Source organism: Paenibacillus lutrae (assembly GCF_009757775.1).
Taxonomy (GTDB): Bacteria; Bacillota; Bacilli; order Paenibacillales; family NBRC-103111; genus Paenibacillus_F; species Paenibacillus_F lutrae.
Genome location: NZ_RHLK01000016.1, coordinates 161,157 through 205,851 on the forward strand (window position 1 = coordinate 161,157; position 44,695 = coordinate 205,851).

The 44,695-nt window shown below is 52.2% G+C and carries 46 protein-coding genes and 1 pseudogene (1 of these 47 running past the window's edge); 33 read left to right on the top strand and 14 right to left on the bottom strand.

Annotated features, from left to right (window positions below; translation table 11 throughout):
* On the top strand, nt 1-1,975 hold the 3' portion of the coding sequence (locus EDM21_RS21035; RefSeq protein ID WP_235918299.1) for a UvrD-helicase domain-containing protein. It extends 368 nt beyond the left edge of the window; 1,975 of the gene's 2,343 nt are visible here — the last part of the coding sequence; the start codon falls outside the window, past its left edge; the stop codon is at nt 1,973-1,975.
* Nucleotides 1,976-2,263: 288 nt separating this feature from the next.
* On the opposite strand, the gene EDM21_RS21040 is transcribed toward EDM21_RS21035, so the two are convergent.
* Nucleotides 2,264-2,773, bottom strand: a complete 510-nt coding sequence (locus EDM21_RS21040) for a cupin domain-containing protein (protein ID WP_157338373.1) — start codon at nt 2,771-2,773, stop codon at nt 2,264-2,266.
* Between the two features lie 110 nt (nt 2,774-2,883).
* Nucleotides 2,884-3,603 (bottom strand): 3-ketoacyl-ACP reductase, encoded by a 720-nt coding sequence (locus tag EDM21_RS21045; RefSeq protein ID WP_157338374.1) that lies wholly within the window; start codon nt 3,601-3,603, stop codon nt 2,884-2,886.
* 213 nt (nt 3,604-3,816) lie between these two features.
* Between EDM21_RS21045 and EDM21_RS21050 the strand changes: the two genes are divergently transcribed.
* Nucleotides 3,817-6,486 (top strand): NTTRR-F1 domain, encoded by a 2,670-nt coding sequence (locus EDM21_RS21050; RefSeq protein WP_157338375.1) that lies wholly within the window; start codon nt 3,817-3,819, stop codon nt 6,484-6,486.
* Nucleotides 6,487-6,612: 126 nt separating this feature from the next.
* On the opposite strand, the gene EDM21_RS21055 is transcribed toward EDM21_RS21050, so the two are convergent.
* Nucleotides 6,613-7,992, bottom strand: coding sequence for a hypothetical protein (locus tag EDM21_RS21055; protein WP_157338376.1), 1,380 nt, complete (start codon nt 7,990-7,992; stop codon nt 6,613-6,615).
* A gap of 176 nt (nt 7,993-8,168) precedes the next feature.
* On the opposite strand from EDM21_RS21055, the gene gcvH reads away from it, so the two are divergent.
* Complete coding sequence (gcvH, locus tag EDM21_RS21060; protein WP_166542114.1) at nt 8,169-8,561, top strand: glycine cleavage system protein GcvH; 393 nt, start codon at nt 8,169-8,171, stop codon at nt 8,559-8,561.
* Nucleotides 8,562-8,740: 179 nt separating this feature from the next.
* Here the strand turns inward: gcvH and EDM21_RS21065 are convergent, their stop codons facing one another.
* Nucleotides 8,741-9,079: a helix-turn-helix domain-containing protein gene (locus tag EDM21_RS21065; protein WP_068777248.1), complete on the bottom strand. Its 339-nt coding sequence runs from the start codon at nt 9,077-9,079 to the stop codon at nt 8,741-8,743.
* A 290-nt stretch (nt 9,080-9,369) separates the two neighbouring features.
* Nucleotides 9,370-9,774 (bottom strand): annotated as a pseudogene (locus EDM21_RS25120) (manganese catalase family protein); the annotation flags it as partial.
* A gap of 152 nt (nt 9,775-9,926) precedes the next feature.
* Between EDM21_RS25120 and EDM21_RS21075 the strand changes: the two are divergent.
* The 3 genes from EDM21_RS21075 to hisJ all read left to right on the top strand — a co-directional run bounded on the left by EDM21_RS21075 (nt 9,927) and on the right by hisJ (nt 12,548).
* Nucleotides 9,927-10,934: a hypothetical protein gene (locus EDM21_RS21075; RefSeq protein ID WP_166542104.1), complete on the top strand. Its 1,008-nt coding sequence runs from the start codon at nt 9,927-9,929 to the stop codon at nt 10,932-10,934.
* Nucleotides 10,935-11,202: 268 nt separating this feature from the next.
* Nucleotides 11,203-11,688: a FixH family protein gene (locus EDM21_RS21080; RefSeq protein ID WP_338044030.1), complete on the top strand. Its 486-nt coding sequence runs from the start codon at nt 11,203-11,205 to the stop codon at nt 11,686-11,688.
* Nucleotides 11,689-11,717: 29 nt separating this feature from the next.
* A complete protein-coding gene (gene hisJ, locus EDM21_RS21085; protein ID WP_157338378.1) occupies nt 11,718-12,548 on the top strand; it encodes a histidinol-phosphatase HisJ in 831 nt (276 codons plus the stop codon).
* Nucleotides 12,549-12,659: 111 nt separating this feature from the next.
* Here the strand turns inward: hisJ and EDM21_RS21090 are convergent, their stop codons facing one another.
* Nucleotides 12,660-13,049 carry a hypothetical protein gene (locus EDM21_RS21090; RefSeq protein WP_157338379.1) on the bottom strand — a complete coding sequence of 130 codons (390 nt, stop codon included), beginning with the start codon at nt 13,047-13,049 and terminating at the stop codon, nt 12,660-12,662.
* Between the two features lie 179 nt (nt 13,050-13,228).
* On the opposite strand from EDM21_RS21090, the gene EDM21_RS21095 reads away from it, so the two are divergent.
* The gene (locus EDM21_RS21095) at nt 13,229-13,657 is read left to right on the top strand and encodes a cell wall hydrolase (protein WP_235918300.1); all 429 of its coding nucleotides are present in this window, start codon (nt 13,229-13,231) and stop codon (nt 13,655-13,657) included.
* 238 nt (nt 13,658-13,895) lie between these two features.
* The gene (locus EDM21_RS21100; RefSeq protein ID WP_157338380.1) at nt 13,896-14,588 is read left to right on the top strand and encodes a copper homeostasis protein CutC; all 693 of its coding nucleotides are present in this window, start codon (nt 13,896-13,898) and stop codon (nt 14,586-14,588) included.
* Between the two features lie 455 nt (nt 14,589-15,043).
* On the opposite strand, the gene EDM21_RS21105 is transcribed toward EDM21_RS21100, so the two are convergent.
* Nucleotides 15,044-16,222 (bottom strand): glycosyltransferase family 2 protein, encoded by a 1,179-nt coding sequence (locus tag EDM21_RS21105; protein ID WP_157338381.1) that lies wholly within the window; start codon nt 16,220-16,222, stop codon nt 15,044-15,046.
* Nucleotides 16,223-16,385: 163 nt separating this feature from the next.
* Between EDM21_RS21105 and yyaC the strand changes: the two genes are divergently transcribed.
* The 7 genes from yyaC (at nt 16,386) to EDM21_RS21140 (ending at nt 22,486) form a co-directional block, all read left to right on the top strand.
* Nucleotides 16,386-16,919 (top strand): spore protease YyaC, encoded by a 534-nt coding sequence (gene yyaC, locus EDM21_RS21110; protein ID WP_157338382.1) that lies wholly within the window; start codon nt 16,386-16,388, stop codon nt 16,917-16,919.
* Nucleotides 16,920-17,211: 292 nt separating this feature from the next.
* Nucleotides 17,212-19,047: an ABC transporter ATP-binding protein gene (locus EDM21_RS21115; RefSeq protein WP_157338383.1), complete on the top strand. Its 1,836-nt coding sequence runs from the start codon at nt 17,212-17,214 to the stop codon at nt 19,045-19,047.
* An 85-nt stretch (nt 19,048-19,132) separates the two neighbouring features.
* Nucleotides 19,133-19,588: a hypothetical protein gene (locus tag EDM21_RS21120; protein ID WP_157338384.1), complete on the top strand. Its 456-nt coding sequence runs from the start codon at nt 19,133-19,135 to the stop codon at nt 19,586-19,588.
* A 108-nt stretch (nt 19,589-19,696) separates the two neighbouring features.
* Complete coding sequence (locus EDM21_RS21125) at nt 19,697-19,981, top strand: hypothetical protein (RefSeq protein ID WP_157338385.1); 285 nt, start codon at nt 19,697-19,699, stop codon at nt 19,979-19,981.
* Between the two features lie 224 nt (nt 19,982-20,205).
* Nucleotides 20,206-21,252, top strand: a complete 1,047-nt coding sequence (locus EDM21_RS21130; RefSeq protein ID WP_157338386.1) for a copper amine oxidase N-terminal domain-containing protein — start codon at nt 20,206-20,208, stop codon at nt 21,250-21,252.
* A 227-nt stretch (nt 21,253-21,479) separates the two neighbouring features.
* Nucleotides 21,480-21,761, top strand: a complete 282-nt coding sequence (locus EDM21_RS21135) for an antibiotic biosynthesis monooxygenase family protein (protein ID WP_068777857.1) — start codon at nt 21,480-21,482, stop codon at nt 21,759-21,761.
* A gap of 65 nt (nt 21,762-21,826) precedes the next feature.
* A complete protein-coding gene (locus EDM21_RS21140) occupies nt 21,827-22,486 on the top strand; it encodes an NAD(P)H-binding protein (protein ID WP_157338387.1) in 660 nt (219 codons plus the stop codon).
* Between the two features lie 208 nt (nt 22,487-22,694).
* On the opposite strand, the gene EDM21_RS21145 is transcribed toward EDM21_RS21140, so the two are convergent.
* The 5 genes from EDM21_RS21145 to EDM21_RS21165 form a co-directional block, all read right to left on the bottom strand.
* The gene (locus EDM21_RS21145; RefSeq protein WP_157338388.1) at nt 22,695-23,462 is read right to left on the bottom strand and encodes a TSUP family transporter; all 768 of its coding nucleotides are present in this window, start codon (nt 23,460-23,462) and stop codon (nt 22,695-22,697) included.
* Between the two features lie 165 nt (nt 23,463-23,627).
* Nucleotides 23,628-24,587, bottom strand: a complete 960-nt coding sequence (locus tag EDM21_RS21150) for a polysaccharide deacetylase family protein (RefSeq protein WP_235918301.1) — start codon at nt 24,585-24,587, stop codon at nt 23,628-23,630.
* A 123-nt stretch (nt 24,588-24,710) separates the two neighbouring features.
* Nucleotides 24,711-25,025, bottom strand: coding sequence for a dehydrogenase (locus EDM21_RS21155; RefSeq protein ID WP_157338389.1), 315 nt, complete (start codon nt 25,023-25,025; stop codon nt 24,711-24,713).
* 97 nt (nt 25,026-25,122) lie between these two features.
* Nucleotides 25,123-25,578: a cupredoxin domain-containing protein gene (locus EDM21_RS21160; protein ID WP_157338390.1), complete on the bottom strand. Its 456-nt coding sequence runs from the start codon at nt 25,576-25,578 to the stop codon at nt 25,123-25,125.
* Nucleotides 25,579-25,681: 103 nt separating this feature from the next.
* Nucleotides 25,682-26,224, bottom strand: coding sequence for an HPP family protein (locus EDM21_RS21165; protein ID WP_157338391.1), 543 nt, complete (start codon nt 26,222-26,224; stop codon nt 25,682-25,684).
* A gap of 132 nt (nt 26,225-26,356) precedes the next feature.
* Between EDM21_RS21165 and EDM21_RS21170 the strand changes: the two genes are divergently transcribed.
* The 7 genes from EDM21_RS21170 to EDM21_RS21200 all read left to right on the top strand — a co-directional run bounded on the left by EDM21_RS21170 (nt 26,357) and on the right by EDM21_RS21200 (nt 32,266).
* Nucleotides 26,357-27,244, top strand: a complete 888-nt coding sequence (locus EDM21_RS21170) for a LysR family transcriptional regulator (RefSeq protein WP_157338392.1) — start codon at nt 26,357-26,359, stop codon at nt 27,242-27,244.
* A gap of 170 nt (nt 27,245-27,414) precedes the next feature.
* Entirely contained in the window at nt 27,415-28,014 is a 600-nt protein-coding gene (gene uptA, locus EDM21_RS21175) for an undecaprenyl phosphate transporter UptA (RefSeq protein WP_157338432.1), read from the top strand.
* Nucleotides 28,015-28,041: 27 nt separating this feature from the next.
* Nucleotides 28,042-28,608: a thioredoxin family protein gene (locus tag EDM21_RS21180; RefSeq protein WP_157338393.1), complete on the top strand. Its 567-nt coding sequence runs from the start codon at nt 28,042-28,044 to the stop codon at nt 28,606-28,608.
* A gap of 19 nt (nt 28,609-28,627) precedes the next feature.
* Nucleotides 28,628-29,251 carry an MBL fold metallo-hydrolase gene (locus tag EDM21_RS21185; protein WP_157338394.1) on the top strand — a complete coding sequence of 208 codons (624 nt, stop codon included), beginning with the start codon at nt 28,628-28,630 and terminating at the stop codon, nt 29,249-29,251.
* Between the two features lie 250 nt (nt 29,252-29,501).
* Nucleotides 29,502-29,891: a hypothetical protein gene (locus tag EDM21_RS21190; protein WP_157338395.1), complete on the top strand. Its 390-nt coding sequence runs from the start codon at nt 29,502-29,504 to the stop codon at nt 29,889-29,891.
* A gap of 470 nt (nt 29,892-30,361) precedes the next feature.
* Nucleotides 30,362-31,591: a M24 family metallopeptidase gene (locus EDM21_RS21195; protein WP_157338396.1), complete on the top strand. Its 1,230-nt coding sequence runs from the start codon at nt 30,362-30,364 to the stop codon at nt 31,589-31,591.
* A 297-nt stretch (nt 31,592-31,888) separates the two neighbouring features.
* On the top strand, nt 31,889-32,266 hold the full coding sequence (locus tag EDM21_RS21200) for an ATPase (protein WP_157338397.1): 378 nt from the start codon (nt 31,889-31,891) through the stop codon (nt 32,264-32,266).
* Between the two features lie 223 nt (nt 32,267-32,489).
* Here EDM21_RS21200 and EDM21_RS21205 read toward each other — a convergent pair whose 3' ends face one another.
* Nucleotides 32,490-33,791: a S8 family serine peptidase gene (locus EDM21_RS21205; RefSeq protein WP_157338398.1), complete on the bottom strand. Its 1,302-nt coding sequence runs from the start codon at nt 33,789-33,791 to the stop codon at nt 32,490-32,492.
* A gap of 280 nt (nt 33,792-34,071) precedes the next feature.
* Here EDM21_RS21205 and gatC point away from each other — a divergent pair, with 280 nt between their 5' ends.
* The 10 genes from gatC (at nt 34,072) to EDM21_RS21255 (ending at nt 42,815) form a co-directional block, all read left to right on the top strand.
* Nucleotides 34,072-34,359, top strand: a complete 288-nt coding sequence (gene gatC / locus EDM21_RS21210) for an Asp-tRNA(Asn)/Glu-tRNA(Gln) amidotransferase subunit GatC (RefSeq protein ID WP_166542115.1) — start codon at nt 34,072-34,074, stop codon at nt 34,357-34,359.
* 69 nt (nt 34,360-34,428) lie between these two features.
* Nucleotides 34,429-35,886 carry an Asp-tRNA(Asn)/Glu-tRNA(Gln) amidotransferase subunit GatA gene (gatA, locus tag EDM21_RS21215; protein WP_157338399.1) on the top strand — a complete coding sequence of 486 codons (1,458 nt, stop codon included), beginning with the start codon at nt 34,429-34,431 and terminating at the stop codon, nt 35,884-35,886.
* 21 nt (nt 35,887-35,907) lie between these two features.
* Nucleotides 35,908-37,356 (top strand): Asp-tRNA(Asn)/Glu-tRNA(Gln) amidotransferase subunit GatB, encoded by a 1,449-nt coding sequence (gene gatB, locus EDM21_RS21220; protein ID WP_157338400.1) that lies wholly within the window; start codon nt 35,908-35,910, stop codon nt 37,354-37,356.
* A gap of 113 nt (nt 37,357-37,469) precedes the next feature.
* Nucleotides 37,470-37,970, top strand: coding sequence for a GNAT family N-acetyltransferase (locus EDM21_RS21225; protein ID WP_157338401.1), 501 nt, complete (start codon nt 37,470-37,472; stop codon nt 37,968-37,970).
* 30 nt (nt 37,971-38,000) lie between these two features.
* Nucleotides 38,001-38,693, top strand: coding sequence for an MgtC/SapB family protein (locus EDM21_RS21230; protein WP_157338402.1), 693 nt, complete (start codon nt 38,001-38,003; stop codon nt 38,691-38,693).
* Between the two features lie 138 nt (nt 38,694-38,831).
* Nucleotides 38,832-39,443 (top strand): RNA polymerase sigma factor, encoded by a 612-nt coding sequence (locus EDM21_RS21235; RefSeq protein WP_157338403.1) that lies wholly within the window; start codon nt 38,832-38,834, stop codon nt 39,441-39,443.
* Nucleotides 39,385-39,735, top strand: a complete 351-nt coding sequence (locus EDM21_RS21240; RefSeq protein WP_157338404.1) for a hypothetical protein — start codon at nt 39,385-39,387, stop codon at nt 39,733-39,735. Before EDM21_RS21235 ends, EDM21_RS21240 begins: the two co-directional genes overlap by 59 nt.
* A 43-nt stretch (nt 39,736-39,778) precedes the next feature.
* On the top strand, nt 39,779-40,408 hold the full coding sequence (locus EDM21_RS21245) for a hypothetical protein (protein WP_157338405.1): 630 nt from the start codon (nt 39,779-39,781) through the stop codon (nt 40,406-40,408).
* 137 nt (nt 40,409-40,545) lie between these two features.
* Nucleotides 40,546-40,980 (top strand): Fur family transcriptional regulator, encoded by a 435-nt coding sequence (locus EDM21_RS21250; RefSeq protein WP_068777878.1) that lies wholly within the window; start codon nt 40,546-40,548, stop codon nt 40,978-40,980.
* A 116-nt stretch (nt 40,981-41,096) separates the two neighbouring features.
* Complete coding sequence (locus EDM21_RS21255; RefSeq protein ID WP_235918302.1) at nt 41,097-42,815, top strand: glycosyl hydrolase family 18 protein; 1,719 nt, start codon at nt 41,097-41,099, stop codon at nt 42,813-42,815.
* Nucleotides 42,816-42,881: 66 nt separating this feature from the next.
* Here EDM21_RS21255 and EDM21_RS21260 read toward each other — a convergent pair whose 3' ends face one another.
* Nucleotides 42,882-43,283 (bottom strand): DUF2614 family zinc ribbon-containing protein, encoded by a 402-nt coding sequence (locus tag EDM21_RS21260; RefSeq protein WP_157338406.1) that lies wholly within the window; start codon nt 43,281-43,283, stop codon nt 42,882-42,884.
* 329 nt (nt 43,284-43,612) lie between these two features.
* Between EDM21_RS21260 and EDM21_RS21265 the strand changes: the two genes are divergently transcribed.
* Entirely contained in the window at nt 43,613-44,197 is a 585-nt protein-coding gene (locus EDM21_RS21265; protein WP_157338407.1) for a hypothetical protein, read from the top strand.
* The last annotated feature ends 498 nt before the right edge of the window (nt 44,198-44,695 follow it).

The following is a 44,695-nucleotide window of genomic DNA, read 5'->3' on the forward strand; positions in this document are numbered from 1 at the left end:
GGGCATCACGGAACGGGATATCTCGCAGCTTGAGGCGCGGACGTTTCATTCTTTTTTCCTGCAGATTATCCGCAGACAGGGAATCAGCCTGGAGATTTTTAACGAACCGCGCAGACAGCATATTCTGCTGAAACAACTGATGCGGGAACTGGGAACACCGGAGGCTTATCCTCCCGAAACGCTGCTTGCACTGTTATCTTCCTATAAAATAAACCGGATGGCGCTCCGGGATCTGCCGGAGGGGACGAGCCACGAGAAGGCCGTCAGAAGTATTCTGATCCGGTACGAATCCTGGATGCAGGCTAACGGGAAGATGGACTTTGACGACGTGCTTCTGATCGCGTACAACGTTCTTCGAGAGAATTCAGAGCTCCTGCGGATGCTTCAGAACCGTTTTGAATATGTGATGGTGGATGAATTTCAGGATACGAACGGGCTTCAGTACGAACTGATCCGGATGATCGCCGAACCTCAGGGGAATTTGATGGTTGTCGGGGATGATGACCAGACCATTTATACCTTCAATGGGGCGAGGAGCGAGTTTATTCTGGATTTCGAGAAGATGTATCCGGGAGCCAAAGTGATTACACTGGATATCAATTACCGTTCGACGGCTTCGATCGTCGGGCTGGGCAACCAGATTATCCGCCGCAATGTGAAGCGGCGGCCGAAGAAGCTGAAGGCAACCAAGGCTGGCGAGGCGGTGCCCGGGTACTTGCGTCCCAAGTCGGCAGAGGATGAGGCCGAGGCGGTGATCCGCCACATCCAGGGCGAGGTGGAGCAGAAACGCCGGGAGTATGGCGACTTCGCAGTCCTGTTCCGCTCGGCGAGCTCCTGCCGCGCTCTCTTGGAGCAGCTGGTGCTGCGGAATATCCCGTATATCGATTACGGGGACGGGCAGCTGTTGTACCAGCATGGGCTGATCAAGCCCATCATGGATTATTTACGGTTGTCCGTGAACCGGCGTGATTTTGAGGCGATGGAGGGAATTCTGCCCACGATGTATCTGGGCCGCGAGAAGGCAATGGCCCATATCCGCAGGCAGGAAGCGGTACAACCCAAGAAGGGCCCGCTGATTCATTTGATGACGATGCCGGATTGCAAAGACTATCACAAGGAGAAGATCCGGGAGAAGCTGGAGCTGATTCGCGATCTGACTCCTATGAAGCCGGCCGCGGCGATCAAGCTTATCCGCAAGCGGTTCTACGACGCGTATGTGGAGACGGATGAGAAGCAGGCGGTTACCCAGCACAAGGAAATGCTGAAAGAGATGCTGGATGAACTGGAATCATCCGCCGCGCGTTTCGATACGATCCCGGAATTTGTGGAATTCGTAAATGAAATTGCGGCCAAAACCACGATGGGCAGACAAGAGCGGTCACCGGAACAAGGCAGCCGGATCTCGCTCATGACCATTCACCGTTCCAAAGGACTGGAGTTTCCGGTGGTCTTCGTTATCGGAGCGGTCGACGGCAGTCTGCCGCACAGCTCCGCGCTGGATGCCGAAGCGCCGGACAAAGCTGCGGCGCTGGAGGAAGAGCGGCGTCTGGCGTATGTGGCCGTGACGCGGGCGCGCGAGGAGCTGTTCGTGAGCTCTCCCGCCAGCTTCAGAGGCCGCCAGGCGGCGGTCTCCCGCTTCGTGCTCGGCGCATTCGCCGCGCCTTCTGCGGCGGGTACGGAGCCTGCTGCGAAGCGTCCGGCTGCCGCTGCCGCCGCCCGTGCCGGAAGGACATCCGTCACGATCCGGACCGCTGCAGCGGCAAGGCACATACCGGCAGCGTCTTCTGCGGCCGGAGGGAGTTCTCAGGCGGCCACGGAAACAGTGGCCGCCTGGATTTGCGGCGCGGGCGGCTGTCCGGCGTGGTCGCGGATAACCGGGCCCGCGGAAGCGGAGCCCCCGGCCAAGAGCTGCCCGCTGTGCAAGTCCCCTATGAGCCGGGGGAGTAGAGAGGTTCCTGTACGACAATCCAAATAGGCAGGTGAGGAAGATCGTGAAAACGGGCAACGGCAAACGGCAAAGGGGATTTCATAAGCAAGTTCCTGCTTTGGTTTGAATCCGTGCTGGGCACGTTTCTTATGATAGGTACGCTTCATTTACTGTTCAAAAACTTGAAGCCCGCGCCGGAGGACAAATAACTTGCCTGAGCTAAAAAAAAAAGCCGAAACACAGCTGTACCTGGAATACAAAGAACACCCCCTTACGAAAAAAAGCCGGACGGCCGAAGGCCATAGGAACAAGTCCAGCCTTCTCTAAGGGGGTGTTTTACGTCTGCTTCCAGTGAAGAAGCAGAGGCCCGTTCTTACCGTAGACCGGATCGGATGAGGGAACAGGTACTCGCTGGATCCGCTCCAGCGCTTCGGGCCGTTCATCTGCTTGTCCGGTAAGCAGATCGGCTTCCATTCCGTCCGGATAAGCTCCGACTACCCGGAAATCGGCGGTGGCCGATAGTCTCCGGTGGCCGGTACCGGCCGGAAGCACAACCACATCGCCGGTCTCCAGCCCGACCGGCTGTCCATGCTCACCGCCGAGTTGGATAACGGCGGAACCGCTGATGACGCCCAGCACTTCATGAGCCGTGCTGTGATAATGATGGTAGTCGAACACGCCGCCAGTCCAGCTGTTCAACCAGTTATTCCGGTTGAAGATCTTCTCTGCCTCAGCCGCCCGTTCCTCGAATGCCCTTTTATAAAGAAGAGCGGGCAGGGCAGGATTGTTAGGGATCGTTTCCTCATCTTTGAACAATAATGTCTGGATTTCCGGTTTCTTCGGCATAAAAGATTCCTCCGTTCTAAGACTGGGACGCGCTTTACGTCTTATAAAAATGACCCTGCCGCCATTAAAAAGCTGCAGGGTCTATTTATTTTTCTGATGAATCTTAAATTTTATTGAGGGTTGGTTGTCCAAATTCCTGCCGCTTTGACAAAGACCCGCGGCGGAAGTTTCAGAGTGGCCAGGATGAGTTCGGCAACGTCTTCTGGCTGCATCATCCGGTCTTCGTCGCCGATTTTGAGGCCTGCGTTAGTTGCCAGGTCTGTATTGACGGTGCTGGGCGTCAGAGCCGTGACGCGGATATTGGATTTGCGGACTTCCTGCAGAACGGACTCCGTTAAGCCCATTACGCCGAATTTAGAGGCGCAGTAAGCGGAACCTGTCGCAAAACCGCGTTCGCCGGCAGTCGAAGCTACGTTAATAATGCTGCCGCTGTTCTGTTTCACCATAGCCGGAAGGACAGCGCGGGTCACATAGTAAGTTCCCATGAGATTGACTTGAATAATGCGTTCCCACTCGTCCTGCTCCATATCGAGAAGCGTGCCGAATTGGGCAATTCCCGCGTTATTAATGAGGATATCGACTTGCCCCAGTTCGTCCGTAAGAGATTGAATCGCCTGATTCACTTCAGAAGATTTGGAAATATCCGCAGATGCGAAATGTACTTTAACACCATAAGTTGTGGAAAGTTCTTGCTGAAGTGCTTCCAGGTCCGCCGTGCTGCGTGCAAGAAGTCCCAGATGTACGCCTTCCTTAGCGAGGGCGATAGCGGCTGCTTTGCCGATGCCTTTTCCAGCGCCGGTAATGATGGCTGTTTTATTCGTTAGCTGCATGGTTGTCTCTCCTTCTTCACACTTCATAGGGAAATTACAAATTTCCACTTCCTTTTAAAATTACCATACCGGTTCCTGTTTATCAAAATTACAGTCTCCGGCACGCAGTGAAATCGACTTACCAACGGATGACCATTTAGTGCAAAATAGATGGATGTTACAGTCGTTTACTCCGATTTATTAATAGATTAAGAGAGAGGAGGTGTGGAAAAAATGACAGTAACTTTTTTTAATTTGATTACAAACGGGGATTTCGAAACGGGAAATCCATCACCATGGGCCGTTTACGCGAGTTCAGTGGTGAATTCAGTTCAGAAGTCGGGGCAATACGCCATGCAGCTGACCGGTGGACTGGTGGGAGCGGGAATCTTACAGGCTTCTGTTGCAGAACCGGGAGCAAGCTATTCCGTTTCTGCTTCTTTTGCCAAACAAAGTGGTCAAGTCAGTCCGCAGGTTAATTTATCCGTTATTTATTATGATGCGTCCTACACATTCATTTCGGCAGGCTACTCCGAGGTCATTCTTTCCGGCACCTTGCCCGATGCTTCCGAAGGCAATTGGAAAACCCTTCATGCAGTGACCGATCCGGTTCCGGTTAATGCATTCTATGCTACCGTTCTGATTACGCTGACTCCATTAGCCGGCTCGTCGGATGTTGTGGTCGATGAGGTCGTTCTTACAAGAGCAGAGGCAACGGGTATTACCGGGCCAGCAGGTGCTCCGGGTCCTACCGGTGCTGACGGTGCAACAGGTCCAACTGGTGCAACCGGTGCGCAAGGTGACACAGGTCCGGCGGGCCCGACCGGTGGGGCGACAGGCGATACGGGAGCCACTGGACCAACAGGACCGACGGGAGCCACAGGAGCTGATGGAGCGACAGGTGCTACGGGAGCTGATGGAGCGACAGGCGCAACGGGAGCTACAGGAGCTGACGGAGCGACAGGCGCTACCGGAGCTGATGGAGCAACAGGTGCAACGGGAGCTGATGGAGCAACAGGTGCAACGGGAGCTGATGGAGCAACAGGTGCCACGGGAGCCGACGGAGCGACAGGCTCTACCGGAGCCGACGGAGCGACAGGTGCTACCGGAGCCGACGGAGCGACAGGTGCCACAGGAGCTGATGGAGCGACAGGCGCTACAGGAGCTGACGGAGCGACGGGCGCAACGGGAGCTGATGGAGCGACAGGCCCTACGGGAGCCAATGGAGCGACGGGTGCTACAGGAGCTGATGGAGCGACAGGTGCAACGGGAGCCGATGGAGCGACAGGCCCTACGGGTGCCACAGGAGCTGACGGAGCAACAGGCCCTACGGGAGCTGACGGAGCGACAGGCCCTACGGGAGCTGACGGAGCGACAGGTGCCACAGGAGCTGATGGCGCAACAGGCCCTACCGGAGCCGATGGAGCGACGGGTGCTACAGGAGCTGATGGAGCAACGGGTGCCACAGGAGCTGACGGAGCGACAGGCGCAACGGGAGCTGACGGAGCGACAGGTGCCACAGGAGCCGATGGAGCGACAGGTGCCACGGGAGCTGACGGAGCGACAGGCCCTACGGGAGCTGATGGAGCAACAGGCCCTACGGGAGCCGATGGAGAAACAGGCGTCACAGGAGCTGATGGAGCGACAGGTGCTACCGGAGCTGATGGAGCGACAGGTGCTACCGGAGCTGATGGAGCGACAGGTGCTGCCGGAGCTGATGGAACGACAGGTGCTACCGGAGCTGATGGAGCGACAGGTGCTACCGGAGCTGATGGAGCGACAGGTGCCACGGGAGCCGACGGAGCGACAGGTGCTACCGGAGCTGACGGAGCGACAGGTGCAACGGGAGCCGATGGAGCGACAGGCGCTACAGGAGCTGATGGAGCAACAGGCGCTACGGGAGCTGACGGAGCGACAGGTGCCACAGGAGCCGATGGAGCGACAGGAGCAACGGGAGCTGACGGAGCGACAGGTGCAACAGGAGCCGATGGAGCGACAGGTGCCACAGGAGCCGATGGAGCAACAGGTGCCACAGGAGCTGACGGAGCAACAGGCCCTACGGGAGCCGATGGAGCAACAGGTGCCACGGGAACCGATGGAGCAACAGGTGCAACGGGAGCTGATGGAGCAACAGGAGCTACGGGAACCGATGGAGCAACAGGTGCCACGGGAGCCGATGGAGCGACAGGTGCAACAGGAGCTGATGGAGCGACAGGCGCTACCGGAGCCGATGGAGCGACAGGCCCTACGGGAGCCGATGGAGCGACAGGTGCTACAGGAGCTAATGGAGCAACAGGCGCAACGGGAGCTGACGGAGCGACAGGCCCTACGGGAGCTGACGGAGCAACAGGTGCTACAGGAGCTGACGGAGCAACAGGCCCTACGGGAGCCGATGGAGCGACAGGCGTAACAGGTGCCACAGGGGCCGATGGAGCGACAGGAGCAACGGGAGCTGACGGAGCGACAGGTGCTACCGGAGCCACCGGGACAGGACTTTCTGCATTTGCCAGCCGTTCGAATACAGGTGGAACAACTATTACGGCGGGCGGAACAGTTCCGTTCAACACGCCGGGAGTACTATTTGGAACGGATATAACGCCAAGTCCGACAACACCGACTACAACGTTTGTTATCAACACCCCCGGCTATTACCGGGTAAGTTTCAATGTGTACACCGGCACACTTAGTCTCCTTTCTTCGGTGTCTGCCAACTTCACCGGGACAGCTATTCCTCAACCGAGCAGTTCTGTGTTCTCGCTCTTGATTGCCGGCGGCGTTATTACGGGAGATCTTCTGTTCCAGGCTACTACGCCGGGCAATTTGACCCTGAACGTTTCAGGTCTTACGTTGACGCTGAGCGGTGCCGGTACGAATGCCGAAATCATCATCGAGAAGCTGGACTAATCTTATAAGTTTCATGTTTCCCCTCTGCCTTGAGCTTAGGGGACTTTTTTTGCCCCCATTCCTGCAAAAATCCCCTGAAAGCAAACGGTTCTGACACCGGATTGCGCTTCAGGGGATTGCTTCATTTTATTTGGATTCACCGAGCAAATAATTGTAGAACGGCCCGTCTACCCAGAATTTATAGGATTCTACCTCGGAATGCGGGCTGATTTTTTTTAACCCTGCAGCTATAGCCTCGGATTGATCGTTCAATGAGAATGACTGGACGTAGTGATGTCCTTTCGTAATTTTGTTGTTCGTTATGACCTCATAGTCAGCCACTTCCGTTCTGGAATAGTAAAGCGGCTGCCACCAGGAATGAGCGATGAGGCCGGTCTGATCCTCTCTGTCTTTTTTGGCGTATTGAAGGACAATGTCTTGAAAACGGGCTTTCTGTCCGGCCGTCACGAATTCCAAGGACAGATCATATTCCTTCGCGTAGGCGATGAAGTTGCCGTTCTTAATCTGCACGACTTTGTAGTCATCGGTTTGTACAGGTTCTCCCCATTCTTTCAAATAAATAAAGGCGGATGTTTTCGGCTCCAGCTGTACCTTGGCATCGATTCCTTCGCTTCGAAGAAGGCCGATGAGCTGCAGGGCATGGTCAATTTCACTGTGGCCGTAGGTAAGAGTGCGCTGTTTCTCGAAGTTTGGAGTGAACCGGTCGTCTTTTATGTTGTAGCCGGTAATGAGACCTGCTTGGAGAGCTTGATCGGCGGTATCCTGCAGTTCAGGCTGCTGGACAAGGCTCTGGTATCTCCAGGCGTCCCGGACGATACGTGTGATATCCGGATCAGACACACTGCCCAGGTAGTGCTTGTACAATCCTTTAGTCTCCAGCACCTTGCCGAGTACAAGGATTCCGAATGAAGCGGAGGCGGGCTTGTTTAATTCAAAATCGTTATGGAGACTCTCGGGCAGCAAACCCGTATCTACGGCCGCTGCTAATTCCTGCGCCGCTTGAGGGGTAAGTCCCCGGGCAGGAGCTTCGCCGGGCTGAATCTTGGCAAGAGCTTTGGCGGCTTTATCCGCCGGGTATGTATACGCCAGTTCCTTCAGGCCGGCAGCTTTAACCGCGATATACAGCGCAGTGCCTTGTGTCAGAGGCTGGTCTTGATTCAGTATATCCGAGGTTAGAATGCCGCTTTCGTACAGGGCGAGTGCAGGCTTGTAGACCGAGGAAGTCACGCTGATATCCTGGAATGGGTTAGCGATGCCGCTGGACTGTAGACCGAGTACGCCGGCTACTGCCAAGATGAAATCTCCTTTGGTAGGAGAGGGCGGCAGCGAGTAACCGAACTGATCCTTAATAAACTGCTGATAGTCATCAGCAGACTGGGGGGCAGCGGCCGGAGGCGGTACCTGACTTGCCTGCACCGGTCCTGCAGACCATAAGGAGAGAAGCAGTGCCCCCGTTACAGCCAGAGTGCCGATTCGGGATAAACGAGTACGCGAGATTAAGTGCATAGAAATGTCATCCTTTCAGATACCAATTTAATCCTATGAGAAAAGTAGGAAATTAAAAGGATGTTATCACCCTTTAAAGTAGCTGTCAATAGAAGGGATGCCTAACTTGACTTGTCCATTTTCATTCGGGTAAGCTAAAAATATCATCGTAAGAATTAAAGTGAGGCGGTAGAATCGTGAGTGAAGTGAAATCGGGTTTGTTATATTCCAAAGATCATGAGTGGGTAGAGGTGTTGTCCGATACGCAGGTGCGCGTAGGAATGACTCCTTTTGCACAGGAACAGCTGGGAGATATCGTGTTCGTGGAGCTTCCCAAAGTAGGCGCTCCGGTCAAGGCGGACGACATGCTGGGCAGTGTAGAATCGGTCAAAACCGTTTCCGACCTGATCTCACCGGTCATCGGTATCGTAGCGGAGACGAACGGTGCGCTGGAAGACTCTCCGGAGCTCGTCAACAGCGAGCCGTATGGGGCGGGATGGGTTGCCGTTATTGACATTACAGGCAAGGAAGCCATTCAATCGCTGATGACAGCGGAGCAGTACAAAGCCTACATTTCGTCGGAATCCTAAGCGAACCGCAGCAGCAAATCGGCACATTCGTGCGTTAAAGGCATCTTGTCAGGGGAGTAACCGGCAGGATGCCTTTTTCAATGGAGCCAGGCACAGTATAATCCCGCCAGTTCAAAAAGCCTGTGCACCCTTTTCTTCTCAGAAGGGCTCACAGGCTTTTGCACATTAACAAGGGCTAGTTATCTGAACAGCTCCAGCAAAATGCGGTAAGCTTTATCGCTATCCGACTTGTTCTGCTGAGCCAGCAGCTCCAGAATACGCATGGCGGTATCTTTGCTGCTCTGCTGGTACATCGTTTCCTCATAGGTAAATAGTTCTTGTACCGTGGTATCCAGCGCATGAGCGATTTTGTAAAGAGTCTCTACCGTTACATTCTTAGTACCGCGTTCGATTGCGGCGACATAGGAATAAGAAGTCTGCATCGCCTCCGCAAGCTGCTCCTGGGTGTATCCCTTTTCGGCCCGCAAACTTTTAATTCTAGCCCCAAGCATCTTTAAGAACTCATTCTGTTTATCCATCTGCCCACGCTCCTACTACCAGTGTAGACAAATAAATACGGTCACAACATGTTCTTATAAGATAATTTATGACGTTATTTACTCTAAAAGATGCAAACTATATACTGGTGTCAGGGGTTAAAAGTAGGAGATGATCGCCCTGCGGAATTTTAAATTTTTGCGAAAAGCAGCCCAATCTGTCGGTAACGCATTTCTAACGTTATTCCTGCTGTTCTTTCTGGTCTGTATCGTACTGGAAATCTTGTATTTGTATACGATTTTCACCCGGTTGTTTAAATGAGCAGGCTGATTTATAATCCCGCCGATCGCTGCAGCCGCTGTGCAATTTTCATGCTTCGGCAGAAATGCCGGGTGCAAACTCCTCAGGAAGCTCCTCAAGGTCCGGAATCGGCCCGCTGTTCTCTGGAATTCCTTCTATCACTTCAAGAGGCTGCCCGCTTTCGGGATCATTTCCATTCCAAATGTAGCGAATATCTTTGTAATCCGTCTCACTGAATGTATAAAGCCTAAGATACAGTCCCTGGGGCTTCGAATTTGCGCGTGGCATCGAACTTGCTGTTGCTCAAATTCGGAATCGGCAGCCTTTTGGTTACCTCTACACCCGCTGCGACTTCAAGCGCTTTGGCGTAAGCGACGACATGAATGCTGCCGCGGACGAGCAGACAACCGAGCAGACAGCCGATCATTTCCCGGGCGAATAAGTTTCCGAAGCGGCGGGCGGGCCGGCTGTTAGATGGCGTAAAGGTAGAGAAATCCGCGAATGATGCAGAATAATCCTCTCTGTCGTTTGGGACCGGCAGATTTTGGATTAATACAGAGAGAGAAAGTTTGCAGAGGGGAAGATCAGATGAAGATGAGACGCAAGTGGGGGGCGGCTGCAACGGCTGCAGTAATCTGTATGATGATGACAACAGGCTGCAATTCGGGGGAAGGACTGGACGGGCAGGCGGCATCTACACCGGCTCCGATTCAAACACCTGCCGGCCAAGAAAAGGGGAAGGTCGATTACAAAGTTGCTGATTCGAAAGGAAACTCGGAAAATCAGGGCAATCCGGAAGTAACGTTCAGCGGGGACGCAGAATTTACGGCGGATTCAGTCGTTGTGAAAGGAAAGAGTAACCTTCTTCCGACAGCCATCGTGCGTATTTATATGGAGGCGGCGAATCATACCGTCATTGGCTATAGCGATACGGTGAAAGTTGGAGAGGATGGCAGTTTTGAAACGAAGCTCAAAAAGCCTGATTTTAAAGATGTGCTGAAAATTCATGTGGAATTTAAGCCGGATCTCCAAGGCGCCGCGCTGGAACCTGTATATGGCAAGAAAGGGGAGAAGCTCATAGGGTCTCTCGTGTATATAACGGGCAGCGGGGAGCAGACGGAGAAGGTTGCAAGGATAACCGCTGTAGTGGATAACAAGGACAAGGAACCGTCAGGTAAAATCGCATTGGAACAACCAAAGTGGAATAAACCCGCCGACTACGGACAGTCCGCCGTGTGGATCAAGCCCGAATTAACACAGGACGATAAGTATGTGTACATCAAGGGCACGAGTAATCTGCTTGAGGGCAGCAAATTAAGCGGGGATATAGAAATTCCGAATCACTGGACGAGTGGCTATGCCCGCCATACCAAGGTGAGTCCGGATGGCTCTTTTGAACTTGTGCTCCAGAAGCCGAAGGAGAAAAGTAAATATTCCGTCGTGCTTACTTCCAAAGTGGAGAAGGACAGCTGGAAAATGCTTCAGGATACGTATGGCGCAGAGGGAGAGAAGTTCCAGGGTGATTTGGTCAAGACCTATGACGACAGCGGGAAATTAAAAAAGAAAGTGGAAGTCAAACTGGAAATAGGCAGTTAAACCGGCTAGAGTTCCCTCTAGATATAGAAGACCTGCAGCCATCAGGAGATGGTGTTTGCGGGTCTTTTACGTTGTTAAGAATAAGGAAGTGTCTGTCAATTGTCACGGCTTTGTTACAAATAGGGCCCAGAAGAGCTATCCCGTTTGCGGAGGCTTACAGGTATAATGAATGTGTTTGGTTATAAGAAAGCAGGACTTTCAGAACGCTTGCGTTTATGTACCGCAGGACACGGACTTTCCGTAATGGGAATGTTTAGGAGGCTTTAATGTGAGAACGACAGTTTCAAAAGGACAAGAAACAAGCCGCCGTTACTTCCATCCTTATATCCGGCTGGCCGTTCTGATGATGATCGCGGTTATGGCGCTGACAGGATGCGGAAGCTCTTCCGGAGGGAACGGGCACGAAGGGCATACCGCCGGAGGCAGTCTGCCCGGAGGGGCGGATGCACTTACGCCTATCGAGGCGGAGGTGAAGCTTCCCCAGGAGCCGGTAAAAGCAGGATCGACGGCTATTGTAGAAGTAATTGTCACTCAGGCAGGCAAACCGGTCGACGATGCCGAGGAGGTTCTTTTCGAAGTATGGAAGGAAGGGACACCGGATGACAAGCATGAGAAAATTAAAGCGGAACCTGGCAAAAACGGTGCTTACACGTTGAAAAAGAAGTTTACGGAGCCGGGAAATTACTCGATTATTTCCCATGTTTCCGCCAGGACTATGCATACGATGCCTAAGGTAGAGCTGAAAGTAGAATAAGATGTGAAAGCAAAAGGGAGGGAATTCGCATGGTCTTCAAGTGGGACGGGCATACACATACGAAGTTTTGTTACCATGGCAATCCGGCCGAAACGCCTCTTTATTTGGAACGTGCCATCGAACGGGGCTTCCAGAGGTACACGATCAGCGAGCACCCGCCGCTGCCGGAGCAGTGGGTAGCCGATCCGGAGCTGATGGCGGAATTGGCTATGCCGCTGGAAGAGCTGCCGGTTTACCTGGCTTACGCGGAAGAGATGAAGAAGCGCTACGAAGAGCGGCTGGAGGTAACAGTCGGTCTTGAAATGGATTATCTGCACGGCCGGGAAGATTTCTCCAATGAATTACTGGGACGCTGCGGCGACCGTCTTGAAGATGTACTCGTTTCTGTGCATTACCTCCCCGGTCGAGGCGGCATCCGCTGTCTGGATTACAAAGCGGATGATTTCCGCGACGGACTGCTTTCTTATTACGGCACGATGGATGCCGTCGTGAACGAGTATTACAACCATGTCGAGCAGGCTATCGAATGGGCGGCCGCGCTTCCGATGCGCAAACGGCTCGGACATGTGCAGCTTATCGAGAAGTTCCGGGAGGCGCTGCCGCCAATCGATCCGGAACTGGTCGAGCGCAGGCTGGCCGGGCTGCTGCCTAAGCTGGAGGCTGCCGGTCTGGGCATCGACGTGAACGTCGCGGGCCTGCGCGTACCGACCTGCGGACAAGCCTATACGCCGCAAGGATTCCTTGAGGCATGCGCAGAGCGCGGTATTCCGCTCGTGTACGGGTCCGACACGCACAAGCCGGAGCATGTAGGGGCGGATTGGGCCTGGTTCGAGGCGGCTGTGGGCGGGCTAAAGCGCTAAGCCCCGGCCGGGCCGCCTCCCTGAGCTGCCGCCGCACCCCGAAAAACCTTCAACTCCACCGGATTGTCCGGGGGTTGAAGGTTCTTTGTTCTGCCCCGCTGGATTAGGAAGCTACATCAGGAGCACTAGCGTCAGCAGGTCGAACAAAGCAAGCGTAAGGATGGCGTCATTGTAGCCGGGGTTTCCGAAAGGCGGGAAGAAGGCCCTTGTTTCGAGCTCCGGCCCGGATTCCCGTCCACCGCCGCAGCCGCAGCTTTTTTGGGCTCCGGCATATCCTCCGCTAATTCCCTGTCCGTAACCGGGCTGTCCCTGCAGTTGTACGTGCTGCCCATGGCTGTGTTCTCCTTGCCCGTAGACCGGATAGCCGGGGACCCGGATCTGAACATAATGGAGGTCCACATGAATAAGAGTACCCTCCCACGTTTGACCTGATTTGGTTTGTACCCGAACATAGCGGTTCATGTAGCTTTGACACAGTGAATGCAGATCTTTGGTATGCATAAATTATTCCCTCCGGTTCATTTCTTCTCTTCTCGCTGTAGTATATGTACAGATGCCTTGCCGGGCGTGGGCTGTTGTCTGTTATGGGCGCTGTGCTGCGAGGATAGGGAAAGCACATGCGGGCGGCAGCCCCATACAATACATATAGGACGAATGAGTTATGAAGGAGGCACACGAAATTGGCGATTATTAAAACGAACTCCGAACAGACGAAATTGCTAGCCCGGTTAATGCGTGCGGAGGCTGAAGGAGAAGGGGAACTGGGTATGCTGATGGTCGGTAACGTGGGGGTCAACCGGGTACTGGCTAACTGTCTTGATTTTAAAAACATCCGTAATCTTCAACAAATGGTCTATCAGCGCCCCGGCGGTTTTGAAGCCACGATTAAAGGCTACTTCTATCAGGCGGCAAGAGACCGGGATATCCGCCTGGCCAGACGGGCGATTAACGGGGAACGGACACATCCCGCACGGAATTCCCTCTGGTTCTTCCGGCCGGAAGGCGGCTGCCCTCCTACCTGGTACGATCAGGCGAATTCGGGCCGTTTCAAGAATCATTGCTTCTTCTCGCCGACGGTGGAAGACTGTCCGGCTGTTTTTAATTATTAGTTCGCTTTGCCGGGTTTTTTCTACATTGCAGCTTTACTTGGTGGCACAGACATCATGGCTGATGAAGGACCGTTCGAGACGAACGGTCCTTTGCCGTTTGCCGGGCTGTCCGCGGGCAGCCGGTTTTAGCTGTCCGTCGCTCATTGCTGTAGTACCCGGATACTCTCTTGTGGTAAAATAACACAGACAGGCCCTTAACAAGCGGCTAAGGAACAAGAACGGATTCGGAGGAGATCAGATGTTACTCGAAGTCATTGCAACAACAGTCGGAGATGCCAAGGCAGCCGAGGCGGCCGGAGCGGACAGGCTGGAGCTGGTTACCGGAATGAAAGAAGGCGGTTTAACGCCAAGCGCCGGATTAATCGAAGGAACGGTGAACAGCGTGCGGATCCCGGCAGCGGTCATGGTCAGACCGCACAGCAAATCGTTCGTGTACGATCCGGATGATGTCCGTGCGATGTTGAGGGATATCCGGATGATCCGGGAGATCGGTGCGGCGGGCATTGTCATTGGTCCGCTTACCCCAGACCGTCAGATCGATGTGCCGGTGCTGGAAGCCTTGTTGGCGGAAGCGGGTGATATGGAAGTTGTTTTCCACCGCGCTTTTGATGCCGTTCAAGACCAGCTGGCTGCGTACGATTTTCTGTCGGGCTACCGGCAGATCCGCCGTATTCTGACGTCCGGGGGCAAGCCCAGCGCACTGGATGCGGTAGACCGGATGAGAGAATTGGTGGAGATGAGCCGGAATTCTCACATTACGATCCTGGCCGGCAGCGGACTTGGCGCAGCTTCACTCGCCACTTTTATAAGCGGGACGGGTGTGAAGGAAGTGCATTTCGGCAGTGCGGTCCGTGGGCCCAAAGGTGTAGAAGATGAGATTGATCCCGGCAAAATCAAGGAGCTGCGTGAGATTCTGGCCCCGTTCTCATAAGGAGACGGGCTGTTTTCTCCAAGAGGAGCAGGCGACTGGTTTTCGTCTTCTTTTGGGAAAAACCGGTGCAAGGGACATCTGAAATGAAGACCTGTAATGAAGTTCTATAATGAAGATCTGTAATGAACATCTGTAATGAACATCTGTAATGAACATCAAAAAGACTATCTCACGGGGATGAGATAGTCTTTTTGAGCTATTTGATCAGGCTTCGCGCATAATGGGATGTCCAACTGCTGCCGGAAGACCGGGTGCAGCGTTAGTTTCGCACAACTTATGACTGGAAATTTGTGTATGCCGCTAACAGGCTGACTGTAAGGAGCAGTGCTCTAAAGGCGTACTTGTAAACTCGGGTCTGCGCATTAGACATAATAAATATCTCCTCCTCGCTTTATTCTTTTTCATTATACAATAAACCAAGGAACACAATTGTAAACATTCTGTAATGATTTTAATTAGCGGCCCTTCATTTTCTTCAGCTCGGACAGGGGATAGAATGTCCCCCTCCAGTAGACACCGCCTTGCCTCAGCGTCAAACCAACCGAACGCAGCAGCACATACACGAGCATGACGGCACTGATCGGAATAACCAGTGCGTCAGTCGAAGGCTTGCCGGATACCAGGCGGACCTGCTTCAGATAAAGCCGGATCGTGATCAGCACGGACAGCAGATGTACCAGGCTTCGCCAGTCTCCGTGCAGCAGCATCCCGATCCAGGGGAAGGTGAACAGCAGCAGCTGGCCTGCTCCGGCCGCTGCCGCCAGGAGAGTATGATAGCCGAATCCGGAGAAGAAGTTCTTCTCCAGCCCGCGGACTGCGCTGTGCATATCGGGGTACCATTCCAGCTGCAGCAGGCCGCGGCTGGAGGCCAGGCGCTGGCGGTGCCCGTCCCGCTTAACGGAAGCGCCGAGCTGCAGGTCATCATCCGGACGAAGTGCTATGGCCTTGTGCGTCCCGATAGCTTCGTAGGTTTGCCGCCGGATGAGATTGAACGCACCGATGCCCATCCCGCCGCTAGTCAGATCATCGCGGTTCACGCGCCAGGGGCGTGTGAACAAGGTCATGGAGAAGAGGAAATGATGGATAAAGCTTCGCAGCCAGAATGTCCGGGTCGTCATTGTTGGTGTAAGTGTCAGGTGGTCGGCCTGCTCCAGCCGGGCATAATGGATGGCGTCCCGCACAGTCTCAGGACGGAAGCGGATGTCGGCATCTGTGAACAGCAGCCATTGGCCGCGTGCCTGTAAATATCCTTGATACAAGGCATGATTTTTACCGAGCCAGCCCGCGGGAAGCGCAGTAATATGAATGATTCTCAGAGGAATGCGGATCTCTTCGCGTGTCTGCGACCATTTCTTTAATTCCTCCAAAGTACTTCCGGTCGCATCCTGAGAACGGTCGTTAACCACGATCAGCTCCAGCCGGGGATAGTCTTGGGCGAGCAAGTGGCGGACCGTATCCCGGATCGTGCTTTCTTCTTCTTTAGCGGCGATAATAACGGAAACAAGCGGTAAAGGATCAGATAGCGGACCGGACGGCGGAAGTTCCCGGAGGAGCTTCATTCCGCGGAGATATTCTGCTAACGTGATGAGCCAGTACAGCAGGATTAGAAGTGCGGCAATTCCCGCTATGGACATACACAGCCTCCTTGTGGAACAATATGAGTAGATCAGGCATAGACGCGTGTTTTTCTAACGAATGAAATCCAAAAAATTGAGCCGGGACTCTGATTCTAGAACGTTTACAAACCTAATGATTCATACTTTCAATAAATTTTTATGTAAAGGAGGCTAGGGCAGCATGGATAAACTCCGCTTGCCTTCCGCAGCAGGCTACTGGAAGAAGGTGGCCGGAAGACAGCTGGCCGCCTTCTTGACGGAGCTTCGCGAAGCAGAAGGGGATGCTTCGCACTGGGTGTTCGTGTGCATCGGCACCGATCGTTCCACCGGCGATGCACTCGGCCCCCTCGTCGGCACGATGCTCGCCGAATCGGGATACTCGGTCATCGGCACGCTGGAGCATCCGTGCGATGCGAGCAACTTGACGCAGCGCCTTGCCGAGATTCCGCCGGGATCGGTAGTGATCGGTGTCGACGCATGCCTGGGACAGCCTTCTTCTGTCGGGCTGTATCAGGTGTCGAACCGGCCGATCTTCCCCGGCAAATCCATGGGCAAGGAGCTGCCGGTGGTCGGCGATTACACGATTGCGGCAGTCGTCAACGCAGATGGTCCGCGGCAATATGCGGTCCTCCAAACGACATCGCTCCATCGTGTAATGGGCATGGCCCGTGAAATCGCTGCAGCCGTCCAGGCTGTATTTCCCCGGGAGATATAACCCGGGCAGGCAAGATCACCACGCGTGTGTTTGTCCCGCCGGCCTGTTATCATTATACATGTGCGGTATCAGCGTTGCGAAGCCCGCGCTTTCTGGATACGTCCGCTTTTGCGGTCCGCCAGGGAAGCGGGTTTGTTTGTTTTGAAGTCATGCGGAGCAGTTGCGGCACTAGTCCGTTATCCGCATCGTGCAAGGCTTGCCATGCATGATGCGGCCCGTTGAACAAGGGGAATAAATTAGCGCCTCGCATTTGGATCAAAAGAAGAATAATTCGGGGAGATGAACCATAAAGATGAGAAACGGTTTTGGCGGAGGTTTGCAGGCGGGGGGCCGCATGCGGAAAGCGGGCATCAAGGATGTGTCGCTTCGCCGCATTCTGAGTCTGTTCGCTCCTTATAAAGGACAGCTTACCGTGATTGTGCTGCTGGCACTCGGGGGCGCGGTAATCGGATTGGTTCCCCCCCTGATCATGAAGGAAATTATCGATACGGCCATTCCGCAGCAGAGTGTCCGGCTGCTCGCTTATCTGGCCGGTCTGCTGGTGGCCTTGCCGCTGGTCAGCGGGATGCTCGGGGTTGCGCAGAATCACCTCAACACCAAAGTCGCCCAAGGTGTAATGAGGGATTTGAGAATGTCTCTTTTTCAAAATCTCCAGCGGCAGTCGATGTCGTTCTTTACCGCTTCAAGATCCGGAGAAGTTGTCCAGCGTCTGACAGAGGACATCCAGGCTGTCCAGTCCGTCGTTACGAGCCTTGTCGTCTCGACGCTTACACAAATTGTGATTGTATTCACAACCATCGGGATCTTATTTGCGCTGGATTGGCGCCTGGCCATCGTCGCTTTAATCATTCTGCCGGCTTTTGTACTGCCGGTGCGCAAGGTAGCGGGCGTCAGGAAGCGCCTTCGCACAGAGACGCAGAAGGTAAGGGCGGATATGTCCGCCCAGCTTGCGGAAATATTCGGTGTTTCCGGCGCGATGCTGACCCGTATTTTTACCCGTGAGCAGCAGCAGGAACAAAAATTCGGCGCGATGAACCAGCAGGTGATGGATCTGGAGCTGAGGCTCAATCTGATCGGCCGGTGGTATATGATGTTTCTCGGTGTGCTTGGTCCGCTCGGCACAGCCATTATTTATATCTACGGGGGTTATTCGGTCATACAAGGAACCATGACGATCGGGGCGATTGTTGCATTTGCTGCTTATCTGGGCCGGTTGTACAGTCCGGTAGGGACGCTCCTTAACCTTCATGTCGAGGTTGGAACGGCTTTAGGCGTCTTTCAGCGTATCTTTGAATACCAGGACAGGAAGCCGGAAGTAGTGGATGAGGCCGGGGGCCGGGAGCTTCCGCCGATTCGCGGAGCCATTGCCGTACGGGATGTTTCATTCGCCTATTCGCAGGGTAATGACGTTTTATCCGCGATTTCCTTCGAGGCCCAAGCAGGTGAAGTAATTGCTTTGGTTGGTCCGAGCGGAGCCGGTAAATCTACGTTGATAGGTTTAATGGCGAGGCTCCATGACCCGACGAAGGGAACGATAGAGATAGACGGGTTTGATGTGAAAAAGGTTAGCTTAGAGTCGCTCCGGCGTCAGATCGCTTACGTGACACAAGAGTCCTTCTTGTTTCACGCTACCGTACGTGATAACCTGCTTTTCGCTAAAGAGGATGCAACCGAGGACGAACTCGATGATGCATGCCGCAAAGCGTACATTTACGAGTTTGTCCAGTCTTTGCCCCATGGCTATGACAACATGGTAGGCGAGCGCGGCCATCGGCTCTCCGGGGGTGAGCGCCAGCGTCTGGCTATTGCGAGAGCTCTGCTCAAGAATCCCCGTATTCTTATCCTGGATGAGGCCACCTCACATCTTGATTCCGAATCGGAGGCTTACGTGCAAGCCGCACTGGAGCAGCTCATGCGGGAACGTACGACGCTCGTTATTGCACACCGGTTGTCCACGGTTCTTTCGGCAGACCGTATTCTGGTCTTGGAGAAGGGAACCATTGTGGAAAGTGGGACCCATCAGGAAATGCTGGAGCACAATGGACTTTATGCACGTCTGTACAGGACCCAGTTCGCTGACAAGACAGAGAAGACAGACAAGAGCAATGAAATGGACATGATCAATTAACCAATGATACTCAGTTTCGCTGCCTGTTGTTCATGAGTTGGAAGAGTAAGCTGTACGAACACGAATTCGAAGGAGGAATTTTCGAATGAAGGAGTTCAGTAAGACGCTGACGACGACGACTAAGCCTTTCTCTTTTGTGCATAAGACATTAAGTGACTTTGGGTTTGCCAGCACGAATGACCTGGGTGTCCCCAAATACGTAACGACATTCGCTGACTCCCTGACGAAGCGCAATTATAAACTGGCCATACCGACCCGGTCGCTGGATAACGGCCATACGGAGGTAAGGCTCGGCCAGACTAAGTTTGAATCCGAGGAAGAACCGCCTAACCGGATTATAGAAGCGGCAGTCTGCAAAATGAAAGAACTTGCTGATTATTTGCGTCAGCCAGTCAAGCGTCATCAGACGGTACAAACGGCTAACAACGGGTACATGGCTACGCATGCCCGGGATTTGAAGCGTTTGGGTAACGAAATGAAAAAAATGAAAACGAACAGCGAGTTGAAGCAAACCGGACTGATACCTGATCCTATTCAATAGAAGAAGATGGGGAGAAAGCCCCGCTGCGGCGTGGGCTTTTTACGTTACCGCATAGCAGGAGGTCCATGCTCAACCGCTCTATTACAGGAGATTAAGGAGTGAAGGGAAATGACCTTGATTCATCATATTAATTATCAGAATGCGGATAATGAAGTATACTGCTGCCTGCGTAACAAAGTGGTCCGGCTGGACGATTATCAGAAGAACACATTTTGCGGCGGCTGCAAAATGTTTGCCGGATTTGCCGGCGGCAAGGGTGTAGAATGCGAGTGGGACGATATGCGCGAAGTGTCTAACCCTCTGATCGTGCGTGATCCGGTGAAAGAACTGTTCAGCAATCAGGTCCGCAAGCTTGAGCTTGACGATCCTTCAACTATGCTATTTGGAAGCTAACCGGACTGATTTTACAGATTTGAATGAGATATAATAAATCCGACAGTCCCTTAATCAGGGACTGTTTTAGGTTAAATTTGTATAATTATCCGGATATAGTGGCTAATTATACAAAATAATCACAGATTTTAGCTCCTTTTTGCAACATAAACGGAAATTTTCCGTCTAACTTTAAGTAAGAATCTTTGAAAACTAACAGACTATCGACAGAAGGGAAGACTAACATGAATAACGGAATGAAGAAAAGTCTGGCTGTATTGGCAGCAACGATGGTTATGACCAGTGGAGCCGCGTATGCTTTGCCTGTACAAGCGGCGGATACGAAATTGACTGTACAACCTATTTCACAAGCGGTTAAGCAAAGCCTTGCTATTGAGGTAAACAACCAGCGCTTGGATGAGGGCGGTTATCACAAAGCGGGAGCGAAGGAGCCGATGATTCCGCTTCGTGCCGTTACAGAAGCGCTCGGCATGGAATTGACTTGGAATCAGGCGGATTTATCCGTTGATATCAGCAAGAATCAATTGTGGACAAAAGTAACTACAGGCGAGGACCGCTATGTTATCAATAAGCTGTACAAGCCCCTAGGCACAGCGCCTGAGCTTGTTGACAATAAGCTCTATGTGCCGGCCTCTTTTGCAAACGTAATTCTGCACGGCACAGTAAGCTTGGAGGGAGGTACGATTTCAATTCAGCGCGATGACCAGCAGCAACAGGAGCATGTCACAACCAGCGGTGTTGTTACCTCCATCCAGGATGAAGGCGAATATAAGTCCGTACAGATCCAAGGCTCCGGACGTGATGGTATTGTCCTGAATGTCGGCGATGAAACCGTGTTTGAAGCGGCAGATGGAAAGGCGTTAACCCTTGCTGATCTGACGATCGGCGCTGTAGTAAAGGCGGAACATTCTCTTGCTATGACGATGAGTTTGCCACCACAGACCGGCGCTTATAAAATTACGCTAGTTAAGCCGGCTGCCGATAAAGAAATGTTCGGAACAGCGGGTAAGATTGAGGAAGTAAGCACGTCTACCGATGGCTCCGTCAGCATCCGCATCAAGGGTGAAGGCTTAAGCGAGCAGTCCCAGTCTGAGGTTGTTCTTCATCTGTCCGACAAGACAGTGATCGTGAATAGACAAGGCGAAGCAGTTGATAAGAGTGAAGTTGTAGAAGGTGCTGAAGTAATCGGCTTCTATAACGGAATGCTTACCAGAAGCTTGCCGCCAATCGGCCAGGCTTTGCAAATTGTTGTCAAGCAGGCAGAGAAGTAATCGCATAACGGATCTCATCATTCCAGGTCGGTTTGATGCAGACAGCTGGAAGAACCGCCTTCGAATTCATTCGAAAGCGGTTCTTCTTTGTCATGCTTGGACCGCCGGATTCATAAGACTGTGTGCGAAGGACTCTGCTCTTGGCGAATGAGAATTTGTTTCCACCTTCTCAATACGGTAAACTATTTAGAGGACATCTATTCTAACTAAGAAATGAGGCCGCTCCTATGTATATTGCCGTTAACACGATTGAAGTGCCAAATCCGAAGCAAATGGTCGAAATGTTCCGCATGCAAGCACCGAACATGAAAGAGCTGGAAGGATTTCTGGGTTTGGATGTATGGACGGATGAAACTGCCATTAAAGTGATCACGAAATGGGAGAACAAAGAAGCTTTCGAAGCTTATACGCAGAGCGACGTCTTCAAGCGTTCCCACGGCGGGCATGGCGGCAAGGAAATGAAGCCGAAGGCTCAGCTTTCCTATTTCGAAGGTGAAACGCTTATTTAATGGAATAAGCCCCGGAAGGGGCTTTTTTTGCTGCATCTACTTATGAGCGCGGGAGGAACGGATTCATGTTGAGAACAGCAATCGTTGCCGGAGCAACCGGCCTGGTCGGCAGAGAATTAGTCCGGGAACTGCTTCAAGAGCCAGGCTATGAGAAGATCGTGGCTTTGGTGCGGACTCCGCTTCAACTACAGGATGCCAGGCTGGAGCAGATTACAACGGATTGGAGCGAGAAGCATCTGGATTCCGTGCTGGGCAATTTGCTTAAGGATGCGGATCTTTACTGCGCGCTGGGCACCACCATAAAAAAAGCGAAGTCGAAGCAGCAGTTCAGAGTGGTGGATTACGAATATCCGATGCTGCTGGGAAGATTGGCCCGGAAGTATGGAGCCGCACAACTGCTTGTCGTCTCGGCTATGGGAGCGGACCGGAATTCAAGGTTCTTTTATAGTCAGGTAAAAGGAGAGATGGAGAAGGGATTGGCAGAGTCCGGAGTAGGGACTCTTCACTTGTTCAGACCCTCTCTGCTGCTTGGAGAGCGTGAGGAGTTCAGGCTGGGAGAATCGGTGGGGGCAATGCTCAGCAAACCACTGTCTTTTCTGATGGTGGGCAGCTTCCGCAAATACAAGCCGATATCGGCTTCCAAGGTGGCGAGAGCGATGATTACGGCCGCCCGGAGCCAGTCGGCAGGTATACATATCCACGAGTCGGATCAACTGTCAGAATAGGTTTGACTGAAGCTCTTTTCTTTTTGTATCCATATCATAGAAGGCTGTCCCGATTGTGCCGGACGGTCTTTTTGGCGTTGTCAGCGGACAACCGGAAGCTGCACTTTGCGAGCGACGATGGGCTTATTCCATCTAGAGAAGGTTGTTCTCTCCAGTCGGTTCGTTCGTTTTATTTCCGGGATCGGTTCACTAACTGATTAACCGCAGGTTAAGAAACCCATAAATTCCAGATTTGTTTGCCGATCAAAATAATAGTCATAGCCACGAAGAGAGGCTTAACGAATGAAGCACCTTTACGGATGGCAAAACGGGTTCCGACAAGAGCTCCGCCGATCATTGCAATTCCCATGGGAAGTCCATAAGTCAGACTTACAGAATCAAGCACAAAAAAGGTCGCGAGAGCACCCAGGTTGCTGGCCAGGTTCAGCACCTTCGAGTTAGCGGAAGCGCCGACGAAGTCAAAACCGAGAAGCAGGAACAAGAAAATAAGAAAAGAGCCTGTTCCGGGTCCGAAGAAGCCATCGTAAAATCCGATGACGAAGGCACCGGCGATGAGCCACCCTTTGCTGCGCGCGGTCAGTCCCTTGTAGGTTGAGGCCGCGCCCCAATTTTTCTTCAGCAGAGTGTAGGCGGTCACGGCAACCAGAAGTAGGACAACGAGGGGTTTCAGAAATTCAGAGGGTATCTGATGAACGAGCAGAGCCCCCAGGATAGAGCCGATCAGTGACAGCGGAAATAATCCGGCCGCCAATTTGAAGTTAATTTTACCGGACAGCATAAACGACGCGGTGCTCGTAAGCGAGCACATCGTACCGGATAATTTATTCGTCCCAAGGACCAGGGCAGGAGGGAGACCGGTGAATAATAGAGCAGGAACGGTAATGAGGCCGCCGCCTCCGACTACCGAATCTACAAAAGCCGCAAGAAATCCGACCACAATCAGAAACAGCAGCATCTCCCAGCTTAACATTTCCATGAATCTTGCCTCCATTTGCTATCCTTATTCGCTTCATTCATTGTACATCGGAAGGCTTTCGGATAACAGTTCCATTTCGGAAGGCAGAATGCGCAAGAAAAGCCAAACCCATAGGGGCTGGCTTGTTAATGTCAATGTCAGATTAGGCTGCCGTCTGTTGGCAGATTACTTGGGATTAGCGGGTTTACTTACGCCGCTCGTAGAGCCGCGCAGAGTAATTAATTCCGATACCGTGACGAAACGGTACCCCCGTTTTTGAAGTTCCGGCAAGATTTGCTTAATTGCCGCTACCGTATTCGAAGATCCTTTTACATAGTCGTGAAAAAGGACAATATCGCCCTCCCGCGCATTGCTCAGCACTTTGTTTACGATTTTGCTGACGGGCGGCGATTTCCAGTCTTCCGTGTCCTGATGCCAGGACCACATAACAGGCAAACAGCCTTCGCTGAGTGAAGCATGCACAAGTCTTTCATGGTAATAGCCGCCTGGAGGTCTGAAGAGGGTGGGGGATTTTCCGGTGATGCTCTTCAGCACCTTCTGGGCCGCGGTAATCTCGTCTCTTATTTCATCGGTGGTTCGATTGCTGGTCAGAAAAGGGTGGCTGTATGTATGATTACCAACCTCATGCCCTTCGGCAATCTCCCGTTTAATCAGCTCGGGAAACCTTTCGGCCCGCTTGCCTACAGCGAAGAACGTCGCCTTCGCTCCGTATTTTTTTAATTCATTCAGAATTTGGGCGGTCTGAACAGGATCGGGCCCGTCATCGAACGTCAAGGCAATGACTTGGCCGGCAGATGGAACCTCCCACACAATTTCGCCCCGCTGCTCATAGTACTCCCGCTTCCGGGGTGCCTGCGCGGATGAAACTCTCTCTGCTTCAGCTGGTTCTTCAACGGCCGCTTCCGGGTAGCCGTTCACGGTCTCCCGCACTTCAGGCGAGGGCGGCAATGCCGGTTCTGCGGCAGTATGACCAGCCTGCACGACGGGCTGAGCTCCGGCCGCAGCGGCAGGTTGAACTGGAGCCGGTGTTGCGGCGAGCACGCACACCGTGATCGTACAAGCCGTGTAACGGATGGCCGCTGAGCGTGATGAGAGTATAGATATCATTTGGATAAAACGATGCATGCTGTGAAATCCTCCATTCGCCGGTCCATGCTCCATTAACATTGAAGCGATAACGGAACATGCTGAATAAGGATTAGCCTATGCTTATCCGCGTCTTTTCATCCGATCTCGGTGTGCCATTTATTAGCCGCCATAAGAATGACGGAATGCACCAGCGAGTGCCTCCGCAGGGACATTCCACAGCTCGGCGATCTCGGGTGCAACCTGCTCCTCCCACCAATCCGCCTGAACTTTATGATTATCTGAGTTTTCCACGATGAAGGCGATGTTTTCAGCTACCTTGCGGGCATAGATTTTCTCTGCTTGCTCCACTTTATCGGCAGGAATGAATACCTTGAGCCTTTTGATCGTGCGATAGAGTTCACGACTGCAGGCCCGGCGAATGCCGCGGACACTCGGAAATTGAGTTTTATGTTTCTCATTCTTGTTCTGTCTCAAGCCGGATCAGACTCCTTTCTCATGCTGCATGTTATGCGGATGCACAGCCAGAAGTGAGCGCGTGGCGCGAAAAAGCAGGAGCACGCGGCTCCTGCTTTTATTCAATCACATTAATGTAGGCGATCATCGGCCCGTTGTGCGCAATGTCGGGATGTGTGGTACAAATCAGCCGGTACGTACCGGTCTGATCGGCTTTGAATTGAACGACGGTTTCTTTGCCTTTTTTTACTTCGCCTTTGATATTCAGCCCTTCAATAATAAAAGGGTGGCTTGCCCCGTTCACGCCATAAATGCTAAGTTTTACGTTCTCGCCCTTACGGACCACGATCGTGCCCGGATCCCAGCGGTAGGCTTCAATCTCTTTTCCGTTATCGAGCTTTGCCTTGAACTCTCCGGTAACCAGCTGTATGGTTCTTTCAGCAGACGCTGCCGGCTCGGCAGTGGTCATCAGAATTTGAGGATTGCGGAGAAACAGGAAAGCGGCGAACGCGATGCACAAAAAACCAAGCACCATGACGAAGTGATATTTACGGATAACAAACGATTTGAACATAACAGACAACTCCCCCTAGACCAGTTTGTACACTATATGCTGGGGCTTGTCAGGACATGATGAGAAAATCCGTTTGTCTTTGTTTTTAGCTTCCGTCCCTTCTTCATTCCTTTGCACTACGAGGATAAGAGACAGCGTGGAACTTGTGGTAGACGACAGCAGTCAGCACCAGCACAACGGAACCGGCCAGTACGGGAGTGATAAGGAAGTTCCAGGTGACTCCGCTGCCGCCGGCAATAATCAGCACAGGGTCGGCGCCGGCAGGAGGGTGCAGGGTCCGGGTAAGGAGCATGAGGAACACTGCCAAGCCTGCGGCAATAGCGGCAGTCCACCAGTAGGGGCCCAGACACTTAAGCGCCAAGATGCCGGTAGCGGTACTTAGACAATGACCGCCGATGACATTTCGGGGCTGTGAGAGAGGACTGGCGGGCATTGCGAAGAGCAGCACGCAGGTGGCCCCTAGCGGAGCCATCAGAAGAGGAATACCGCTTAGGATTGTCAAATATCCGGTTAAGGCAACAGCCAGAGCCGTACCTATGGCGGGCTTCAATGCGGCAGAGATTGTCCGGATCAGCCTTTTTACTGTAGAGTCGCTGTGGGGCAAAGGATGCGAAGCGGAAGCTTCGCTATAAGGGTTTCTGGCCATTCGGTTCACCTCTGTAATTTGTAGTAAGAACTATGCTACCATAGAATAAGATATCGTTAAAACAAATGATAATGATGTTAGCTATTAATTTTATTGATATCAGTGATCTGATGGCCGAAGGGGGAATCCACCATGATCGAACAATTGGAGGGGCGTTCTATCCGGACCTTTCTGACCGTGCTCGATACCGGCAGTTTCAGCGGCGCTGCCCAAAGGCTCGGGTATGTGCAGTCTTCCGTCACTGCACAGATCGGCCGCCTTGAGGCTGCTCTGGGCCGCCGGCTCTTCGACAGGCGGCCCAGAGGCGTTTCACTGACGGCGGCAGGCGAACAGTTCGCCGCCGTTGCCCGCCAGTTCGTCCAGTTGGGCGAATCGCTGCAGGCGATGATGGAGAGCTTGGACGAACCTGCGGGGACCGTCCGCCTGCGGGCTCCCGAAGCATTCTGCGCGGCTTATCTGCCCGCTCAGATGCAGCAGTTTCTCCAGCAGTATCCGCGTATCCGGCTGCAGCTGCAGACCGGTTTCCAGGCGGATATTGCCGAAGCTGTTGCGGCAGGCCGCGCAGATCTTGGCATTATCCCCCGGGATCCGGCTAACCAGCGTCTGACCTTTACACCGCTGGCGGAAGTAGAGCTGGTCTGGATCGCTTCGCCGGCTGCGGCCATGCGGGACACAGGCGGCTTGGCTGTATCCGGGGAGACGGCCTACATCGGATTCGGGAGCCGCTGCATGTATCACGGGCTCGGCATACGCCAGCTCGAAGAGCTGGGTGCTGCCCCAGCTGAACTCATGGAGTTCGCCAGTATGGAGATGATCCGGCATACCGTGCGCAGCGGCATGGGCATTGCTCTCGTTCCGCTGCAGGCAGTGGAATCTGATCTTCGCGCAGAACTGCTTGCCCGCCTGCCCGGTCTCCCTTCTGTTCGGCTGCTGCATGGGCTTGTTAAAGCCCGGGACAGAGAACTGCCGATGGCTTCGCGGCTGCTGGAGGAGAACCTGATTACTTTTTTCACAAGCTAGGAAAGTAAGGGGACTGAGGAGGGCTGATCAACCAATTCTTAGGAAATGATTCGGCTCATAAGCTGGTTGAGAGACCTTTTGATATGGTAGAATAGGGGCAATTGCAGTCATTCATTGAAGTTTGTCTGCACCTGGTCTTTACAAATTCAGATGAAGAAAGTGAGCTGAAGATGGGGGAATTTATTCATTCACTTTTGGTTTTTTTCGAAGGCCTCGGGTACTGGGGAGTTATGCTGGGCTTGATGGTGGAGGTGATACCGAGTGAAATTGTGCTGTCTTACGCGGGATATTTGGTGGCCAAAGGCGAAATCGGTATTGCCGGCGCGGTTATTTTCGGTACAATCGGCGGTGTTATTGCGCAGTTATTCGTCTATTGGGTCGGGCGTTACGGCGGGCGTCCCATTCTGGAGAAGTTCGGCAAATACATATTGATTAATAAGCATCATATAGATGTTGCTGAGAACTGGTTTACCAAATACGGAACCGGCGTCATCTTTACCGCGCGTTTTATTCCGGTTGTCCGTCATGCGATTTCTGTACCGGCGGGGATGGCCCGGATGCCGCTTGGAATTTTCACCCTTTACACGACACTAGCGATCATTCCCTGGTCTATCTTGTTTGTTTATTTGGGTATTACGTTAAAAGATAACTGGGAGCATATTGACGAAATTGCCGGTACGTATACGCTTCCGCTCGTTTTTGCTGCTATTGGCCTCCTGGCCGTTTATCTGGCTTTCACAAAATCACGGTCCAAACGCAGCCGCGTTTAATATACCGCTTAGAAGGGAATGGATTTTATGAGCACGAATTTATCCGCTGTAATTGGAAAAGGCTTGAAACCCCAGCAGTTCATCGATGGAATGGAGCGCAATAAAGAAGCGTTTCTCGATTGGTATGAGAAGTTTCAGTGGGAGACAGAAGAGGACCGCGAATTCTTCGAGTCCATGAACAACCGGGACGATCTGCGCTGCGTCATTATTGCAGCTGAGTGGTGCGGGGACGTAGTACGCAATGTTCCGGTCGTATTTAAGGCGCTGGAGGACAGCGGGATTCCGGTCGAGGTTCTGATCATGGAAGAACACACGGATGTTATGGATCAGTTTCTTACTCTGGGAGGACGTTCCATTCCGGTTGTTATTTTCACAGATACAGGCGGTTTCGTCCTGGGCAAATGGGGACCGCGTCCGGAGCAGGTACAGGCTGTCATGAGAGCGTTCAAACAAGAAAATCCGGATCGCGAAGCCCCGGATTATAATGATAAGATCCAGGCGGCCCGTGCCGAAATGGTCCGCCAGTATGGCGAAGGCACCGGTTATCAGTCGGTTATCGTGGGCGAGCTCCGCGAACTGCTGTCGACGTTCTAATCAAGGAGACGTGAATACGATGATCAGAATAGAAACATTCACGCTCGGTCCCATGAGCACCAATGCGTATCTGCTTACCGATGAGAGCGGCAAGCGCGGCGTGGTGATTGATCCGGGCATGAAGCCAGGCCCTCTGCTTAAACGGATCAAGGATATGGAGATTGAAGCTATCCTGCTGACGCATGCACATCTCGATCACATCGGCGGTGTGCAGGAAGTCCGGGAACTGAAAGGCTGCCCCGTCTATCTGCACGATGAGGAGGCCGGCTGGCTGGGCAGTCCGAAACTTAACGGCTCTGCCCGCTGGCCTGAAGTGACCGGACCGATCGTAGTGGAGCCGGCGGAGTTCGCGCTGGACGAAGGACAAGTACTCGATTTTCTCGGCGAGAAAATCCGGGTGTTCCATACGCCCGGGCATTCTCCAGGCAGCGTGAGCTTCCTGCTTGACAAGCACCTGATTGGCGGAGATGTATTGTTCCGTCTATCTGTAGGACGGACCGATCTGCCCGGAGGCGACTGGAATACGCTGCTGGATTCTATCCACGGCAAGCTCTTTAAGCTGGACGATGATATTGTGGTCTACCCGGGCCACGGCCCCAAGACAACCATAGGTTATGAAAAACAAAATAACCCTTACGTGTAGCGGAAGCATATAGGGCTCGCAGGCAAGACCGCCAGCCCCAATCAAAGCCCATTCGGAAGAATAGTTCCGAATGGGCTTTTTTGGTATGTCTCCGCCTCCAGCGCCTCAGCTTCCACCTATTTTAACAGGTATAGGTATATACCGTGTTCCGGCGGAGATTTGCCCCATAGACTGTTGGTGTAAGGCCGAAAGCCTACAGCTTGTTTTCGGAATAAACCAATTTTTGCGCATATATAGGAGGTAACCAACCATGGAATACGGAAAAAAACCTTATACGGGCCCTATTTACAATGCTCCGACAGCTCCGCCTCAAGTCATAAGCCCGGCGCCTATGCCTAAGCCGCTGGCGACGGCTCCAATGCCTCAGCAGTGGGCACCGGCACCCATGCCCCAGCAATGGGCGCCCGCTCCAGTCCCAACCCCGTTGCCTGCTCCGGGCCCGGTTCCTGCTCCGGTCATTCAATCGACCCATGTGTATGTATCCAGTCACAAACCTCACTGTCCGCCGCCTGTACCGTCCTGCTACCCGGTGAAGCATAAACCGGTATGTAAAAAAGGAGATAATTCCGCATCGATTCTCGTCCTTTTCATTTTGCTGGTCATTATCACACGCAGCTTTGGCGGATACAAGAAATGCTAGGTTGACTGACGGTTTCGTCACACAGATGCCGGGTGACTGGGGCATCGTCGTTAGCAACCGGGGCAGAATAAAAATTCCTCTAATATTTTCTTGCTCACAGGTCTAATTTGTGATATTTTGGAAATAGAAGAGTTAAGCAATAGCAACGTTTGCGAAGCACGCAAGCTTTTGGCTGTATAGCCGGAAGTTTGCGTTTTTTTGTTTTCCTTTGCATTGGCCTTCTCCAGCTTTGAGGGAGGCAGCCGTTCCTATCCGTACGGCAAGGAAACAAGAATCTGCTGCACTGACGTGACTGCTCTTGACTTTTGTTTCTCCGCCTTGCCCGCACTAGCTCCCTCTTGGTATGCAAGAGGCTGTGACCACACCTCCCTCTGACCTCCCCGCTGTACCGGAAGACCCCGCCGCCCTGGCAGGGTCTTTCTTGTTGTAGACGGTTTGCATAGACAAACTGCGCGAGTTATGATGGCGATATGCACGAAAGGGAGGGATCGGCCGTGAACGGGAAGGGCAGCTTGCATACCGAATATATGGATAGACAGGGAAGGCTTCAGGAAGTCATGCGGACGAATGGAATCGACGGGTTTCTAGTCAATCATAACGTTGATTTGTTTTATTTTAACGGATCGATGCAGACGGGCTACTTATTCGTGCCCGCTGAGGGGACATCTTTATTTATCGTACGCAGGAGTATAACGCGGGCACGTGAGGAGTCGGCAGCTGAAGTTGAGGAACTCGGCTCCCTGCGGACGTTGAGGGACCGGCTGGCACAGCGGTATCCGGGAATCTTTGCACCGGGCCAAGAGGCACTTCTCGCCACGGAGCTTGACGTACTTCCGGTTCAGCAATTCCAGCGCCTGGAGGCGGCATTCGGAGGAGTGAAGTGGAAGGACGGCTCCCTTCTTGTGAAGGAGCTCCGCATGATCAAATCCCCGGCCGAAATCGATTGGATCCGCAAGGCGGCCGTTGTCATCGACCGGACGCTCGAGGCTGCAATCTCCGGGATCCGTGAAGGGATGTCCGAACTGGAGCTGATGACCATCATCGAACGGGAGAACCGGCTGCAGGGACACCTCGGACTGATGAGGATGCGTGCATACAATTCCGAGCTCATCACCGGATGCGTGGCAGCCGGGGCTTCGGCTGCCGAGCCGACCTATTTCGATGGCCCCGCAGGAGGCCGGGGGCTTAGCTCAGCCAGCCCGCAAAGCGCAAGCACTCGGGTGATCGGCCGTAATGAGCCGATTCTGATCGATATCGGCTGCTGCATAGACGGGTACGTCATCGATCAGACCCGGATAGCTGTGATCGGCCGGTTACCCGGACATCTCCAGCGGGCATATGAGGTATCCGAGCGCATTCTGCAAGAAGCGGAAGCGATGCTGAAACCGGGGACTATCGCGGAGCACCTTTATCTGCAATCTCTGGATACGGCTGCCGCCGAAGGGCTTGCAGATCATTACATGGGCTTCGCCGGTGACCAGGTTAAGTTCCTGGGGCACGGCATCGGTTTGGAAATTGATGAATTTCCGGTGCTTGCCAAAGGATTCAAATATCCGCTGCAGCCGGGAATGGTGATTGCCATTGAACCCAAGTTTACTTTTCCCGGTGAAGGCGTCGTAGGGATTGAGAATACCTATGTTATCACGGAAACAGGGTTTGAGAAACTGACCGTCTCACGGGAAGGGATTCTCGCGATATAAGCAAAACCGCCCTATGATCAATTAGGCTGAAAAAGGGATTTTTTCAGGAAAGACGCGTGATGCATGAAGAAGAACGAATAGTAACGGATTGATGGTGCCGGATGATGTCGAACATGGATAAAAACTAGCAGGGGTCCTGTGGACAGCATTCTCTTTTTTTAGTACGATATTACTAATCCATGCTAGATTCAGTGGGAGTGTATGGTTCTATTGTTCATGTTCCATTAGCGGCTTAGACGTTGATAGAACGGGAGCAGGAAACGGCAAGCCGCTCAGCATGTGAAAGGGGGAATCCGTATGCTGTCCTTGGGATCGCGCGTCATTATAGTAGAAGATCATTTAGAGCAGAATCTGCCTATAGGTGAATATGCCTATGTCATTGCCTATGACCGCAACAACGACAACATGTTCGATTATGTCATCCGGGTGCCGAAGATCAATAAACATCTCTTTGTACCGGCTTCCGATATAGAACTGGAAGAAATTCTTCTTCGTCAGGAAGTAGACCGTCTGGAGAAAGAAGCGCTGATTGATTTTGCGCTGGCTACGCGTAATGAGGAATTATTCAACCGGGTGATGAACGGCGAGACCGTTGAAGTGGTTGCTGAGCCAAGCAATGATGTACAAAGTGCGGAAGACTTCATTAAACAGGTGAATTTACGCGCTTGGATATAGATGTATCACGGGCGGTCTTCAGACCGCGGAATATGCAGGTCGAAGAGGGCATCCCGCTGCTCATGCAGAGGGAGCCCTCTTTTTATTGTATCATCCGAACCGGACAGGTCATTACTGCGGGGATAGGAGTCTGGCAATCCGTCCGGTATAGGCGCGACATCTGGCATGCTATAGAACGCTTTATGCCTGACTTTGATTGCCCGGCAGACGGCTCCTGGCTTGGTTACCTTCTTATTCCGGCCCGAAGTTTAGCTGTCCGGCTTGTGCACTGCTTGGTTTTCGGTGCAGCAAAGCCTACATTGACTTCACCGCTGCCCTGGGCTGCAGCGCTCTCCCGCAGGTTGAACGCCCGCTGCTTCATCAGCCGTTTCAGAGCGGCCGGCGTCAGCTCCGGTCGTTTCTGAAGCAGCTGGGCCGCAGCTCCGGCGGCAAGCGGGGTGGACATGCTGGTGCCGGAGAGCCGGAAATAATAAGTTCCTACGCGGCTGCCCGGCAGCAGCCGATCGAGCTGCGATCTCGGGGCCCGGAGCGAGACGATTCCTACGCCCGGGGCGACGAGATCGGGCTTGCTTCCGCCGCCGGTAGCGGGTCCGCGGCCGGAGAATGCGGCGATCGTATCGTCGGCCGGGCTGATCGTGCGATGATCATCGGCAGCGCCGATGGTAACAGCGCTCGGTTCAATGCCGGGCGACTCGATCGTGCCTTTGCCGGGGCCGGAGTTGCCGGCGGCTGCGAATACGGCGATACCTGCCTGCGTGGCTCTGCGGACGGCCTGGCACAGCGGATCGCGGCTTGGCGGTGTCAATGCGGGTCCCCCGAGCGAGAGAACGATCAAGCGGATGCCCAGTTCTTTCTTATGGTCGATACACCACTGGATACCCTGGATGATTGTGGAGTCGAACCCGGAACCGCTGCTATCCAGCACCTTGACTCCGATAATAGCGGCCTCCGGAGCGGGCCCCCTGTATCGTCCGCCGCTTTGCCGCCCGTTACCCGCAGCATCTCCAGCTACATGCGTACCGTGCCCGTTATCGTCATATGGATTTCGGCGGCCCGCAATTAAATCTTGAAAAGCGATGATCCGTTTTTTCGGAAGGGTTAAATCAGGGTGGGGATAGACGCCTGTGTCCAGGACTGCTATGCCGATTCCTTTGCCCGTTAAACCGGCTTTTCGTGCGAGGTCCGATCCGATACTCGGCGTCGCATACTGCAATCTTGTTTGCCGGACCCGGTCCAGATAGACAGCGGCTACATCCCCGCATCCGCACAATTTATAGATGCACTTCGCGGATACACTGGCCGATACAGCGCGGATCAGAGGCAGTCGCCGGTCTACCTTCAGGGAATGAGGATGAACATGTTTTTGGAGAACTTTTACCGATTTAGTGTTCGGTTTTGCATTCAGTTGAATGATAATCCGATAATGTTGGTTCTTCCCTTGAGCCGATTTTTTACTCAATTGGACACGCAAGGGATGATCCGCTTTGGATAGAACGTCGGGGCTGCCCGGGCTTCGTTTTTTCACACAAAGTACCTCCCAATCTATTGCCTCAGGCAGTATATGATTTCTTGAGCCTTAAGGAGAGGCATGGATAGTTAAAAGGGCGCTGCCTTATCTTTATGTGATCGGTTTACTGGCTGCGGGCCACTCGCTTAGGGTGAGGATTTCAGAAAAAGAGCCGGAAACGGCGATATTCTCTTTTTTCGGCTTGTAAAGCGATTGAGATCAAAAAACAACTAGGCTATAATAGGAAGAATGAATTTGACTTGTACAGCGTGTACATTAAAAGGGGTGCGAATCGTCTGTGAGCATTACTATTCAGAATGTAGAACATGTGGCCAAGCTGGCCCGTCTTGATCTTTCCGAGGAAGAGAAAGAGCAGTTTACGGAGCAGCTTAACGCCATTTTGAAATACGCGGAGCAGCTTAATAAGTTGGATACGGATCACGTAGAGCCTACCAGCCATCCGATTTCGGTCAGCAATGTGACGCGCGAGGATCAGGTGAAGCCTTCGCTGTCTTTGGATAAGGTGATGCTGAACGCGCCCGAGGAAGAGGAAGGCCAGTTTAAAGTACCGGCCGTTATGGAGTAGCACAAGGACGTATCCGTGCAGCTAAGCTTGTGTACGGAGGTTCTTCATTATGAGGGGAGGCTTCTTAAGTTGTCTTTATTTGAGCAGAGATTACAGCAATTACATACACAGCTGCTGGACAAAAAGGTATCCGTTGCCGAGCTGGTCGATCAATCATACAAACGGATCGGTGAAGTGGACGGCAAAGTAAAGGCGTTCCTGAAGCTGGACGAGGAACAAGCACGCAGCGCGGCGAAGACGCTGGACGGGCAAATCGCCTCAGGGGGATCGCGCGGCCTGTTATTCGGGCTGCCGGCAGGGATCAAGGACAATATCGTAACCGAGGGTGTTACCACGACTTGCGCAAGCAAGTTCTTGTCGAACTTCACACCGGTTTACGATGCGACCGTCATGCGCAAGCTGAAGGAAGCGCAGGCGGTATCAGTCGGCAAGCTCAACATGGATGAGTTCGCAATGGGCGGTTCCAATGAGAACTCGGCTTTCCATGCTACGCGCAATCCGTGGGACCTGGACCGTGTTCCCGGCGGTTCGAGCGGCGGTTCGGCGGCCGCGGTCGCCGCGGGCGAAGTCTACTTCTCGCTCGGTTCCGACACGGGCGGTTCCATCCGTCAGCCGGCTGCCTATTGCGGCGTTGTCGGCCTGAAGCCGACTTACGGGCTCGTGTCCCGGTTCGGACTTGTCGCATTCGCTTCTTCGCTGGACCAAATCGGTCCGCTGACGAAGAATGTGGAAGACTCCGCTTACGTCCTGCAGACGATTGCAGGTCACGATCCGCAGGACTCCACGTCTGCGAACGTGGAGATTCCCGATTATGTCTCCGCTTTGACCGGAGACGTCCAAGGCCTGCGCATCGCCGTGCCGAAGGAATACCTGGGCTCCGGTGTGGATCCCCAGGTGAAAGCCAAGATTGAAGAAGCGCTGCGCGTGCTTGAAGGCATGGGGGCCGTAGTCGAGGAAGTTTCCCTGCCGCATTCCGAATATGCGGTCGCGGCTTACTACCTGCTGGCTTCTTCGGAAGCCTCTTCGAACCTGGCGCGGTATGACGGCGTACGTTATGGCGTGCGTACGGACAACGCCAATAATCTTCTGGAAATGTACCATATGTCCAGAAGCGAGGGCTTCGGGCCGGAAGTGAAGCGCCGCATTATGCTCGGCACCTACGCGCTCAGCTCCGGCTATTACGATGCGTATTACCTCAAAGCGCAGAAAGTGCGCACGCTGATCAAGCAGGACTTTGACCAGGTTTTTGAGAAATACGATGTGGTCATCGGACCTACTGCGCCGACGACGGCCTTCCGTATCGGGGAACAGGTAGGCGATCCTTTGACTATGTACTTGAACGATATTTTGACCATTCCGGTCAATTTGGCGGGAATTCCGGCCATCAGTGTGCCGTGCGGCCTCGTTGACGGCATGCCTGTCGGTCTGCAAATCATCGGGAAGGCTCTGGATGAAGCAACCGTGCTGCGCGTCGCACACGCCTTCGAACAGAATACCGATCATCACAAGCAGCGCCCGCAGCTATAAATTGTACCAGGAGGGATCATTTTGTCAGCGACTGAAACCAAATATGAAACCGTGATCGGGCTAGAAGTTCACGTGGAATTGCATACAAACTCCAAAATTTTCTGCGGCTGCTCCACGTCGTTCGGCGCACCTCCGAACACTCATACGTGCCCGGTATGCTTAGGACATCCGGGCGTCCTGCCGGTTCTTAACCAGCAGGCCGTAGAGTACGCGATGAAAGCCGCTATGGCCTTGAACTGCGAGATTGCGGACATCACCAAATTTGACCGCAAGAACTACTTTTATCCCGATTCGCCCAAGGCTTATCAGATTTCCCAGTTCGATAAGCCGATCGGCGAGAACGGTTGGATCGATATTGAAGTGAACGGCGTGACCAAACGAATCGGCATTACACGCCTTCATCTGGAAGAGGATGCGGGCAAACTTACGCATGTGGATGGCGGCTATGCTTCGCTTGTCGACTTTAACCGCGTGGGCACTCCGCTTGTTGAGATCGTATCGGAACCGGACCTCCGTTCTCCGGAAGAAGCGCGTGCCTATCTGGAGAAGCTGCGTGCAATCATGCTCTACTGTGACGTTTCAGACGTCAAGATGGAGGAAGGCTCGCTCCGCTGCGATGCGAATATTTCCCTCCGTCCAGCAGGCCGTGAGAAATTCGGCACAAGAGCCGAGCTCAAGAACATGAACTCCTTCCGCGGCGTACAGCGCGGCCTGGAGTATGAAGAAATCCGCCAGGCGGACGTTCTGAACAGCGGCAATGAAGTTGTTCAAGAGACCAGACGCTGGGATGAGGGGCAGAGCAAGACCTTCTCGATGCGCGGCAAGGAAGAATCGCATGATTACCGCTATTTTCCGGACCCGGATCTCGTGAATCTGCATATCGATCAGGCATGGAAGGACCGTGTGAAGTCTACTATTCCAGAGCTGCCGGATGCACGCAAAGCCCGGTATGTCAGTGAGTATGCGCTCCCGGCCTACGATGCGGAAGTCATTACTTCTTCGATGAAGATGGCTAATTTCTTCGAGGAAAGCCTGCGTTATACGCCGGATGCGAAAGCCGTTTCCAACTGGATCATGGGCGATCTGTTAGGCTATCTTAATGCAGGGGGCCTTGATTTTAATGACGTCAAAATAACCGGTCAAGGACTTGGAGAAATGATCGGTTTAATTGAAAAAGGAACGATTTCCAATAAAATCGCTAAGACGGTTTTCAAAGAAATGATAGAAACCGGCAAGCAGCCTCAGCAGATCGTGGAGGAGAAGGGGCTTGTTCAAATTAGCGACGAAGGCGCAATTAAATCCGTCGTGGAACAGGTTGTCGCGAATAATCCGCAATCGGTAGCCGACTATAAAGCAGGTAAAGAAAAAGCAATAGGCTTCCTCGTTGGTCAAGTAATGAAAGAAACCAAAGGCAAAGCCAACCCGGGCTTGGTTAACAAGCTTATCGTAGAGGTTTTGCAGGCACAATAAGAGGATGTATCACCCGCAGAAGGCATATCCGTGTGGATATGCCTTTTTATCACATCTGAACAGGGCTGCTGCTTCTCTTCTCATCACCACAAAAAGGGGGAGAATGATTTCGAATGATCCGGCAAATTCCGAAAGAGGATGTGCAGGCGGTTCTTGAACTGCTGGCACTCCAGACGGCTTCTTACATAGTGGAAGCCCGGTTGATAGGCTACCAAGAGATTCCCCCGCTCAAGGATTCCCCGCTTACTTTAAGGTGTTCCAAAGAAACCTTTAATGGGTATTATCTTACGGAGACAGAAGCGCAGGGGCATTCGGAGGTGCTGGCGGGGGCGATTGCGTGGGAACGATCCGGAAGCATAGTGACGATCACACGCATGATGGTTCATCCGGGACATTTTCGCAAAGGGATCGCATCGCAGCTCATGAGGCATCTGCTGGAGAGACACCCGGATGCGAGCAAATTTGTTGTCTCGACCAGTGAGACTAATGAACCTGCGATCCTCTTGTACAGCAAGTTCGGCTTTCGTCCATCAGGCGCCCGGACAATTGCCCCCTCTGTCACACTGGTAACATTTGCGCGAATGAATGACATATCCTTAACAGAGGAGAAATAACGGTACATAGGAAGGAGTGGCGAGAGAGAATTGAACGATCCTTGGGTAATTGGACAACTAGACTTAACGATCCGGCTAATAATAGCGCTTGTTCTCGGAGGTCTCATCGGGTTTGAGAGGGAGATAAGCAATCAGGCTGCAGGATTTAGAACACATATCCTTGTTTGTGTCGGTTCCGCTCTGATTATGCTTTTATCCATATACGGGTTTAGCGCTTTTGTTAATGAAGCCAACGTACGCATGGACCCCTCCCGCCTTGCTGCGCAGGTTGTCAGCGGGATTGGCTTCCTGGGGGCCGGAACCATTATCCGCAACGGTTTCTCCGTATCCGGTCTGACTACGGCCGCCTCCTTGTGGGTCGTAGCGGCAATCGGCCTTGCAGTAGGTGCCGGTTTTTATTATGCAGCTACACTATCGTGTTTCATGGTCATTATCAGCTTGTGGATTCTAAATAAAGTGGAGCACAAATATTTCGGAGCCAGAAAACGCCATACGATTCGTGTCCACGCACAGGACCAGCCCGGTAATTTAGGAAGTATCTCCACTATTCTGGATAAACGTAAAATCGAAATCCGGAAAATGGGGATTGATGAAGATGAGGAAGATGAGCGTAAGACCGTTTATATTTATCTCAATGTCATCATACCCAAAGCCAGCATTGTGCCCTCTCTGCTTGAAGATATTCAGCAGGTTGAAGGCGTGATTGGTGTTACAATGGAATAGGCCGGAGAAGAGAAACAGGGCGAAAAGCCCTGTTTTAATTTTTTTGAAGGGATCGTTTTAATTTGGGCGTCCAATGAAATAGTAACGAATGCCCGGGCATGATATCTTGGAGAACATAAGACGAAAGGCGGTGATGCAATGGAACACCTGACAGATGAACAGCTGGTAGAAAGGGTCCGGCAGGGGGATGCGGAAGCATACCGTTATTTGGTGGACCGGCACAAAAGCTATGTCTACACGCTGATTTTCCGTATGGTGAACCAACGCGAAACCGCCGAGGATCTGTCCCAGGACGTCTTCCTGAAATTGTTTCGTTCTTTGTCTCACTTCAGAGGAGAAAGCAAATTCACAACATGGCTGTACCGGATGACGGTTAATCTCGTAACCGATTACCTTAGAGCGCAAAGACGCAGGCCTGTGGTCCCGCTGCTGGATAGATTGAAGACATGGCTGGTCGATAGGCGCACGGAGCCGGAAGAGCAGGCTATCCGCCATGAAGAGAGCGATACCGTACACCGGATGCTCGCTGAACTACCGGAGAAGTACCGGCTGGTTATATATTTGTATCATTTTAAACAGTTGTCGTATCAGGAAATAGCCGATGTTACCGATCTTCCGCTCAAAACGATTGAGACCCGCTTGTACCGGGGCAAGGCAATGCTGAAACAAAAATGGTTGGAGGTGTATCCAGATGCGCGAACAAACACCGAGGCGGCCGAATCAACCGCCGCGACACGTGCTTCCCGGTAATGATGAGCTTCCTTCTTCACTTATGGAGGAATTGAACCGCCAGAGGCCGCTCCATCCTTCTGATGATTTTACAGAACGAGTTATGGATCAGATTCTTTCCAAAGATCGCGAGCTTTCCACGGTCGCCTCCCGGGAATGGAAACACAAGCAGAGACGCTCTAGGCTGATTCATCTTTTCGTCGCTACAGCGGCTACCTACATGTTTATTAACTCGGGACTGGTGAAACTGCTGAACTCTCACATGCTGGAATGGTCGGATTTTATTCATCAAGTCTCTAATCGCATTACCTAGTGGATGGCAAGACCAGTACGTTACACAGACAGGAGGCTGTTCAATGACACAGCAGCAATATAAAACGGAAGGCAACCCCGGCAGCAAGGATCATGCAGAAGACTTCTTTTACGGAGAGAGTCACCGGACTTATCCGCCGCCGGAATCCTCTTTTCATATACCGCCCCCATATCCGCCCTACATGCAGCAGGCCCCCAAGAAAAAATGGTTGTCCATGCTTCTTTCCTTTCTTGTTCCAGGGACAGGGCAGTTCTACTTAGGCGCTATGCACCGTGGACTATTCATTATGCTGCTAATCGTCACCGACATTTTCGGAATCGTTTTGTTTGCATCGCGTGAGGGCGCTCCTAATGTGCCTATGATTACGTTGTTCTCTCTCATTTTGCCGGTCATTTACTGCTACAACATTTTTGAATCCCTACAGCTTACAGATGTTGTTAACCGCAGCCGGTATTATGGAGATCCGGGTATGTACAGTGATTCGGTCCATCAGCTTAGTAAGAACAGCAGTTTCGGATTTCTGCTTATTGCCGCCGGCGTCTTTCTTTTCCTGGCGAGCAGTAAACCGGCTTGGCTTGAATCTCTGTTTCAGTTGTTCGCGTCCTACTTTGGAGCGGGTATTTTGATACTTGCAGGGCTAGCGCTTTATATCTGGGAAAGCAAAAGAAAATAACCTGAAAATGTAAAGAAGCTTCAATCAGCCGGAACCAGTCGTTGACAAGTGCATTTTCAGACACGTACAATAGAAGAAAGGTAGTGAATGTGTTTCCTGTAAACACGCACAACTCCTAACAACAGGTGGTGAGAATCATGTCTGAACATTTGGAAGAAGCCCTTGCTAAACTTAAAACGACCGGTGTTCGCATGACTCCGCAGCGGTACGCGATTTTGACGTACTTGTTCGACTCTTTCAACCACCCTACGGCTGATGAGATTTACAAGGCGTTGGAATCTAAATTTCCGAATATGAGCGTTGCCACGGTTTACAACAACCTCAAGGTGTTCATAGATGCGGGGTTAGTGCGTGAATTAACTTATGGCGATGGTTCCAGTCGTTTCGATGCTGACCTGTCCGATCATTATCATGCGCGGTGCGAGCACTGTGGCAAGATTTCTGATTTTGATTACTCTCCGGTGGTGGATGTGGAGCATGTTGCTGCACAGCAGACCGGGTACCGGGTGGCAGGACACAGGCTTGAAGTTGTTGGAATTTGCCCTGATTGCGCTGGATCTATGACCCATTAATAGGGTCCCAATCTTCCATACATGTTTACGCGAACGTATTACCGCTCTTTATTACCGGGCGCGGTGATACGTTTTTCTTTTTTTGGATCGTTTCCTGAGAGGATGTGCACATACATTTGAATAACAGGCAGCCCAGTTCAGCAGGACGCCCTAGAACCCGCAACCGGTTTCGCAATTTTGTGCTCCTCTTTCTCCTTGCAGCCGGTATAGTCTACTTCGTTATGCAAATGCTGCCGAGCAAGGAAGAAGTACAGCCGGATTATATGAAGCTGGACAAACCTGTATTTTATCAAGGACAAGCTTACGAGATTTCTGCAATTGGCCGGCAAAAAGAGCTGAAGCTTCCTTTAGATCTTGTTCAGCGCTGGATAGATCCAAAGGTTCGCAGCGAACCGGGTACAGCTTCCGTTATTCTGACAACAGAGGACAAAGTCGTTCGGCTGCAGACAGATCAAACGACTGCTTCGGTTAACTTGCAGACCGTCCCCCTTACTTCATCTATGCAAAAGCAAGGGGACCAGTTATATGTCCCCATAGACATACTTAAGCAGCTGTACGGTGTAGATCTGCGAGAATCCGCTGATTCAGGAGCCGTTCTGATGTTCACTCCAGGCGAACGTTTGCGCTGGGGGCGTTTAAATAAAGAGGATGGAATAGAACTCCGTACAGGACCCGGCAAGCGTATGCCTATTATTTCAATGATCCCCCGAGATGAGAAGATTCTGATCTGGGAAGAAGTGAAAGGATGGTACAAGGTACAGCGGACCGGCGGGGAGGTGGGCTTCATACCTGCTGCGAACGTGATAGAAGAAACAGAAGAGGTTATTCCGGAGCGCAAGACGGATCCCGTTATCCCCAGATGGAAGCCGCAAGGTAAGCTGAACATGACCTGGGAGCATGTCGTCAAGGGTAATCCCCAAACGGCTTCCATTCCTGCAATGCCCGGCTTGAATGTAATCAGTCCGACTTGGTTTCATCTGGCGGACGGACAAGGCAACTTGAAGAGTCTGGCGGACGCCGACTACGTCAAGTGGGCACGCAGTCGCGGCTATCAGGTTTGGGCCCTGGTCAGTAATTCCTTCGAGCCCGTTATGACAGGAGCAGCCCTTGCATCCTATGAAACCCGCATTCACATGATTGAGCAATTGCTTGCTTTTGCAAAGCAGTATAGTCTTCAGGGGATTAATGTTGATTTTGAGAATATGAATAAGTCTGACGGCCCTCTACTCGTTCAGTTCCTAAGAGAAATGACCCCACTGCTACATGCTGAAGGCTTGATCGTATCGGTTGATGTAACGGCCAAATCGGGGAGTGACTCCTGGAGCCGAATCTATGACCGTCCTGCACTCGCAGCGGTTGCCGATTACATGATATTAATGGCTTATGATGAGCATTGGGCTTCAAGCCCCGAATCCGGTTCGGTCGCTTCTATTCCATGGGTAGAGCGTTCGTTGCGTGGTCTTTTAGAGACAGATAAGATTCCTCCTTCCAAGCTTGTTCTCGGAGTCCCCTTTTACACGCGTATTTGGACAGAGGAGAAAACAGGGGAAGGAATGAAGGTCGGTTCAAAAGCTGTCTTTATGGAAAAACCGCGCAAACTCATAGAGGAAAAAGGGCTCAAGCCCGTATTTGATGCGAAATCCGGTCAGAATTATGTTGAGTATACGGAGAATGGCAAGCTAAATCGTATTTGGCTGGAGGATGCGACCTCGATTCAATCCCGTATAGAGCTTGTGCACAAGTATAACTTGGCGGGTGTTGCGAGTTGGAGACGGGGATTTGAAGAACCGGCTTTATGGCAAATCATACAATCCGATCTTTCGAAGCAGGACTAATTTTCTTATCGGCTAAATAAAATAAAAAAAGCTGCATTCCATTTTTGGAAAGCAGCTTTTTTACTATTAATTCCGTGGGGTGTCTTGTGTAGCTTCTTTTGTATCCGGTTCGTTAACCGTGTCGTCCGTATCCGCTTGCTCTGAAGCCATGGCGGGATCGACCGTAAGAATGGTCTTGCAGAACATGCAGCGGTCCGTCTTGCCGATCATCTTCGTCCGCTTGCCGCATTCTGGACAATCAAGTGCAACAGCTGAAGTTGACATCATGCCGGCCCAGAAATAGATAGCCATGCTTCCGAGCATACTGATTAATCCGATGATGAGGAAAATGCCGGCAATAATACGGCCGATCGTACCCCAATCAAATACGACACCCGCCAGACCGATAATCATAACCAGCATACCACCCATGGTGAGCAGCAGGCCCCACAGTCTGAATTCATTAATTTTGCTTGATTTTAAAAGCATTGGTGTCCCTTCTTTCTCAAACTATTTGTCATAATTAAATTGTATTTTCATCGTATTTTTAAGCAGGAAACTGTCCGGGGAAGTAGAATTACTTGTTTGTAAGGAACTAGAACTACCTGAGGCTCGCGGATGCGTCCTCATTATCGAGCTTAATAAACTTAATAAGATTAATTATCCCAGCCATCCAAGCCTTCACAACTCCATACATCATTATATAGAAGACAACCTTTGTATACAAGAAAGAAGGCGAAATCAACTTTAGTAGGGCAGTAGTGCGGGAGCGGAGTGAACCGTACTATCGTAACGGTCTATTGAAAGGGGAGATCCTGTTGGATCGTCACATGCAGTTAGAAAACAGTGGTGTACAGATGCTTGCTTACGCCAAAGAGCAGCATGAACGGCAGTTGTTGTCTGAGTTCTCGCTATTCCTGCACAAATATATGCAGAGCAAAACTTACATACTGGATGAACACTTGCTCGATGCTTACCAGAATATTCTCGAGGCATTGAAGCAATGGGCACGGATCGTCATTATTGAAGAGGGACAAATTCCTCAGGATGCGGTATGGAACCAGGTTCGGTCAATTAACACAGGGGTCTACAAACTCTACGAAGAGTTAACCACGAGTAAAGAAACGCTCAAACAGCGTATTCAGCTGGTGCTGCTGGCCTGTGAATTTTCCGTTATGTCCAAAATGGCAAGCTGTTGCAAACCGTTAATTGATGTACTGGGTTCCCGCTCAGAACCTTGGAGCATTGAAGAGCTTATGGAACGTTGCGAAATTCAAGGTTTGGGTATTAACCTTTCTCAACTCCTGCATAAGCTTGTCAAAAAAACACTCGTCAAAGAAGTGGCTGTACCGGCGGATGATGAATGTTCGGAATTATTGATGCGATATACGCTCCATCCTTAAGTCCTGCGGAACCACAGACAGCCCTAAAGGGTTGTCTTTTTGGTTGTAATAAGGCCCTTCGTAAAGCATAAGAGCCCTTTTAAAATAAGCAACAAAATTTTATTCGACAAAAGTGTTGACTTCTATCTGGTTTTCATGGTAAATTAAATCTCGCCCCTTCGGAGAACATGTCCTAACGGACAGCTGAAGTAACAAGCATATCGGGCTTAAGAAAAAAAGTGCTTGCATTACAAAGAGTGAATGTGGTACAATAAAAAAGTCGCCGCTAAAAAACGAGTGGATACGACAAAGGTCGACAGACCTTACAAAATTGTCCTTTGAAAACTGAACAACGAGTGATTGAAACGTCTTGAGCAATCAGGACGCTAAATAGAGAAGAAATTCTCGTCAGCATTGAATTTTTGAGCTATTCAGCTTGAGATAAACGTCGGCTTCGGCCGGCACCCTTATCGGAGAGTTTGATCCTGGCTCAGGACGAACGCTGGCGGCGTGCCTAAT

Bases quoted from the DNA above. Each gene is read 5' to 3' on its own strand.
- EDM21_RS21200 (WP_157338397.1), top strand. From the start codon at position 31,889: ATGCTGTCCTTGGGATCGCGCGTCATTATAGTAGAAGATCATTTAGAG.
- EDM21_RS21140 (WP_157338387.1), top strand. From the start codon at position 21,827: ATGTTGAGAACAGCAATCGTTGCCGGAGCAACCGGCCTGGTCGGCAGA.
- EDM21_RS21150 (WP_235918301.1), bottom strand. From the start codon at position 24,587: ATGCATCGTTTTATCCAAATGATATCTATACTCTCATCACGCTCAGCG.
- EDM21_RS21130 (WP_157338386.1), top strand. From the start codon at position 20,206: ATGAATAACGGAATGAAGAAAAGTCTGGCTGTATTGGCAGCAACGATG.
- EDM21_RS21195 (WP_157338396.1), top strand. From the start codon at position 30,362: ATGCACGAAAGGGAGGGATCGGCCGTGAACGGGAAGGGCAGCTTGCAT.
- EDM21_RS21055 (WP_157338376.1), bottom strand. From the start codon at position 7,992: ATGCACTTAATCTCGCGTACTCGTTTATCCCGAATCGGCACTCTGGCT.
- EDM21_RS21225 (WP_157338401.1), top strand. From the start codon at position 37,470: ATGATCCGGCAAATTCCGAAAGAGGATGTGCAGGCGGTTCTTGAACTG.
- uptA (WP_157338432.1), top strand. From the start codon at position 27,415: ATGGGGGAATTTATTCATTCACTTTTGGTTTTTTTCGAAGGCCTCGGG.
- EDM21_RS21050 (WP_157338375.1), top strand. From the start codon at position 3,817: ATGACAGTAACTTTTTTTAATTTGATTACAAACGGGGATTTCGAAACG.
- EDM21_RS21100 (WP_157338380.1), top strand. From the start codon at position 13,896: ATGTTACTCGAAGTCATTGCAACAACAGTCGGAGATGCCAAGGCAGCC.
- EDM21_RS21190 (WP_157338395.1), top strand. From the start codon at position 29,502: ATGGAATACGGAAAAAAACCTTATACGGGCCCTATTTACAATGCTCCG.
- EDM21_RS21235 (WP_157338403.1), top strand. From the start codon at position 38,832: ATGGAACACCTGACAGATGAACAGCTGGTAGAAAGGGTCCGGCAGGGG.
- EDM21_RS21105 (WP_157338381.1), bottom strand. From the start codon at position 16,222: ATGTCCATAGCGGGAATTGCCGCACTTCTAATCCTGCTGTACTGGCTC.
- EDM21_RS21185 (WP_157338394.1), top strand. From the start codon at position 28,628: ATGATCAGAATAGAAACATTCACGCTCGGTCCCATGAGCACCAATGCG.
- EDM21_RS21090 (WP_157338379.1), bottom strand. From the start codon at position 13,049: ATGCATACCAAAGATCTGCATTCACTGTGTCAAAGCTACATGAACCGC.
- EDM21_RS21115 (WP_157338383.1), top strand. From the start codon at position 17,212: ATGAGAAACGGTTTTGGCGGAGGTTTGCAGGCGGGGGGCCGCATGCGG.
- EDM21_RS21125 (WP_157338385.1), top strand. From the start codon at position 19,697: ATGACCTTGATTCATCATATTAATTATCAGAATGCGGATAATGAAGTA.
- EDM21_RS21135 (WP_068777857.1), top strand. From the start codon at position 21,480: ATGTATATTGCCGTTAACACGATTGAAGTGCCAAATCCGAAGCAAATG.
- EDM21_RS21040 (WP_157338373.1), bottom strand. From the start codon at position 2,773: ATGCCGAAGAAACCGGAAATCCAGACATTATTGTTCAAAGATGAGGAA.
- EDM21_RS21065 (WP_068777248.1), bottom strand. From the start codon at position 9,079: ATGGATAAACAGAATGAGTTCTTAAAGATGCTTGGGGCTAGAATTAAA.
- hisJ (WP_157338378.1), top strand. From the start codon at position 11,718: ATGGTCTTCAAGTGGGACGGGCATACACATACGAAGTTTTGTTACCAT.
- EDM21_RS21170 (WP_157338392.1), top strand. From the start codon at position 26,357: ATGATCGAACAATTGGAGGGGCGTTCTATCCGGACCTTTCTGACCGTG.
- EDM21_RS21045 (WP_157338374.1), bottom strand. From the start codon at position 3,603: ATGCAGCTAACGAATAAAACAGCCATCATTACCGGCGCTGGAAAAGGC.
- EDM21_RS21260 (WP_157338406.1), bottom strand. From the start codon at position 43,283: ATGCTTTTAAAATCAAGCAAAATTAATGAATTCAGACTGTGGGGCCTG.
- EDM21_RS21160 (WP_157338390.1), bottom strand. From the start codon at position 25,578: ATGTTCAAATCGTTTGTTATCCGTAAATATCACTTCGTCATGGTGCTT.
- EDM21_RS21145 (WP_157338388.1), bottom strand. From the start codon at position 23,462: ATGGAAATGTTAAGCTGGGAGATGCTGCTGTTTCTGATTGTGGTCGGA.
- EDM21_RS21180 (WP_157338393.1), top strand. From the start codon at position 28,042: ATGAGCACGAATTTATCCGCTGTAATTGGAAAAGGCTTGAAACCCCAG.
- EDM21_RS21245 (WP_157338405.1), top strand. From the start codon at position 39,779: ATGACACAGCAGCAATATAAAACGGAAGGCAACCCCGGCAGCAAGGAT.
- EDM21_RS21250 (WP_068777878.1), top strand. From the start codon at position 40,546: ATGTCTGAACATTTGGAAGAAGCCCTTGCTAAACTTAAAACGACCGGT.
- EDM21_RS21240 (WP_157338404.1), top strand. From the start codon at position 39,385: ATGCGCGAACAAACACCGAGGCGGCCGAATCAACCGCCGCGACACGTG.
- EDM21_RS21120 (WP_157338384.1), top strand. From the start codon at position 19,133: ATGAAGGAGTTCAGTAAGACGCTGACGACGACGACTAAGCCTTTCTCT.
- yyaC (WP_157338382.1), top strand. From the start codon at position 16,386: ATGGATAAACTCCGCTTGCCTTCCGCAGCAGGCTACTGGAAGAAGGTG.
- EDM21_RS21075 (WP_166542104.1), top strand. From the start codon at position 9,927: ATGAAGATGAGACGCAAGTGGGGGGCGGCTGCAACGGCTGCAGTAATC.
- EDM21_RS21165 (WP_157338391.1), bottom strand. From the start codon at position 26,224: ATGGCCAGAAACCCTTATAGCGAAGCTTCCGCTTCGCATCCTTTGCCC.